Origin of the sequence: Dactylosporangium sp. NPDC000521 (assembly GCF_042898305.1) — a bacterium.
In the GTDB taxonomy this organism is placed as follows: domain Bacteria; phylum Actinomycetota; class Actinomycetes; order Mycobacteriales; family Micromonosporaceae; genus Dactylosporangium.
The window spans coordinates 16225-72864 of the sequence record NZ_JBIAYW010000005.1; the positions used below are offsets into that span (position 1 = coordinate 16225).

General features: G+C 73.0%; 52 protein-coding genes and 2 pseudogenes (1 of these 54 only partly in view). 19 read left to right on the forward strand and 35 right to left on the reverse strand.

The window, feature by feature from the left end; translation table 11 throughout:
* The coding region (locus tag ACFY3L_RS18085) for a nuclear transport factor 2 family protein (protein ID WP_389324650.1) at positions 1 to 759 on the forward strand (759 nt) is incomplete at its 5' end.
* On the opposite strand, the gene ACFY3L_RS18090 is transcribed toward ACFY3L_RS18085, so the two are convergent.
* The 3 genes from ACFY3L_RS18090 to ACFY3L_RS18100 all read right to left on the reverse strand — a co-directional run bounded on the left by ACFY3L_RS18090 (position 729) and on the right by ACFY3L_RS18100 (position 4182).
* Positions 729 to 2084 carry a diguanylate cyclase domain-containing protein gene (locus ACFY3L_RS18090; protein ID WP_389324653.1) on the reverse strand — a complete coding sequence of 452 codons (1356 nt, stop codon included), beginning with the start codon at positions 2082 to 2084 and terminating at the stop codon, positions 729 to 731. The genes ACFY3L_RS18085 and ACFY3L_RS18090 overlap by 31 nt on opposite strands.
* A 30-nt stretch (positions 2085 to 2114) precedes the next feature.
* Complete coding sequence (locus tag ACFY3L_RS18095; protein ID WP_389324656.1) at positions 2115 to 3467, reverse strand: ABC transporter substrate-binding protein; 1353 nt, start codon at positions 3465 to 3467, stop codon at positions 2115 to 2117.
* Between the two features lie 529 nt (positions 3468 to 3996).
* A complete protein-coding gene (locus ACFY3L_RS18100) occupies positions 3997 to 4182 on the reverse strand; it encodes a hypothetical protein (protein WP_389324659.1) in 186 nt (61 codons plus the stop codon).
* A gap of 1 nt (position 4183) precedes the next feature.
* Between ACFY3L_RS18100 and ACFY3L_RS18105 the strand changes: the two genes are divergently transcribed.
* The 3 genes from ACFY3L_RS18105 to ACFY3L_RS18115 all read left to right on the forward strand — a co-directional run bounded on the left by ACFY3L_RS18105 (position 4184) and on the right by ACFY3L_RS18115 (position 7572).
* Positions 4184 to 4528, forward strand: coding sequence for a C40 family peptidase (locus ACFY3L_RS18105; protein ID WP_389324662.1), 345 nt, complete (start codon positions 4184 to 4186; stop codon positions 4526 to 4528).
* A gap of 82 nt (positions 4529 to 4610) precedes the next feature.
* Positions 4611 to 6638 carry a methyl-accepting chemotaxis protein gene (locus ACFY3L_RS18110; RefSeq protein WP_389324665.1) on the forward strand — a complete coding sequence of 676 codons (2028 nt, stop codon included), beginning with the start codon at positions 4611 to 4613 and terminating at the stop codon, positions 6636 to 6638.
* A gap of 19 nt (positions 6639 to 6657) precedes the next feature.
* Entirely contained in the window at positions 6658 to 7572 is a 915-nt protein-coding gene (locus ACFY3L_RS18115; RefSeq protein WP_389324668.1) for a superoxide dismutase, read from the forward strand.
* A gap of 39 nt (positions 7573 to 7611) precedes the next feature.
* On the opposite strand, the gene ACFY3L_RS18120 is transcribed toward ACFY3L_RS18115, so the two are convergent.
* The 4 genes from ACFY3L_RS18120 to ACFY3L_RS18135 form a co-directional block, all read right to left on the reverse strand.
* On the reverse strand, positions 7612 to 8127 hold the full coding sequence (locus ACFY3L_RS18120) for an LURP-one-related/scramblase family protein (RefSeq protein ID WP_389324670.1): 516 nt from the start codon (positions 8125 to 8127) through the stop codon (positions 7612 to 7614).
* A gap of 155 nt (positions 8128 to 8282) precedes the next feature.
* On the reverse strand, positions 8283 to 8483 hold the full coding sequence (locus tag ACFY3L_RS18125) for a hypothetical protein (protein ID WP_389324673.1): 201 nt from the start codon (positions 8481 to 8483) through the stop codon (positions 8283 to 8285).
* 48 nt (positions 8484 to 8531) lie between these two features.
* Complete coding sequence (locus tag ACFY3L_RS18130; protein ID WP_389324676.1) at positions 8532 to 8933, reverse strand: class I SAM-dependent methyltransferase; 402 nt, start codon at positions 8931 to 8933, stop codon at positions 8532 to 8534.
* A 102-nt stretch (positions 8934 to 9035) separates the two neighbouring features.
* Positions 9036 to 9593: an SET domain-containing protein gene (locus tag ACFY3L_RS18135; protein ID WP_389324679.1), complete on the reverse strand. Its 558-nt coding sequence runs from the start codon at positions 9591 to 9593 to the stop codon at positions 9036 to 9038.
* A 35-nt stretch (positions 9594 to 9628) separates the two neighbouring features.
* Between ACFY3L_RS18135 and ACFY3L_RS18140 the strand changes: the two genes are divergently transcribed.
* Positions 9629 to 10027: a hypothetical protein gene (locus ACFY3L_RS18140; RefSeq protein WP_389324682.1), complete on the forward strand. Its 399-nt coding sequence runs from the start codon at positions 9629 to 9631 to the stop codon at positions 10025 to 10027.
* A 471-nt stretch (positions 10028 to 10498) separates the two neighbouring features.
* On the opposite strand, the gene ACFY3L_RS18145 is transcribed toward ACFY3L_RS18140, so the two are convergent.
* Entirely contained in the window at positions 10499 to 10939 is a 441-nt protein-coding gene (locus ACFY3L_RS18145; RefSeq protein ID WP_389324685.1) for a WD40 repeat domain-containing protein, read from the reverse strand.
* A 185-nt stretch (positions 10940 to 11124) separates the two neighbouring features.
* Between ACFY3L_RS18145 and ACFY3L_RS18150 the strand changes: the two genes are divergently transcribed.
* From ACFY3L_RS18150 to ACFY3L_RS18170, 5 genes are all read left to right on the forward strand, one after another.
* Positions 11125 to 12975 (forward strand): hypothetical protein, encoded by a 1851-nt coding sequence (locus tag ACFY3L_RS18150; RefSeq protein ID WP_389324688.1) that lies wholly within the window; start codon positions 11125 to 11127, stop codon positions 12973 to 12975.
* 391 nt (positions 12976 to 13366) lie between these two features.
* The gene (locus tag ACFY3L_RS18155) at positions 13367 to 14392 is read left to right on the forward strand and encodes a LacI family DNA-binding transcriptional regulator (protein WP_389324691.1); all 1026 of its coding nucleotides are present in this window, start codon (positions 13367 to 13369) and stop codon (positions 14390 to 14392) included.
* A gap of 78 nt (positions 14393 to 14470) precedes the next feature.
* Positions 14471 to 15058, forward strand: coding sequence for a pyridoxamine 5'-phosphate oxidase family protein (locus ACFY3L_RS18160; RefSeq protein WP_389324694.1), 588 nt, complete (start codon positions 14471 to 14473; stop codon positions 15056 to 15058).
* A gap of 72 nt (positions 15059 to 15130) precedes the next feature.
* Complete coding sequence (locus ACFY3L_RS18165) at positions 15131 to 15715, forward strand: DinB family protein (RefSeq protein WP_389324697.1); 585 nt, start codon at positions 15131 to 15133, stop codon at positions 15713 to 15715.
* A 10-nt stretch (positions 15716 to 15725) separates the two neighbouring features.
* Positions 15726 to 16598: a hypothetical protein gene (locus ACFY3L_RS18170; protein ID WP_389324700.1), complete on the forward strand. Its 873-nt coding sequence runs from the start codon at positions 15726 to 15728 to the stop codon at positions 16596 to 16598.
* A gap of 113 nt (positions 16599 to 16711) precedes the next feature.
* Here the strand turns inward: ACFY3L_RS18170 and ACFY3L_RS18175 are convergent, their stop codons facing one another.
* The 6 genes from ACFY3L_RS18175 to glgC form a co-directional block, all read right to left on the reverse strand.
* Positions 16712 to 17602 carry a hypothetical protein gene (locus tag ACFY3L_RS18175; RefSeq protein ID WP_389324704.1) on the reverse strand — a complete coding sequence of 297 codons (891 nt, stop codon included), beginning with the start codon at positions 17600 to 17602 and terminating at the stop codon, positions 16712 to 16714.
* Between the two features lie 160 nt (positions 17603 to 17762).
* Positions 17763 to 19895 (reverse strand): 1,4-alpha-glucan branching protein GlgB, encoded by a 2133-nt coding sequence (gene glgB, locus ACFY3L_RS18180; protein ID WP_389326061.1) that lies wholly within the window; start codon positions 19893 to 19895, stop codon positions 17763 to 17765.
* Between the two features lie 8 nt (positions 19896 to 19903).
* The gene (locus ACFY3L_RS18185; RefSeq protein WP_389324707.1) at positions 19904 to 21241 is read right to left on the reverse strand and encodes a maltokinase; all 1338 of its coding nucleotides are present in this window, start codon (positions 21239 to 21241) and stop codon (positions 19904 to 19906) included.
* A gap of 15 nt (positions 21242 to 21256) precedes the next feature.
* Positions 21257 to 22990 (reverse strand): maltose alpha-D-glucosyltransferase, encoded by a 1734-nt coding sequence (gene treS / locus ACFY3L_RS18190; protein WP_389324710.1) that lies wholly within the window; start codon positions 22988 to 22990, stop codon positions 21257 to 21259.
* 21 nt (positions 22991 to 23011) lie between these two features.
* Positions 23012 to 24982 carry an alpha-1,4-glucan--maltose-1-phosphate maltosyltransferase gene (locus tag ACFY3L_RS18195; protein ID WP_389326064.1) on the reverse strand — a complete coding sequence of 657 codons (1971 nt, stop codon included), beginning with the start codon at positions 24980 to 24982 and terminating at the stop codon, positions 23012 to 23014.
* 184 nt (positions 24983 to 25166) lie between these two features.
* Positions 25167 to 26402: a glucose-1-phosphate adenylyltransferase gene (gene glgC / locus ACFY3L_RS18200; protein ID WP_389324712.1), complete on the reverse strand. Its 1236-nt coding sequence runs from the start codon at positions 26400 to 26402 to the stop codon at positions 25167 to 25169.
* A 61-nt stretch (positions 26403 to 26463) separates the two neighbouring features.
* Between glgC and glgA the strand changes: the two genes are divergently transcribed.
* Complete coding sequence (gene glgA, locus ACFY3L_RS18205) at positions 26464 to 27648, forward strand: glycogen synthase (protein ID WP_389324715.1); 1185 nt, start codon at positions 26464 to 26466, stop codon at positions 27646 to 27648.
* Here glgA and ACFY3L_RS18210 read toward each other — a convergent pair.
* The 11 genes and pseudogenes from ACFY3L_RS18210 to ACFY3L_RS18260 all read right to left on the reverse strand — a co-directional run bounded on the left by ACFY3L_RS18210 (position 27630) and on the right by ACFY3L_RS18260 (position 40307).
* Positions 27630 to 28574, reverse strand: coding sequence for a nucleotidyl transferase AbiEii/AbiGii toxin family protein (locus ACFY3L_RS18210; RefSeq protein WP_389324718.1), 945 nt, complete (start codon positions 28572 to 28574; stop codon positions 27630 to 27632). The two genes, glgA and ACFY3L_RS18210, sit on opposite strands and share 19 nt — an antisense overlap.
* Entirely contained in the window at positions 28562 to 29146 is a 585-nt protein-coding gene (locus ACFY3L_RS18215) for a hypothetical protein (RefSeq protein ID WP_389324721.1), read from the reverse strand. Before ACFY3L_RS18215 ends, ACFY3L_RS18210 begins: the two co-directional genes overlap by 13 nt.
* On the reverse strand, positions 29139 to 29903 hold the full coding sequence (gene pcaD / locus ACFY3L_RS18220; protein ID WP_389324724.1) for a 3-oxoadipate enol-lactonase: 765 nt from the start codon (positions 29901 to 29903) through the stop codon (positions 29139 to 29141). Before pcaD ends, ACFY3L_RS18215 begins: the two co-directional genes overlap by 8 nt.
* Positions 29904 to 30419: 516 nt before the next feature.
* A complete protein-coding gene (locus ACFY3L_RS18225; RefSeq protein ID WP_389324727.1) occupies positions 30420 to 31046 on the reverse strand; it encodes a TetR/AcrR family transcriptional regulator in 627 nt (208 codons plus the stop codon).
* Positions 31047 to 31135: 89 nt separating this feature from the next.
* A pseudogene (locus ACFY3L_RS18230) lies at positions 31136 to 32086 on the reverse strand (AAA family ATPase); the annotation flags it as partial.
* Positions 32087 to 32200: 114 nt separating this feature from the next.
* A pseudogene (locus ACFY3L_RS18235) lies at positions 32201 to 33403 on the reverse strand (Clp protease N-terminal domain-containing protein); the annotation flags it as partial.
* Positions 33404 to 33598: 195 nt separating this feature from the next.
* Positions 33599 to 34780 carry a hypothetical protein gene (locus ACFY3L_RS18240; protein WP_389324730.1) on the reverse strand — a complete coding sequence of 394 codons (1182 nt, stop codon included), beginning with the start codon at positions 34778 to 34780 and terminating at the stop codon, positions 33599 to 33601.
* Positions 34781 to 35019: 239 nt separating this feature from the next.
* Positions 35020 to 36450: a hypothetical protein gene (locus tag ACFY3L_RS18245; RefSeq protein ID WP_389324732.1), complete on the reverse strand. Its 1431-nt coding sequence runs from the start codon at positions 36448 to 36450 to the stop codon at positions 35020 to 35022.
* Positions 36450 to 37739, reverse strand: a complete 1290-nt coding sequence (locus ACFY3L_RS18250; RefSeq protein ID WP_389324735.1) for a hypothetical protein — start codon at positions 37737 to 37739, stop codon at positions 36450 to 36452. Before ACFY3L_RS18250 ends, ACFY3L_RS18245 begins: the two co-directional genes overlap by 1 nt.
* Positions 37740 to 37801: 62 nt before the next feature.
* A complete protein-coding gene (locus ACFY3L_RS18255; RefSeq protein ID WP_389324737.1) occupies positions 37802 to 39409 on the reverse strand; it encodes a DUF4331 domain-containing protein in 1608 nt (535 codons plus the stop codon).
* Positions 39410 to 39530: 121 nt separating this feature from the next.
* On the reverse strand, positions 39531 to 40307 hold the full coding sequence (locus tag ACFY3L_RS18260; RefSeq protein WP_389324740.1) for an SAM-dependent methyltransferase: 777 nt from the start codon (positions 40305 to 40307) through the stop codon (positions 39531 to 39533).
* 32 nt (positions 40308 to 40339) lie between these two features.
* Between ACFY3L_RS18260 and ACFY3L_RS18265 the strand changes: the two genes are divergently transcribed.
* Together ACFY3L_RS18265 and ACFY3L_RS18270 are read left to right on the forward strand one after the other, a co-directional pair.
* Positions 40340 to 41554, forward strand: a complete 1215-nt coding sequence (locus ACFY3L_RS18265; protein ID WP_389324743.1) for a hypothetical protein — start codon at positions 40340 to 40342, stop codon at positions 41552 to 41554.
* 323 nt (positions 41555 to 41877) lie between these two features.
* Complete coding sequence (locus ACFY3L_RS18270) at positions 41878 to 42759, forward strand: RNA polymerase sigma factor SigF (protein ID WP_389324746.1); 882 nt, start codon at positions 41878 to 41880, stop codon at positions 42757 to 42759.
* Between the two features lie 249 nt (positions 42760 to 43008).
* On the opposite strand, the gene ACFY3L_RS18275 is transcribed toward ACFY3L_RS18270, so the two are convergent.
* On the reverse strand, positions 43009 to 44199 hold the full coding sequence (locus ACFY3L_RS18275) for an ROK family protein (RefSeq protein ID WP_389324749.1): 1191 nt from the start codon (positions 44197 to 44199) through the stop codon (positions 43009 to 43011).
* Between the two features lie 392 nt (positions 44200 to 44591).
* Here ACFY3L_RS18275 and ACFY3L_RS18280 point away from each other — a divergent pair, with 392 nt between their 5' ends.
* On the forward strand, positions 44592 to 44783 hold the full coding sequence (locus ACFY3L_RS18280; RefSeq protein WP_389324752.1) for a hypothetical protein: 192 nt from the start codon (positions 44592 to 44594) through the stop codon (positions 44781 to 44783).
* Positions 44784 to 44861: 78 nt separating this feature from the next.
* Positions 44862 to 45446, forward strand: coding sequence for a hypothetical protein (locus ACFY3L_RS18285; RefSeq protein WP_389324755.1), 585 nt, complete (start codon positions 44862 to 44864; stop codon positions 45444 to 45446).
* A gap of 163 nt (positions 45447 to 45609) precedes the next feature.
* Here ACFY3L_RS18285 and ACFY3L_RS18290 read toward each other — a convergent pair whose 3' ends face one another.
* A complete protein-coding gene (locus ACFY3L_RS18290) occupies positions 45610 to 46572 on the reverse strand; it encodes a GlxA family transcriptional regulator (protein ID WP_389324758.1) in 963 nt (320 codons plus the stop codon).
* Between the two features lie 62 nt (positions 46573 to 46634).
* On the opposite strand from ACFY3L_RS18290, the gene ACFY3L_RS18295 reads away from it, so the two are divergent.
* From ACFY3L_RS18295 to ACFY3L_RS18305, 3 genes are all read left to right on the forward strand, one after another.
* Positions 46635 to 47900 carry an APC family permease gene (locus tag ACFY3L_RS18295; RefSeq protein WP_389324761.1) on the forward strand — a complete coding sequence of 422 codons (1266 nt, stop codon included), beginning with the start codon at positions 46635 to 46637 and terminating at the stop codon, positions 47898 to 47900.
* Positions 47901 to 47931: 31 nt separating this feature from the next.
* The gene (locus ACFY3L_RS18300) at positions 47932 to 48264 is read left to right on the forward strand and encodes a YciI family protein (RefSeq protein ID WP_389324764.1); all 333 of its coding nucleotides are present in this window, start codon (positions 47932 to 47934) and stop codon (positions 48262 to 48264) included.
* A gap of 71 nt (positions 48265 to 48335) precedes the next feature.
* Positions 48336 to 49517, forward strand: a complete 1182-nt coding sequence (locus ACFY3L_RS18305) for an RNA polymerase sigma factor (protein WP_389326067.1) — start codon at positions 48336 to 48338, stop codon at positions 49515 to 49517.
* Between the two features lie 12 nt (positions 49518 to 49529).
* Here the strand turns inward: ACFY3L_RS18305 and ACFY3L_RS18310 are convergent, their stop codons facing one another.
* Positions 49530 to 50696 (reverse strand): FAD-dependent oxidoreductase, encoded by a 1167-nt coding sequence (locus ACFY3L_RS18310; RefSeq protein ID WP_389326070.1) that lies wholly within the window; start codon positions 50694 to 50696, stop codon positions 49530 to 49532.
* Between the two features lie 30 nt (positions 50697 to 50726).
* Here ACFY3L_RS18310 and ACFY3L_RS18315 point away from each other — a divergent pair, with 30 nt between their 5' ends.
* Positions 50727 to 51464: a TetR/AcrR family transcriptional regulator gene (locus ACFY3L_RS18315; RefSeq protein WP_389324767.1), complete on the forward strand. Its 738-nt coding sequence runs from the start codon at positions 50727 to 50729 to the stop codon at positions 51462 to 51464.
* 55 nt (positions 51465 to 51519) lie between these two features.
* On the opposite strand, the gene ACFY3L_RS18320 is transcribed toward ACFY3L_RS18315, so the two are convergent.
* The 7 genes from ACFY3L_RS18320 to ACFY3L_RS18350 form a co-directional block, all read right to left on the reverse strand.
* A complete protein-coding gene (locus ACFY3L_RS18320) occupies positions 51520 to 51762 on the reverse strand; it encodes a hypothetical protein (RefSeq protein ID WP_389324770.1) in 243 nt (80 codons plus the stop codon).
* 109 nt (positions 51763 to 51871) lie between these two features.
* Entirely contained in the window at positions 51872 to 53587 is a 1716-nt protein-coding gene (locus tag ACFY3L_RS18325; protein WP_389324773.1) for an MFS transporter, read from the reverse strand.
* Positions 53584 to 53997 (reverse strand): MarR family winged helix-turn-helix transcriptional regulator, encoded by a 414-nt coding sequence (locus ACFY3L_RS18330; RefSeq protein ID WP_389324776.1) that lies wholly within the window; start codon positions 53995 to 53997, stop codon positions 53584 to 53586. The genes ACFY3L_RS18325 and ACFY3L_RS18330 overlap by 4 nt, the downstream gene beginning before the upstream one ends.
* A 91-nt stretch (positions 53998 to 54088) precedes the next feature.
* Positions 54089 to 54793 carry a hypothetical protein gene (locus tag ACFY3L_RS18335; protein ID WP_389324779.1) on the reverse strand — a complete coding sequence of 235 codons (705 nt, stop codon included), beginning with the start codon at positions 54791 to 54793 and terminating at the stop codon, positions 54089 to 54091.
* Between the two features lie 126 nt (positions 54794 to 54919).
* A complete protein-coding gene (locus ACFY3L_RS18340; protein ID WP_389324782.1) occupies positions 54920 to 56095 on the reverse strand; it encodes a cation:proton antiporter in 1176 nt (391 codons plus the stop codon).
* A 9-nt stretch (positions 56096 to 56104) separates the two neighbouring features.
* Positions 56105 to 56587, reverse strand: coding sequence for a cation:proton antiporter regulatory subunit (locus ACFY3L_RS18345; RefSeq protein WP_360569243.1), 483 nt, complete (start codon positions 56585 to 56587; stop codon positions 56105 to 56107).
* A gap of 36 nt (positions 56588 to 56623) precedes the next feature.
* Positions 56624 to 56640, reverse strand: partial view of an IclR family transcriptional regulator gene (locus tag ACFY3L_RS18350; RefSeq protein WP_389324785.1) — the 3' end only. 712 nt of this gene lie beyond the right edge of the window; the window shows 17 of its 729 coding nt (coding positions 713–729); its start codon lies beyond the right edge, outside the window; its stop codon occupies positions 56624 to 56626.

The following is a 56640-nucleotide window of genomic DNA, read 5'->3' on the forward strand; positions in this document are numbered from 1 at the left end:
GACCTGCCGGCACCTTCGCCCGGTGCGGGCGGCGGGTCGGACCCGGCACCTTCGCCCCGCGCAGTCGGGGAGCTCGCCGCGGACCTGCCGGCACCTTCGCCCGGTGCGGGCGGCGGGTCGGACCCGGCACCTTCGCCCCGCGCAGTCGGGGAGCTCGCCGCGGACCTGCCGGCACCCTCGTCCGGTGCGGGCGGCGGGTCGGACCCGGCACCCTCGCCCGCCGCGGCCGGGCAGTCCGGCGCGGACCTGGCGGCGGCCGGGCGCGGTGCGGCTGGGGAGTCCGGCGCGGACCTGGCGGCGCCGGAGCACGGTGCGGGTGGCGGGTCGGGCACCGCGGAGGAGCGCGAACCGGACCTGCCGGAGCACGGGTCGGGCACCGCGGAGGAGCCGGACCCCGACGTGGCGCTGGTGCTGCGCGCCTACGCCGCGTTCGCGCGGGGCGACATCGACGGCGCGGTGCGGGACCTGGCGCCGGACGTGGACTGGGTCGAGCCGGACGAGTTCCCCGGCGGCGGGCACCACCGCGGGCCGGCGGCGGTCGCGGCGTACCTGCGGAGCTCCTACGACAGCTGGGGCGAGCTGCACTCCGAGCCGGTCGCGCACCGCCGCGGCGACCAGATCGTGATTGTGCACCGGGTGTGGGGCACGCTCCGCGACGGCACGGCGGCGTCGGCGACGGTCGCGGACGTGTTCACCGTCGAGGACGGCAAGGTCGTGCTGATGATGGCTTACGCGGACCCGGCGGACGCGTTCAGGTAGGCGGCGCGGTCCGGGGCCGGGCTGTGGGCGACGCGGCCCTTGCCGCCGGTCTTCGCCGCGTACATGGCGACGTCGGCGTCGTGCATGAGCTCGTCGATCGGGACCTCGCCGTCCCACACCGACACGCCGACGCTGGCCCGCGGGGTGAGGGTGGTGCCGTTGTGCTCGGTCGGGACCTGGAGCGCGGCGAGCAGCCGGCCGGCGACGGCGTGCACGTCCTCGCGGGCGTCGATGCCGTTGAGCAGGACCGCGAACTCGTCGCCGCCGAGCCGGGCCACGGTGTCGCAGGAGCGGACCCCGGCGAGCAGCCGCTCGGCGACGACGGTGAGCAGGTGGTCCCCGGCGGCGTGCCCGTGCGTGTCGTTGACCTGCTTGAAGCCGTCGAGGTCGACGAGCAGCATCGCGACCGGCAGGCCGCGGCGGGCGTTGCCGCGGGCCGCGCCGAGCCGCTCGCGCAGCAGTGCCCGGTTGGCCAGGCCGGTCAGCCCGTCGTGGGAGGCCCGGTGGTGCACCTCCTCGAACACGCCGCGCAGCACGCCGAGCGTCTCGTTGAGCGAGCGCCCCATCTGGCCGACCTCGTCGGCGCGGTCCAGCTCGACCCGGCGGCTGAGGTCACCGCGGGCGACCCTGGCGAGGACGTCGACGACCTCCCGCAGCGGCCTGGAGATGGTGCGGGCGGCGAGCACCGACAGCAGCACGGCGGCCAGCGCGCCGATGGCGAGCAGCAGGCCCATCAGCTGGGCGGTGCGCACACTGTTGGCCCTGGCCCTGCGGGCGCCGTCGTCGACGGCGTCGACGAGCTGGGCGAGGAAGCTGCTGGCCCGGTCCTTGACGGCGCGGGCGATCGCCTCGGAGCGCACCAGCACGACGGACGCGGCCTTGCGCTGGTCGCCGGCGCGGGCCGCGTCGAGCGCCGCGTCGCGGGCGGTGCGCCACATCGTGATGGTCGCGGCGAAGGACCGCAGGCTCTCGTGCTCGACGGCGGACAGTCCGATGCCGGTCAGGGCCCGCACGTCGGTGTCGATGGCCTTGTCGGTGTCGGCGATGACCTGCGCGTAGCTGTCGCGGTAGAAGCCGGGCTCCGACAGGATGTAGGACAGCACGGACTCCTGCTGGGAGCCGACGGCGGAGCGGACCGCGGTCATCCGCGCCAGGGCGACGACGTTGACCATGTACTCGTGGTCCTGCTCGGCGACGAGCCGGCGCAGGTTGAGCAGCCCGACGACGCCGGATGCCGTGAAGATCGCGGTGACGACGAGCGACACACTCATGATCTTCGTGGCGATCCGGCGGTCGGCTGTCCAGCGTCGCACCCGGTCGTACACGCCGCTGTCATCGGCCCGGTGCCGCGGAAGCTAAGCGGGCCAGGTGGCGTCGACCCGGTGCAACGCGGTTGCCGTGGGGGTGCCCTTCACCCAGGCGGTCATCTCGGTCCAGAACGAGCCGGCGCCGACGGTCGCGGGCATCAGGTCGGAGCCGTCGAAGCGGAACGTGACGGCGGGGTCGGCGAGCAGGTCCGCGGACAGCCTCGCCACCGGCGAGGTGAGCAGCGAGCGGTCGAGGCCCTTGTTGGCGCTGACGATGTCGCCGCTGACGGCCCGGCGGTCGGCGAACCCGGGGGTCGCCAGGTAGGCGGCGAGCGCCTGGACCTCCGGGCGGTCGGTGAACGCGCCGGCGAACACCCCGGCGCCGAGGACGGGGCGGCCGGCCCCCGATCCCGCCGCGGGGTCGACCGGCGGCAGGTAGAACGCGAAGATGTCGCCGTCCTCGGTGATCTTCGCGGTCGAGGGCCACCACGTGCTGTAGAACGACGCCTGCCGGTGCATGGCGCACTCCTGCTGCAGGATCGGCAGGCCGCCCTCCTGGAACGCGGTGGTGGCGATGCTGTCGACGCCGCCGTAGCCGCCGTTGACGTAGGCGGGGTTGCGCAGGATACCGCCGACGCGGTCGAGCGCGGCGACGACGGCGGGGTCGTCGAACGGGATCCGGTGCTCGACCCACCGGTCGTAGACGTCGGGTCCGGCGGTGCGCAGCAGCGTGTCCTCGAGCCAGTCGGTGACCGGCCAGCCGGTCGCGGCGCCGGACTCGATGCCGGCGCACCATGGCTTCACGCCGTCGGCGGCGATGCGGTCGCTGAGCGCGAGCATCTCGGTCCACGTCTTCGGCACCGGGTAGCCCTTCGCGGCGAAGTACTTCGGCGAATACCAGACGAAGGACTTCACGTTGGCGTCGACGGGCGCGCCGTACAGGACGCCGTCGACGCTGCCGTAGCGCTTCCAGTCCGCGGAGAACCACCGGTCGACGTTGGCGACGACCTCGGCGCCCGCGGGCTTGAGGGCGCCGGCGCGGACCATGCTCGTCAGCAGGCCCGGCTGCGGGAAGAGCGCCAGGTCGGGCACGTCGCCGGCCTTGACCCGGGTGGGCAGCGCGGTCTCGAAGTCCGCGGAGCCGGTGTAGTCGATGGAGATGCCGGTGCACGCCTGGAACACCTCCCAGGCCTTGGCGAGCTTGTCGGCCTCCACGTCCCGGATCGACGAGGAGACGGTGACGGTGGTGCCGCGGTGGCCCTGGTAGTCCGCGTAGGGCGCACAGCTGGCGGAGGTGCCCGGTCCGTCGCCGCCGTCACCGCCGCAGGCGGCTGCGGCGAGCACGACCGCCAGCGCGGCACCCCTCCGCAGCGTTCGCAAAATGCCCATGAATGCCAGCATATGCGGGAGATTCGGCCAAGCAGGTGCGGTCGCCGTACAGGGTCGGCCGGTCGGCTCCGGAACGGTCAGCCGTTCGGTACGGACAAATACGGTCATTCCACGGTGCAGTCGGGCAATCGTGGCTGTGAATGAACTCACGCCCGCCAACGAGGGGCGGATGCTGCGGTTAGCGTCGCCGACGGCCCTCATGACGGCCGGAAACCACTTCGTCCGATTCGCCCGGTACTTCGGGGCCCGGCCGGCTTCCGCAGCGGCAGGCATCCCCGAGACACGCACGAGAGCACCGGGCCGACCGTGGAGTCACCCTGAACGCACGCCAGCCGCTGCACCGCATCGCAGCCGGCACCGCCGCCCTCGCCCTCACCGCCGTCTGGCTCGGCCCCTCGGCCGCCGCGGCCCAACCAGCGCCATCGAACGAACTGAGCAACGAACTGAGCGTCGACCCGGCCGGCACCCTCGCCGACTCTCTCGCCGACTCTCTCGCTGACCAGGAGCTCCAGCTGGCCGCCTACGAGCGGGCCGACAAGGCCTACCGGACGCTGCGGCTGCAGACCCGCACCGCTCCGAGCGCCCACGACGCCGACACCCGCCCCGCGCCGCCGGCCCCACCCTCGGCCGCGGCCACCAAACCGGCACCGAAGAAGCCGGCACCGAAGAAGCCCGCACCGAAGCAGTCGACCGGCTCGGGATCCGGCTCAGGTTCGGGCGCGTCCACCGTGAAGCCGCCGTCCGGCGCCGCCGGGACCGTGGTGTCCTTCGCCCTCGCGCAGGTCGGCAAGCGCTACGTGTACGCCACCTCCGGACCGAACACGTATGACTGCAGCGGCCTGGTGTCGGCCGCCTACGCCCGGGTCGGGATCAAGCTGCCGCACCAGAGCGAGCAGATCGCGGCCCGCGGGCGGCGCGTGCCGTCCGGGCAGTGGATGCCGGGCGACGTCATCCACACCTCCGGGCACGTCGCGATCTACATCGGCGGCGGCAAGATGGTCGAGGCCGCCAACCCCAGCTCCGGTGTGCGCGTCGCGCCGGTGCGTGGCGGCACCGCGTACCGCTTCCTGTGACGGTTCCGGGCCCTGCCGGTGCGCGTGTACCGGCGGGGCCCGAAACGCTCAACAACCGTCCTGCACCGCCGATGCACCCGGTGTGACCGCTTCTGGACGGCCGGCCCTGCTCGCGCCGGCACTCTGGCTCGCGGACCGGGTCCGCACCAGCACCCGCCTGGCGGTGCTCTGCGTGCTGCTGCTGATCCCCGGGCTGGGGGCCACCTGGGCGTACACCGGCTCCGTCAACCGCCAGATCGACTTCACCAGCGCCGAGGTCGACGGCACCGAGGTGGTCCGCCCGGCGCTGGACGCGATGGCCGACCTCGCCGCCGGCCGGACCCCGGACCTGGGCCCGCTGCGCACCGAGGTCGCCGGCCGCCCGCGCCTGGAGCTGTCGGACGAGCTGAACGCCGTCACCGCGGCGCAGGGGGCGCTGCCGGAGGCCACCGCCATCGCCGCGCTCATCGCCGAGGCCGGCAACACGTCCAACCTCATCCTCGACCCCGACCTCGACACGTCCTACGTCGCGGGCATCCTGGTCGGGCTGCTGCCCGAGGCGATCCTGGCGGCGACCGGCGCGGCGGTCCCGGACACCGCAGCACCACTCAACGACCGCGTCGCGGCCCAGGCGGTCCTGGCCGGCACCCTCAAGGGCACCGCCGGTGAGATCCGCGAGGCGGTGCAGACCGCGACCCGCAGCACCAGCGACGCGTCGCTCGCGCAGCGGCTCACCACGCTTGGCGCCGCCGCCGACGCCGTCGAAGCGCTCGGCACCACACTCACCGGCACCCTGACCACGCCGGGCCCGACCGCGTTCGAGGGCGCCACGGCCGTCGCCGCCGCCGTCGATCCGGCCATCGAGACCCTGAACCGGCTGCTCGGCACGCGGCTCGACCAGCTGCGCCAGGACCGGCTGATCAACCTCACCGTCACCACCGCCGGCCTCGTCATCGCGCTGTGGCTGGCCGCGGCCGTCTGGTGGCGCACCCGCCACGACGTGACCCTCGCCTGCGCCGGCGTCGTCGCCACCGCCGACGGCGACCTCGCCGAGCGGGAGCTGCCCGACGGCCGCGACGAGCTCGGCGACCTCGGCCGGGCCCTGCGCAAGGCCCGCGGCCGCCTCGCCGAGCAGGACGCGGAGCTGCGCCAGGCCCAGCGCGTGCGGGAGGAGCAGCTCCACGCGTCGTTCGAACAGCAGCGGGAGGCGCAGCGGCAACTCCGCGAACGCGCGCAGGGCGTCGTCGACGAGTCCGTCGGCGAGATCTCCCGCGAGCTGCGCGACGTCCGCGCGCAGGTCGACGCCGTCCGCGACGCCGCCCGCACCATCGAGGAGCGCGTCACCGAGGCCGACCACGCCACCGTGTCCGTCGTCGAGCGGGCCCGCCGCGCCGAGCAGGTCGTCGCCGCGCTCGGTGAGAGCCTCCGCCAGGTCGACGGCACCACCCAGCTCATCGCCGGCATCGCGGCGCAGACCCGGCTGCTCGCCCTCAACGCCACCATCGAGGCCGCCCGCGCCGGGGAGGCGGGCCGTGGCTTCACCGTCGTCGCCAACGAGGTGAAGGACCTCGCCGGCACGACGGCCCAGTCGACCGAACAGATCGCCGCCACCCTCACCACGCTGGAGCGCAGCGCCGCCGACATGACGAACACGATCGCCGCGATGGTCACCGGTGTCGGCGGCATCGGCGACGCGACCGGCGTCCTGCGGCACGTCGCCGTCGACCAGCACAGCGTCGTCGAGGTCCTGGACCGGCAGGTCAACGGCACGATGGAGCGCATCGAGCAGATGTCGGCGCTCGCGGAGAAGCTGGAGCGCCGCCACGCCGAGCGCATCGCCGCCACCGGCCCCGTCCGCCTCGGCCTCGACGGCGGGCGCGACGTCGTCGCCGCCCAGCTGCAGGACCTCAGCCACGGCGGCCTGCGCTGCGAGGCCGACGGCACCGTCGACCTGCGCACCGGCGGCACCCTCGACGTCGAGATCCTGCTCGACGGCACGCCCACCCGCCTGCACTGCCAGGTCGTGCACTGCGTCGCCCGCGGCCCGCACACCGAGCTCGGCCTGCAGTTCCTCGCCCCGTCGACGGAGGCGGTCGAACGGATCCGCCGGCACATGAACGCGACCAGCTGAATTCGGGGTACACCACGACATGTCGAAATTCCTGCGCGTCACCGCCATCCTGACCGTCGTGTTGGCGTCTGTACTGGTGTCCGTGCCGGCGTCGGCCTCGCCCGTTTCGCCCGCCGTGCTGGAGCTCCCCGACGGGTTCCAGCCCGAGGGCATCGCCACGGGTCCCGGGCGCTTCGCGTACCTCGGCTCCCGCGCGGATGGCCGCATCTACCGCGCCGACCTCGTCACCGGCAAGGGCACCGTCATCAGCCCCGCCGTCGGCACCCCGTCCCTGGGCCTGAAGACCGACCAGCGCGGGCGCCTCTTCGTCGCCGGTGGCAACGCCGGCAACGCCCGCGTCATCGACGTGCGCACCGGCGCCGTCCTGCGCTCCTACCAGTTCGCGACCGCGCCCACGTTCGTCAACGACGTCGTGCTCACCCCGCGGGCCGCGTACTTCACCGACTCCAACAAGGCCGTCGTCTACAGGCTGCCGCTCGGCCGCGACGGCTCCCTGCCCGCCACCTTCGAGACGCTGCCGCTCACCGGCGACTTCGTCCTCGACCCGAACGGCCTCAACCTCAACGGCATCACGCGGACCCCGGACGGCCGCGCCCTCATCGCCGTGCAGTCCAGCACCGGCTACCTGTTCCGCATCGACCCGGCGACCGGCGTCACCGCCCGCATCGGCGACCTCGCCCTCGTCAACGGCGACGGCCTGCTCACGATCGGCCGCACCCTCTACGTCGTGCAGAACCGGCTCAACCTGCTCACCTCGGTGAAGCTGTCGAAGGACGGCCGCTCCGGCACCGTCATCGCCTCCGTGACCGACCCCCGCTTCGACGTGCCGACGACGGTCGCGAGGTTCGGCAACCGCCTCTACCTGCCGAACGCCCGCTTCACCACGCCGCCGACGCCGACCACCCCGTACACGGTCGTCGCCGTCCGCCTCTGACCTTTGCTGTGCCGCCGCCACTTCGGTGGCGGCGGCACGTCAGTCGTCCTGCCGCTCCTGCTTCTTGCGCTCCTCGTCCTTCTCGCGCTGTGTTGCGAGCTCCAGCGCGAGGACGGCGGCGAGGATCAGGACGTGGTTCTCCGAGTCGGCGATGCGCACCGCGTAGCTGTCGCGGATGCTCAGCCAGCGCTTCGACACCGAGGCGACCTCGCGGCCGTCGCGCTCCACCGTGTACTCGTGGTCGAACAGGTCACCGCTCATCGTCAGGTCGCCGTCGCCCGGCACGTCGATGGTGAACTTCTCGCGGAACGGCGTGAACAGCTTCTTGCGGACCTCAGCGGCGTCCTCACCGGCGATCCTGATCTGGTACGTGGGGCGCAACGCGATCAGCTGCCGGTGGACCGACGCGACCTCGGCGCCGTGGGGGTCCTCGATGACCAGCTTGTCGCGCAGGCTCAGCACCTTGCCGTCGACGTGCAGCACCTTGCGGCCCGAGTCGTCGGTGATGTCGAAGTCGTCACCGATGTCGAAGAACCGTTCCTTGATGACATACATGATCCCGATTCTCCCCCGGTCGGGCGGTTCTTGCCCGGCGGGTTCTGCGCAGATCAGGCGGTTCTTGCCCGGCGGGTTCCGCGCAGATCAGGCGGTTCTCGCCCGGCGGGTTCTGCGCAGATCAGGCGGTCCTTGGCCGGTGGGTTCTGCGCAGATCAGGCGGTCCTTGGCCGGCGGGCGAGTGTCAGCGTGGTGCGCAGGTCGAGGACGGTGCCGCCGAGGCTGTCGAGCGCCCGCTCCAGCGCGGCGAGGAGCGCGTCCTGCTCCTGCGGCGGCCTGGCCCGGAAGGGGCCGAAGGTGCGGACCAGCCGCAGGTACGCCTCCGTGGTCATCGGCAGCCGGCGGTCCAGCCGCACGAGCTCCAGGTCGGTGAACAGGCCCGCCGACGCGATGTCGTCCCGCGCTCAGGCGTCGGGCCGCAGCTGTACGCCGTCGTCGCGCACCGACCGGAACGCGGCGTCGATCGCGGCCTCGTGCGCCGGGTCGGCGTACGCGTACCGGTGACCGAACACGGCGAGGGTCCCGCCGGGCGCGATCGCGTCGAACGCCCGCTGGGCACGCGTCGCCGGGTCGAGCCAGTGCCACGCCATCGCGCACCCGAGCAGCGACACCCCGCTCGGCGGCGGCACCCACCGCTCGAACGGCGCCACCACCACCGTCACCGAGGGATGCCGCGCCCGCAGTACCGCCGCCATCCTCGCGTCCGGCTCGACGCACGTGACCGGCGCCCCCAGCCCGAGCAGCACCGCCGTGCCGTGCCCGGTGCCGGCGCCGATCTCCGCGACCGTCTCCAGTGGACGCTCCACATAGGACGCGATCGCCGCGCCGACCTCCGGCGGGTAGCCCGGCCGTGCGTCGTCGACACCTCTGCGACCTCGCCGAACCGGTTCCCCGTCCCAGTCATGCCGTCAGATTCTGTCAGACCCGGGTGGTACGACTGGGGCATGCGAGAAGAGGTCTCTCAGGGCGGGCACCCAGTGCTCGCCGTAGCGGTGCTGGAGGTCGGGCAGCTGCCAGTCGTCGCCGGTCACCGTGCCGCGGCACAGGGCCGAGCCGCAGCGGCACGGCATGCTGAAGCCGGGCGCCGCGGTGCTCGTCGCGTAGTCGTTGGTGAGCTCCTCCCCGGCGTCGATGTCCCGCCGGGCGGCGAGCGTGTAGGCGTCGACCCACCACAGGTTCGGGTCGCAGCTGTGGTTGCCCTTGCCGTTTGGCCTGCCGGGCGGGAGCACGAGGTGCAGGGTCTCGCTGACCGTGATCGTGTCGATGTATGGGCCGCCGGGCCGCCGGGCCGCTTCGGCGAGCATGTCGCTGAGCTCGGCCCAGGTCACCAGCCGCCCGCCGAGCCGCGACACCGCGGTGCCCGCGGTGATCCTGGTCTGGGCGAAGAGCCCGTCGCCGGCGATCCTCGACCCGCCCACCCCGACGTCGGGGTGCAGCCAGCAGTCGGGTTCGGGAGCGTCGACCATCCTGCGATCCTGCACCATCGCCGTAGGCTGCCGCCGTGCGCTACCTGACCCGGCGGTCCGCGGTCGGCGCCTTGCGGCGCGGCAGCAGGATCGAGCAGTTCCTGGGCGTCGCCGAGGTCAACGGCGCGGCCGCCGTGCGGTGGGTCGCGGTCAGCCCCATGGACGGGGCACACCGGGTGTCGCCGCACACGGTCGAGGACCCTGACGACGACCGCTTCGCCGACCCGGCCAACTTCTTCTCCCTGGACCCGGTCGACGAGGAGTATCCCGGCGAGGGTCGCGAGACCGGCCGCAGCACCGGCGAGGAGCGGGCGATGGCTCTGGCCGAGCTGCTCACGGGCGCAGCCGCGGACCGGTGGGTGAATGTCGCCGTGGCGGGCGAGGAGTATCTCGACCTCGTGCGATCCCGGTGGAGCGCCCCGCCGGCCTCCTGACGCGTCACGACCCACTCCGGCGGCCGCGGTGCGCGGCTCATTGCCGGTGCCGGTTGCCGAGCGCGCCGGGATCGCCTCGTTGACGCAGCCTGCTCCCTGTCCGTTCGCGCCGCTGAGCGTCGGCGGGGCGGTTGTGAGGGTCAGCGTGCGGTTGGGGTGGCGGTGACGTCGCGCCACAGGTGGAGGTGGCCGTTGCCGTCGTCGGCGGGGCGGTTGTGAGGGTCAGCGTGCGGTTGGGGTGGCGGTGATGTCGCGCCACAGGTGGAGGTGGCCGTTGCCGTCGTCGGCGGGGCGGTTGTGAGGGTCAGCGTGCCGCTGGGGTGGCGGTGATGTCGCGCCACAGGTGGAGGTGGCGTTTGCCGTCGTCGGCGGCGAGGGTGGTGCCGTTGGGGTGAGAGGCGAGGGCGTTGACGAGGCGGGTGCCGGTGTCCAGGAAGCCGAGATGGCGGCCGCCGGTCGCGGCGCGCAGCTTTACGATGCCGCTCGCGCAGCCGATGGCGAGGACATCGCGGCCCCAGGCGAGAGGGACCGGACCCGGCGCCGGCCGCCAGGGTTGCGGGAGGCGGTCAGCGTGCCGGTGGCGACGTCCCACAGGCGGACCACGCCGCCGAGGCCGCCGGCGGCGAGGGTCTTGCCGTCGGGGGAGTAGGCGATCGCCATGACCTGGGCGCGGTGGCCGCGCAGGGTGGCGCGGCGGGTGCGCGACGGCACGTCCCACAGCAGCACGGAGCCGTCGAAGCCGGCGCTGGCGAGGGTGCGCCCGTCCGGGGCGAACAGCACCTCCTCCACGAGCTTCGGATAGCCGATGAACCCGAGCAGGAGCACGGCCACCCGGGCGAAGGTGTTGTCCAGCGGCGTCAGCCACCACACCGCGCCGACCGGCAGGATCACCCCGAAAATCACCCCACGCATACGCAGTGATGCTGATAGTCACCAATGGTGTCGTCACGAGCCGGGAAGAGGTATCGGACACATCCCGGACAGCAGACGCCGGACGGTTGCGCGGGTGCGTGAGAATGGCCCGGGCGTGATCACAGGTAGATCACATTCACTGGGTGCCGCCAACCGCGCGGCGGGGGGAATGCGTCGGAGGTTGTGTGAGCCCAACTCTCGGCGGGGTGACGGGGCCCGCCCAGCGGGCGACCCTGCCCACGATCCCGCGTCAACGTGTCCAGCCCGGCGGTGGTCGTACACCGGCGGCGACGACGAGCCGGAGGACCCGGTTCGTCACGGTCGGGGCGGTGGTCGCCGGCCTGGCGGCGCTGCTCCTCGGCTACCTGCGCATGGCGCGGGCCACGCCCACCAACAGTGACGCCGCCGCCAACGCGCTGCAGGCCTGGGACATGCTGCACGGCGACGTCCTGCTGCACGGCTGGACGCTCAGTGATGTGTCGTTCTACAGCACGGAGCTGCTGCAGTACGCGCTGATCGAGCTGTTCTTCGGCCTCGACCAGCGCGTCGTGCACGTGGCGTCGGCGACCACGTACCTGCTGCTGATCGTGTTCGGGGCGCTCGCCGCGAAGGGCGACGCGACCGGGCGCGCGGCGTGGGCGCGGATGGGGGTGGTCGTCGCGACCCTGCTGGTGCCCCAGCCGCACGGCGGGTGGGCGGTCGTGCTGTACGCGCCTGACCACACCGGCACCTCCGTGCCGCTGCTGCTCGCGTGGCTGATCCTGGACCGCAGGTCGGCGACGCCGCTGCGCCGGTGGTGGCCCGTCGGGGCGCTGGTCGTGCTCGCGCTCGCGCAGGTCGCCGACCCTCTGGCCATGTTCGTCGGCGCGGTGCCGCTCATGCTGGTCAGCGCGGCACGGCTGGTCCGCGCCCGCACCTGGCGCGGCACGGACGCGCACCTGCTCGCCGCCGGTGCCGGGTCGATCGTGCTCGCGCACGCGCTGCTCGCCCTGATCTGGTGGGGCGGCGGCTTCTCAGTGCACTCGCCGGTGGCGCGCTTCAGCCCCGCCGCGCAGCTCGGCGACCACGTGGTGACGGCGGTGAACGCGACCGCGCACAACTACGGCGCGTACCTGCCGACACTGGACGGGCCGCTCGCGCTCGCCGCCGGCCTCGTCAACCTGGCGCTGCTGCTCCTCGCCGTGGCCGCACTCGGCGCGACGGTCGTCCGGTTCTTCCGCACCTCCACCAGCGGCGATGGGACCTCCACGGGCGGCAGCGACCGGACCTCAACGGGCGGCAGCGACCGGACCTCCACGGGCGGCGACGGTCGGACCTCCACGGGCGGCGACGGCCGGGTCTCTACCGGCGGCGATGACCGGGTCGCGCAGGTCCTGGCGGCCGCGATCCTGGTCAACCTGACCGCCTTCATCGTCTCCACGCAGGCCGGCGACATCGGCAGCGCCCGGCAGATCGTCGCCGTGCTGCCCTTCGGCGCGGTCCTCGCCGCCAGGGTGTGGGGCGAGCGGCTTCTCGCCGCCGCCCCCGCCACGCGGCGGGTCCTGGCCGCCGCCGGCGTGATCCTCGTCGTCGCGTTCGGGACCCAGGCGGCCGGCGCGAAGCCGCAGCCGCCGGAGGCGCACGAGGTCGCGGAGTACCTCGTCGCGCACGACCTGCGGTACGGGCTCGGCAGCTACTGGGGCGCCAACGTCATCACCGTCGCCAGCAACGGGCGGACGCGGGTCGCGCCGGTCATCGGGCCCGACATTCGCTCGTACCGCTGGGAGTCCGACGCCGACTGGTACGACGCCACCCGGCACGACGCGCGGTTCCTCGTCGTCGACCTGAAGCACGCCCGGTACGGCACGGTCGACGCCGCGGTCGCGCAGTTCGGCGTGCCCGTCGAGCGGCACGACTTCGGCCGGTGGGCGCTGCTCATCTACGACCACAACCTGCTGATCGGGCTGCCGGCGCAGTGTGGGGGCCTGGCCGCGGCCACCCACACGCACTGCCCGCCCCTGGCTCCGAAGATCCCCGGCGCGGGCCTGCTGGACTGATGGCGGAACTCGCTGCACTGACGGCGGTTCCTGCTGGACCGACGGCGGTTCTTGCTGGACTGGATGGCGGTTCTCGTGGGCGGACTGTTGGCGGATCTCGTCGGAGTTGGTGCTCGGTTCTCATGGGCGATCTGATGGCGGATCGCGTTGGAGTCGGTGCCCGGTTCCGGTGGCGCGCCGGCTAACCCACCTTAGCATCACCGAAAAAATTCCTTGTCGGTATCGCACCGACCGTAACGTACCCGTCGTCACTGCGTCAAACGGCGACGCCGGTCGCCGCGTCCGGTGGTGAGCGGCTGCGCGCCGGCGCCGAAAGTTTCGTGGGTATTTCGGTCACGCTTCGGGAGGTGTACGGTCCCCATCACTGTGTTGCCGTTCGAAAGGTTGCGGCATGGTGACGAAACGCCCGACGATGGCGGAGATCGCGCGCGAGGCCAACGTGGCGATCTCCACCGTGTCCAAGGTTCTCAACGGGCACACCGACGTCTCGAACGCGACCCGCAAGCACATCGAGCAGCTCCTCGCCGACCGCGGCTACCAGCGGCCGCACGCGTCGCGCCGGCCCGGTCGCCGCAGTGACCTGGTCGACCTGGTCATCAACGAGCTCGACAGCGTCTGGGGGCTGTCGATCCTGACCGGGGTCGAGGAGGTCGTCGAGGCCGCGGGCCTGGGGCTGGTGGTCTCCGCGGTACACAACCGGGAAAGCCTGACCAGGCGGTGGCTGGAGTCGCTGCTGGCCCGCGGGTCGCAGGGCGCGATCCTGGTGCTGTCGGAGCTCAGCGAGCACCAGCGGGCCGAGCTGGCGCGCCGGAGCATGCCCTTCGTCGTCGTGGACGGGGTCAGCCAGCCGCCGCCGGACGTGGCCTCGATCGGCGCGACCAACTTCGCCGGCGGGTACGCCGCCACCGAGCACCTCGTCGGGCTCGGGCACCGGCGGATCGCCGCGATCGGCGGGCCGGAGCAGCTGCAGTGCACCCGCGCCCGCATCGCCGGCTACCGCGCCGCCCTCGAGTCGGCCGGGATCGCCACCGACCGGCACCTGGTGCGGTACGGAAACTTTCACCACGACGGCGGCTTGCGGGCGATGGCCGGCTTCCTGGCGCTGCCGGACCCGCCGACCGCCGTGTTCGCGGGCAGCGACCAGCAGGCCACCGGGGTGTACGAGGCGCTGCGGCAGGCGGGGCTCGGTGTGCCGCACGACGTGAGCGTGGTCGGGTTCGACGACCTCAACTTCGCCGAGTGGACCGCGCCGCCGCTGACCACGGTCCGTCAGCCGTTGCACGAGATGGGCGTCGCCGCGGCCCGGACCCTGCTGCGCATCATCGCCGGTGAGCGGCTGGAGTCGACCCGGATCGAGCTGGCCACCCGGCTCGTGGTCCGGGAGAGCACCGCGGCGCCGGCGATGGTGCCGCTGTAAGGACCGTCACGCTCGCCATGCGGGACGGGGGAGCCGGCAGGCGCCGCGGACAGCGGAGGATGGCGGAGGATGGCGGGTATGGGCAAGGTCTACGAACGTATCGACGGCCGGCTGCGGACCTTCATCGAGGCGCAGCACATCTTCTTCACCGCCACCGCGCCGCTGTCCGGCGACGGCACCATCAACCTGTCCCCGAAGGGGCTCACCGGCTCGTTCGCCGTCATCGACGAGCTGACCGTCGCCTACCTCGACTTCGCCGGCAGCAATGCCGAGACCGTCGCCCACCTGCGGGAGAACGGGCGGATCACGCTCATGTGGTGCGCCTTCGACGGCCCGCCCAACATCGTGCGCGTGCACGGCCGCGGCGAGCCGGTGTTCCGCGACGACCCGCGCTGGACGGCGCTCATGGCGCACTTCCCCGACATCGACACGACCCAGCACGGCCTGCGCGCGATCATCGTCGTGCACGCCGAGCTGATCCGCGACACGTGCGGTTATGCGGTGCCGTTCATGACGTACGACGCGGACCGCGACCTGCACGGCAAGCGCTTCGCCCGGGAGGACGACGCCTCGCTCGGCGCGTACTTCGAGAGCAAGGAGCACGTGGCGGTCAGCATCGACGGGCTGCCGGGCCTGCCGCTGCCGCTGCCGCCGACACCCGCCTGAGGTAAAGGACGGAACCTGTCCGCAATTGTCGGCAGGATGGACCCTGACAGCTTCCGCGAAAGGGGTCCAGTCATGCCGGGTAACGTGCCGCCGGTCGCCGACGAGCGTTCAGGTCTGCTCGCGTTCCTCGACCAGCAGCGCCAGGGCGTGCGCAACGCCGCCTTCGGGCTCACCGACGAGCAGGCCCGGCTCGCGCCGGCCGCGAGCACCCTGAGCGTCGGCGGGCTCGTCAAGCACCTGGCCCAGATGGAGCGCAACTGGGTCGCGACGATGCTGCAGCGGCCCGCGCCCGCCGTCGACTACGAGGACGGCTTCGTGCTGCGCGCCGACGAGACCCTCGCCGGCGTCCTGGCCGACTACGTGAAGGCCGGTGAGGAGACCGACGCGGCGGTCGCCGGGATCACCGACATGGGGCAACCGGTGCCCGTGCCGAAGGGCGTGCCCTGGTTCCCGGACGACGTGGACGCCTGGTCGGTCCGCTGGGTGCTGCTGCACCTCATCGAGGAGACCGCCCGCCACGCCGGCCACGCGGACCTGGTCCGGGAGGCGGTCGACGGCGCCACCTGCTGGCCGCTGATGGCGGCCGCTGAGGGCTGGCCGGCGACGCCCTGGGTGCAGCCCTGGCAACCGGCCACCGGGACCACGCAGCCCGTCTAGCCTGGGGTTCATGGCTGTCCCCCGACGCGTCCCGGCGGTGTCCGGGGCGGTGGTCGCCGCCGTCACCGCGAGCGGTGTGGCGATGCTGGCCGGTGCGGGTCATGGCGCGCCGGCCGGGCCGCTCGCCGCCCAGGTCGCTCCCGCCTCACCGCCGCCCGGCCCGATCGCGTCCGCGCCCGGGCTACCCGCGGACCCATCGGGCGCCGGGTCCGATCCGTTGTCCCTGTCGCCGCCCGCCGCCGGCCCGATACCAGGAATGCCGTCCGGGCCGTTGGACGGTTCGCCGCCCGGCCCCGGCTCGTCGCCAGGGTCGTTGGACGGGACGGTCGTGCCGTCAGGGTTTGCTTCGGGGCCGTTCGCGGGCGTCGTGACCGGGTCGGCGCCGCCGTCGCCGTCGATGGAGCCGCCGTCGCCGGGGGCGTCGCCGTTCGCGTCCGGTGCCGCCTGGGGCGCCGTGAACTGCGCTGAGATTCGCATCCGCTTCGCCGGCGGCCCGCCGACCGACGCCGGCGGCCCGCTGGTCCCGTTCGGCGCGACGAGCGTGACCCGCTGTGAGACGCCGCTGGCCAGCACGGCCCCCGCGGTCACCGGCCTGACGCCGCCGAAGGTCCTCACCACCGGCGTCGACCGTCTCACCGCGATCCTCGACGCGCTGCCGGCCGTCCCCGCCGACCAGGCCTGCCTGCCGATCACCCTGCCGGTCCAGGTCAGCCTGGTCTTCACGTTCCGTGAGCAGCAGCCGCTCGCGGTCGTGGTCGATCCCACGTGCTCGGCACTGATCGCGGGGGACCGGGCCCGGTCGTACACCACGCTGAACCCGCTCCCCGTCTTCGACGCCCTCTTCGCCGCCCAGCCGGTCGTCAGCCGCGGCGCACGGCGGTGACCGCGCGGTCCGGGCCGAAGGACGGCCCGGCCGCCGAGCGGGTCGTCAGCCGCGCCGCACGGCGGTGACCATGCCGCCCGGGGCGAAGGGCGGCCCGGCCGCCGAGCGGGTTGTCAGTTGTGCCGCACGGCGATGACCGTGCCGCCCGGGGCGAGGACGGTCCGGCCGCCCAGCGGGGCGTCCAGGACGAGCCGGTACTCCACCAGACGCAGGCCGTCGTCGGAGCCGCAGCCGTCGCGCGCAGGCCCAGGCACGACCGACCCGGTGACCGCGGCGCGCAGCCCGACGGCGACCGCGGCCGGCGAGGCCACCGCCTCGGCGGTGAAGGTCACCACGGGACTGCCCGGGCAGGTCCCGCCGGCGGGCGTGAGCAGCGCGACGGTCAGCGTACGGTCGTCGCCGGCGATCGTGGCGGTCGTGCCGGCGTCGGGGTTCTCGCCGGGCCGCCACAGCGCCGCCGGGTCGACGGCGGGCCACGCGATCGTGCCGAGCACACCAGGCCCGGAGAACTGCCACGCGGGCAGGGGCAGCGGCCCCCGGTCGGTGGGGAACGCCGCCGGCGCGTAGCGGACCTGGTCCAGCACGAGCACGGGGTCGGCCGAGCCGGCGAGGGGGCGGACCAGCGCCGCGACGGCCGCGGCGGCGCCGGTGACACGGAGCTCGGCCGGCCCGTCCGGCAGCGCGACCGTCGCGGTCGCCGGCCCGGCGGGCAGGGCGGCGGTCACGCTGAACCGCTTCGCCGCGAAGGCCTGCTTCGCGGCGTTGCCGGTGAACCCCGCACCGGCCGACGCAGGGTCGCCGAGCAGCACGACCGGCCGCGGATGCCGCTCGGCCGGGAAGTCCGACCAGCGGGCGAGCGCGGCCCGGTCGGGCCCGTCCGCGCCGACGACGAAGGGCGGCGGTCCGCCCCGCCGGAACTCCGGTTCCGCGCAGCCGGCGAGCAGGCAGCCGGCGAGCAGGACGATGACCGATGCCACGACGGCGACCGCTGCCCTGCGCACCATGTGCCGCTCCCTCGACGTACGGTGCTGAAACTGTACGTGCGGCCGGGGGCATTGAAAGCGGTCACCCGGTCACGACCGCGGCACTCAGGTGGGATTGCCGACCACCTCGCCGTGAGGCCCGGAGCGTCCGGCGCTCCGGGCCTCACGGGCTGAGGGATGGTCAGCCGAGCTTGAGCCAGAGGGCGCCGAGGGGCGGGATGCGCAGCTCGGCGGAGGCGGGCAGGCCGTTGCACGGCGTGGCGGTGGCCTCGACGGCGCCGAGGTTGCCGACGCCCGAGCCGCCGTAGACGTCGGCGTCGGTGTTGAGGATCTCGGCCCAGCGGCCGGCGAAGGGCAGGCCGACGCGGTAGCCCTCGTGCGGGTGGGCGGCGAAGTTGACGACGACCGCGACCGCCGAGCCGTCGGTGCCCCAGCGCAGGTAGGAGAAGACGTTGCCGCCGGAGTCCTCGTTGTTGATCCAGCGGAAGCCGTCGGGCGTGACGTCCTGGCTCCAGAGGGCCGGGGTGCGCTGGTAGACGGCGTTGAGGTCGCGGACGAGGCGCTGCAGGCCGGCGCGCTGCGGGTCGTGCAGCAGGCCCCAGTCCAGGCCGCGCTCCTCGCTCCACTCCTGCTCGTCGCCGAGCTCGCAGCCCATGAAGAGCAGCTGCTTGCCGGGGAAGGACCACATGTAGGCGAGCAGCGCGCGGGCGGTGGCGAGCTTCTTCCACAGGTCGCCGGGCATCTTGCCGATGAGGGAGCCCTTGCCGTGCACGACCTCGTCGTGGCTGATCGGCAGCAAGTAGTTCTCGCTCCACGCGTACACCGTGGCGAACGTCATCTGGTTGTGGTGGTACTGCCGGTAGATCGGGTCCTTTTCGATGTAGGACAGGGTGTCGTGCATCCAGCCCATGTTCCACTTGAAGCCGAAGCCGAGGCCGCCGGAGTCGGTGGGGCGGGTGACGCCGAGCCACGCCGTGGACTCCTCGGCGATCATCATGATGCCGGGGTGGTGCTTGTAGACGGTCGCGTTCGCCTCCTGCAGGAAGGAGATCGCGTCGAGGTTCTCCCGGCCGCCGTACTGGTTCGGCGCCCACTGGCCGTGCTCGCGGGAGTAGTCGAGGTAGAGCATGGAGGCGACGGCGTCCACGCGCAGCGCGTCGGCGTGGAACTCCTCGCACCAGTAGAGGGCGTTGGCGACGAGGAAGTTGCGGACCTCGGAGCGGCCGAAGTCGAAGATGAGCGTGCCCCAGTCGGGGTGTTCGCCGCGCCGCCAGTCGCCGTGCTCATACAGCGGCGTGCCGTCGAAGCGGGCGAGGGCCCAGGCGTCCTTCGGGAAGTGCGCCGGCACCCAGTCGAGGATGACGCCGATGTTGGCCTGGTGCAGGCGGTCCACGAGGTGGCGGAACTCGTCGGGGTTGCCGAAGCGGGCCGTCGGCGCGTAGTAGCCGGTGACCTGGTAGCCCCACGACCCGCCGAACGGGTGCTCCATGACCGGCAGGAACTCGACGTGGGTGAAGCCGAGGTCGGTGACGTACTCGGTGAGCTGGTCGGCGAGCTCCACATAGGACAGCCCGGGGCGCCACGAGCCGAGGTGGACCTCGTACACGCTGATGGGTGCCTCGTGGTTGCGGCGCTCGGCGCGCTGGGCGAGCCAGTCGGCGTCCTTCCAGTCGTACGTCGAGCGGTAGACCACCGAGGCGGTCGCCGGCGGCACCTCGGTGTGCTGCGCGAGGGGGTCGGCCTTCTCGACCCAGCCGTCGTCGGGGGTCAGCAGCCGGAACTTGTACCGGTTGCCGGCCTGCGCGCCCGGCACGTACAGCTCCCAGACGCCGCTGCCGCCCAGCGACCGCATCGGCCAGCCGTCGTGCGGGCCCCAGCCGGTGAAGTCGCCGACGACCCGGACGCCGCGGGCGTTGGGCGCCCACACCGCGAACGCGACGCCGCCGGGGCGGGTCTGCGCGCCGAGGACCGTCCACAGCCGCTCGTGCCGGCCCTCCTGGATGAGGTGCAGGTCGAGCTCGCCGACGGTCGGCAGGTGCCGGTACGGGTCGTCGGTCAGCACCCCGTCGGCGTCGATGCGGTAGTCGGTGACGTCGCCGGGCAGCTCGGCCTCGAAGACGCCCTCGTCGTGCACCAGCCGCATCGGGTGGCGCTCGTCGTCGACGACGACCGAGACGGTGCCGGCGCCGCGGCGCAGCGCCCGGATGACGGTCGTCACGGCCCCGGAGCCGGCACCGGCGCCACCGACAGGGTGGGCGCCGAGGACGCCGTGCGGGTCGTGCGAGCGGCCGGCGATGAGGTCGTCGAGATTCATAAGCTCCGTCACCTGGGTTCCGTCAGAGAGCCGTTGACCAGCCTCTCGATGGACTGCAGGGGAATCCGCAGCCAGGTCGGCCGGTGCCGCGACTCGTAGGCGGTCTCGTAGACCGCCTTGTCCAGCTCGTAGGCGCACAGCAACGCCTGGTCCTCGCGGGGGTCGTAGCCGGCAGCGGCAGCGTAACCGTCGCAGAATGCGGCGCGGTTACGGTCCACCCACTGCCGGGCCCGCTCGGCGAGGGCCTCGTCGCCCTCTTCGCCGACGAGCAGCTGGTAGGCGGCGTACTCGTAGGAGCGCAGCATCCCGGCCACGTCGCGCAGCGCTGAATCGGGGCGGCGACGGACCTCCACCGGTACACCCGGCTCACCCTCGAAGTCGATCAGCAGCCACGACTCCGGGGTGCGCAGCACCTGGCCGAGGTGCAGGTCGCCGTGGATGCGCTGCACGGTGATCGGTTCGTCACCGGCGTTGCGGAAGATCGCCTGCGCGCCCGGCACGAACTCGGCGAGCTGCGGCACCGCCTGGACCGCGGTGTCGAGCCGGGCCAGCATCGTCTCCGCCGGCGCCGGGGCGGTTTGCGTGCCGAGCTCCACGGCCAGGGTGCGGTGCACGTGCGCGACCGCCTCCCCGAGCCGCCACGACTCGGCGGCGAAGTCGCCGCCGACCTCGTCGGGGTTGAGGTCGTGCTCCGCGAACAGGTCACGGGCGCTGGTCGCGGCCATCGCCCAGCCCTCGGCGGAGTTCTGCGCGTACTCGGTGACCATCGCGAGGGTCACCGGCGTGCCGCCGCCCTCGGTGCTCTCCACCGCGCCGAGCAGCCGCGCCACGTTGGGGCAGCCGGCGCGGGCGAGGACCCGGTTGAGCTCCAGATCCGGGTTGATGCCGGGGGTCACCCGGCGGAACACCTTGAGGATCGCGGCGCTGTCGTACACGACGCTGGTGTTGCTCTGCTCGGCGTCCACGACCCGGGCCGGCGCCTGCACGGGCAGCGCCACGCCGGGCTCCGGCACGAACCGGACCCCTTCGACGGTGGCGCCGGTGTCGATCAGGCCGAGCAGGCGCTGCGCGGACTGCTCGTCGTAGAGCGCGTCGAAGCCGGCGCGGTCGTGCTCGGCGCCGATCAGCGCCGCCGCGTGCAGCTCGGGCACGACGTTCAGGTCCCACCCGACGAACACCTGGTAACGCTCGGTGCCGCCGTCCTCGTAGTGCGCGTCGAGCAGCACGTGGTCGACCTGGTCGGGCAGCGCCGTGACGGCCGCCGGGCGGACATCGGTCAGGGTGCGGTTGCGGCCCGCGTACCACCGCTGGTGCGGCAGCCACTCGGTGAACGGCAGCGTCGTCATGAGATGGGTCTCTCCTCAGTTCTGCTCGGCCGGCGCGACGAGCTGGAACCAGTAGAAGCCGTGGCCCGGCAACGTCAGCAGGTACGGCAGTTGGCCGATGTTCGGGAACTGGACGTGGCCGGTGAGCTCGATCGGGGTGTACCCGGCCCACTGCTGCAGGTTGAGCTCGATCGGCTGGGGGAAGCGCGACAGGTTGTTGACGCACAGGACCACGTCCTCGTCGTGGACGCGCACGAACGCGAGGACCGAGGGGTTGGACCCGCCGAGCTCACGGAACACGCCGACGGCGAAGGCCTCGTGCCGCCGCCGGACCTGCAGCATGGTGCGGGTCCAGTTCAGCACTGACGTCGAGCTCTCCTTCTGGGCCTCGACGTTGATCGACTGGTAGCCGTACACGTGGTCCTGGATCGCCGGGAGGTACAGCCGGCCCGGGTTCGCCTGCGAGAAGCCGGCGTTGCGGTCCGGGGTCCACTGCATCGGGGTGCGCACGCCGTCGCGGTCGCCGAGCCAGATGTTGTCGCCCATGCCGATCTCGTCGCCGTAGTACAGCACCGGCGACCCGGGCAGCGACAGCAGCAGCGCGGTGAACAGCTCGATCTGGTTGCGGTCGTTCTCCAGCAGCGGCGCGAGGCGCCGCCGGATCCCGACGTTGGCGCGCATCCGCGGGTCCTTGGCGTACTCCGCGTACATGTAGTCGCGCTCCTCGTCGGTGACCATCTCCAGGGTCAGCTCGTCGTGGTTGCGCAGGAAGATGCCCCACTGGCAGTTCGCCGGGATCGGCGGGGTGTGCGCGAGGATCTCCGAGATCGGGAAGCGCGACTCGCGCCGGACCGCCATGAAGATGCGCGGCATCAGCGGGAAGTGGAAGGCCATGTGGCACTCGTCGCCGTCGCCGAAGTACTGCACGACGTCGGCCGGCCACTGGTTGGCCTCGGCGAGCAGGACCCGGCCGGGGAACTCGTCGTCGATGACCTTGCGGCAGCGGCGCAGGAACTCGTGCGTCGCCGGCAGGTTCTCGCAGTTGGTGCCCTCGTCCTCGAACAGGTAGGGCACCGCGTCGAGGCGGAAGCCGTCGATGCCCAGCCCGAGCCAGAACCGCAGTACGTCGAGCATCTCCCGCTGGACCTCGGGGTTCTCGTAGTTGAGGTCCGGCTGGTGGTGGAAGAACCGGTGCCAGTAGAACTGCCGGCGCACCGGGTCGAACGTCCAGTTGGACTCCTCGGTGTCCACGAAGATGATCCGCGCGTCGGAGTAGGCGGTGTTGTCGTCGCTCCACACGTAGTAGTCGCCGTAGGGCCCGGTCGGGTCCCGCCGCGACTCCTGGAACCACAGGTGCGAGTCCGAGGTGTGGTTCATGACCAGGTCGGTGATGACCCGGATGCCGCGCTTGTGCGCGGCGTCGAGGAGCTCGACGAAGTCCTCGACGGTGCCGAAGTCCGGCAGCACCTTGTAGAAGTCGCGGATGTCGTAGCCGCCGTCGCGCAATGGCGAGTCGTAGAACGGCGGCAGCCAGAGACAGTCGACGCCGAGCCACTGCAGGTAGTCCAGCTGGCCGATCAGGCCCTGCAGATCACCGGACCCGTCGGCGTTCGAGTCGGCGAACGCGCGGACGAGCACCTCGTAGAACACCGCGCGCTGATACCAGGTCTCGTCCGCCGGCAGGATCCTCGCGTTGCCGAAGTCACTGGCTGAGGGATGTTCGACCGTGCCGTCCGCGACGACGTGGGTGCCCTCGACCGGATCCGTCATGCTGCCACCTACCTTGTGCTGTCACCGGTGACGATGCACCGTGAACACGTGTGCGGGCTCGTACAGGGGGTCGAGCCGCACCGCGTTGTGTTGTCCCCAGTCGAAGGTCGCACCGGTGAGCTCGTCGCGCACCGTGAACCGCTCGTGCCAGTCGAAACCGAGCGCGGGCATGTCCAGGGTGGTGTTACCCCACTGGACGTTGTGCGAATCCAACGAGACCACGATGAGCACGGCGTTTTCGCTGTCAGGGTCTCGTTTCGAGAAACAAAGCAATTGTTCGTTGTCGATACCGTGGAAAACGGTGTTACGCAGCCAGTGCAGCGCGGGGTTTTCGCGGCGCACGTGGTTGAGCCGCTTCAGGTACGGCGCCAGGGACTCCCCGGCGGCCTCGGCGGCGGCCCAGTCGCGGGGGCGCAGCTGGAACTTCTCGTTGTCCAGGTACTCCTCGGAGCCCGGACGGTGCAGGTGCTCGTAGAGCTCGAAGCCCGAGTACATCCCCCACGAGGGGCTCAGCATGCTGGCCAGGACCGCCCGGATCTTGAACATCGGCGGCCCGCCGTGCTGCAGGTGCTCGGGCAGGATGTCCGGCGTGTTGGGCCAGAAGTTGGGCCGCATGTAGTCGGCGGCCGCGATCAGCTCCTGGACGTACTCGCGCAGCTCCCACGCCTGCACGCGCCAGGTGAAGTACGTGTAGGACTGGGTGAACCCGATCTTGCCCAGGCCGTGCATCATCGCGGGCCGCGTGAACGCCTCCGCCAGGAACAGCACGTCGGGGTCGACCGTCTTGACCTCGTTGATGAGCCAGTGCCAGAACCCGACCGGCTTGGTGTGCGGGTTGTCGACCCGGAAGATCTTGATGCCCTGCTCGACCCAGTGCAGCACGACGCGCAGGATCTCGTCGCGGATGCCCTGCGGGTCGTTGTCGAAGTTCAGCGGGTAGATGTCCTGGTACTTCTTCGGCGGGTTCTCCGCGTAGGCGATCGAGCCGTCGGCGCGGGTGGTGAACCACTCGGGGTGCTCGGTGACCCACGGGTGGTCCGGCGCGCACTGCAGCGCCAGGTCCATCGCGATCTCGACCCCGGCGTCGCCGGCGGCGGCGATGAACGCCCGGAAGTCCTCCAGGGTCCCCAGGTCCGGGTGGATCGCGTCGTGCCCGCCCTCCTCGGCGCCGATCGCCCACGGCGAGCCGACGTCCTGCGGCCCGGCGACCAGGGTGTTGTTCGGCCCCTTACGGTTGATCCGGCCGATCGGGTGGATCGGCGGCAGGTACACCACGTCGAACCCGAGCTCGGCGACCTCGGCCAGGCGCGGGATCGCGGTCTGGAACGTGCCGTGCTTGACCGGCTTGCCGTGCTCGTCGACGACCGCGCCCTGGGAGCGGGGGAAGAACTCGTACCACGCGGAGAACAGCGCCCGCTTCCGGTCGCACCACAGGGGCAGCTCCCTGGAGCGGGTCACCTGCTGGCGCAGCGGATGGCGCCACAGCACGTCGGTGAGGCCCAGCGCCGGGGACACCCTGGCGAACAGCGGGATCGTCGTGTCGGCGAGGGCCTGCGCGGCGCCGGTGACCCGGCCGCGCTCCGCCGCCGGGACGCCGGTCGCCGCCTGATTGAGCAGCGCCGCGCCCTCGGCCAGGTCGTTGCTGAGGTCCTGCAGGCCCTGCCCGGCGCCGATCTTCTTCGTGACCGCGTCGTGCCAGGTCAGGTACGGGTCGGAGAACGCCTCGACCGCGAACGTCCACGCGCCGACCGCGTCGGGGCGCACCGCGCCGAACCACGTGTCGGTGCCGGCCGGGCCCGGGCCCATGCGGGTGAACGGGCCCTCCTTGCCGTCGGGGCCGATGAGGACCACGTTGCAGCCCATCATCGAGTGGCCCTCGCGGTAGGAGACGGCCGTGACCGGCACCAGCTCGCCGACGACGGCCTTCGCCGGGAACCGGCCACCCTCGACCTGCGGGGTGATCTGCTCGATGGGGAAACGGTCGCCGGTCACGACGCTCGGACCGGTGGCGGCCTGCCAGGTGCCCGCCGGAGCGTCGGGCACCACCACGGGGTCCTCGGAGGCGAGCGCGGTCTCGGTGTCGGTCCTGGCGATGGCAGGTGCTTCGGGTGTCGGGGTACCCATGATCCTCACCGTATCGAATCCGCGTCGCGTTGGCAGCGTTAGCGTCGTCTTCCTACGGCATGATGCGTTGACCCTTGCCGATGACCACGATCCCGCCCTCGGAGACCGTGTAGCGGGTCCGGTCCTTCTCCAGGTCGACGCCGATCTCGGCGCCTTCCGGCACGATGACGTTCTTGTCGATGATGGCGTTGCGGATCACGGAGTGCCGCCCGATGTCGACGCCCTCCATCAGCACCGAGCCCTCCACGTGCGCCCACGAGTGGACCTTCACGTTGGGCGACACCACCGAGTTCTCCACCAGGGCGCCGGAGATCACCGCGCCGGGGGAGATCATCGATCCGACCGCCCGGCCGACCCGCTCGCCCCAGCCGTGCACGAACTTCGCCGGCGGCCACGGGCTGTTGCCCGTGAAGATCGGCCACTCGAAGTTGTACAGATTGAAGATGGGCTGCACCGCGATGAGGTCCATGTTGGCCTCGTAGAACGAGTCCAGGGTCCCGACGTCGCGCCAGTAGCCGCGGTCGCGCTCCGAGCTGCCCGGCACGACGTTGTTGCTGAAGTCGTAGACGGCCGCCTCATGCTTGTCGACGAAGTACGGGATGATGTTGCCGCCCATGTCGTGCTTGCTCGACGGGTCCTGCGCGTCGCGGGTGACGGCGTCGATCAGCGCCCCGGTGGTGAAGATGTAGTTGCCCATCGACGCGAAGATCTCGTCCGGCGAGTCCGGCAGGCCCCTGGCGTCGCGGGGCTTCTCGCGGAACGCGGAGATCCGCCGCCCGTCGTCGGCGACCTCGATCACGCCGAACTGGTCGGCGGTGGACAGCGGCTGCCGGATCCCGGCGACCGTCACCGACGCGCCCGACTCGATGTGCTGGCGCATCATCTGCTCCGGGTCCATCCGGTAGATGTGGTCCGCGCCGAACACGATCACGTAGTCGGGACGCTCGTCGTTGATGAGGTTCAGGCTCTGGTAGATCGCGTCCGCGGACCCGGCGAACCAGCGCGGTCCGAGCCGCTGCTGCGCCGGCACCGGCGTCACGTAGTTGCCGAGCAGCGTCGACATCCGCCAGGTCTTCGTCACATGGCGGTCCAGCGAGTGCGACTTGTACTGGGTCAGCACGACCATCTTCAGATAGCCGCCGTTGGCCAGGTTCGACAGGACGAAGTCGATCAGCCGGTAGATGCCGCCGAACGGCACCGCGGGCTTCGCCCGGTCAGCGGTCAAGGGCATCAAACGCTTGCCCTCGCCGCCGGCGAGGACGATGGCGAGGACTTTTTTGGCGGCCATGGTCGAGACGCTAAACGTGTCCGGCGTGTTGCGCCAGGCGAACCCAATTAGTCTTTCCAACGTGCGCGTAGACCTACTGACTCGAGAGTACCCCCCGGACGTTTACGGTGGAGCCGGCGTCCATCTGGAGTACCTGGCGCGAGAGCTGCGCCGCCTCCCCCTGGACGTGCGCGTGCACTGCTTCGGCGCGCCCCGCTCGGAAGCGGGCGTGGTCGGCTACCAGGACCCGTCCGGGCTGCGGGGGGCCAACGCCGCCCTGCGGACCATGGGCGTGGACCTGGAGATGGCCGCCGGCGCCGCCGGCACCGACCTGGTGCACAGCCACACCTGGTACGCCAACTTCGCCGGGCACACCGCCAAGCTGCTGCACGGCGTCCCGCACGTGATCACCAGCCACAGCCTCGAGCCGCTGCGCCCGTGGAAGGCCGACCAGCTCGGCGGCGGCTACGCGCTCTCGTCCTGGTGTGAGCGGACCGCGGTCGAGGCGGCCGACGCCGTGATCGCCGTGTCCGCCGGGATGAAGGCCGACGTGCTCAAGGCATACCCGCGGGTCGATCCCGACCGGGTCCACGTCATCTACAACGGTATCGACACCGAGCAGTACGCGCCGGACCCCGGCCTGGACGTCGTGACCCGGCTCGGCATCGACCCGCAGCGCCCCAGCGTCGTGTACGTCGGCCGCATCACCCGGCAGAAGGGCCTGCCCTACCTGCTGCGGGCGGCCCGGCGGCTCCCCGCCGACGTGCAGCTGGTGCTGCTCGCCGGCGCCCCCGACACGCCGGAGATCGCGGCGGAGGTGACCGCGCTCGCCGACGAGCTGCGCGCCACCCGCTCCGGTGTCGTCTGGGTGCAGGAGATGCTGCCGAAGCGGGAGGTCATCCAGGTCCTCACCCACGCCACCCTGTTCGTCTGCCCGTCGATCTACGAGCCGATGGGGATCGTCAACCTCGAGGCGATGGCCTGCCAGACCGCGGTCGTCGCGACCGCCACCGGCGGCATCCCCGAGGTCGTCGCGGACCGCGAGACCGGCCTGCTCGTGCCGATCGAGCAGGTCACCGACGGGTCCGGCACGCCGCTGGACGAGGACCGCTTCGTCGCGGACCTCGCCGACGCGATGAACGAGCTGCTGGAGGAGCCGGCCCGGGCCGCCGAGTTCGGCCGTGCCGGGCGGCAGCGTGCCCTGGACCACTTCTCCTGGTCGGCGATCGCCCAGCAGACCCTGGACGTCTACCGGTCCGTGTCGTAGCCCGCCACGTGGTGCTGGACCGCCCACGCGAGGCGGTCCAGCCAGCTGTCCGGATCGTGGACCGGGTGGCTGGACCAGTCGACGGTCATCGCGCGGACCGCGGCCGGGTCGAGGGCGGGCAGCAGCCGGCGCAGCCGCGGGGAGAGCGTGACGCCGTCGAGCTCGCCGAGCAGGACGGCGTCGTAGACGTCCTTGCCGCCGGCGGCGCCCTCGCGCTGCTGGTCGTCGGCGAGCCACCGCAGCTTCCACAGCAGCGACAGGGCCCGGCTCGCCGTCCACGCCGTCGTCGGCGGGCCGCCCGCGCCGCGCGGCACCGCGGTCAGCACCGGCGGCTCGGGCAGGGTCTCGTCGTAGGCGAAGTCCAGCTGGACGCTGCCGGTCAGGTCGCCGTGCGTCCACGGGACGTGGACGCGGGCGCCGCCGGCGGCACCGCGCTCGAACCGGTAGTCCGCGTACTCGAAGTCGTGGTCCGGCGTGGCGTTGTCGGTGTCGAGGACCGCGCCGCCGGGGGTCCGCCGGTGCAGCGCCAGCAGCTCCAGGACCCGCAGGTGCGGCTGATCCTCGGGATCGGTCTCCTCGGCGTGCATCCAGCGCAGCCCGTCCGGCGGCAGCAGCGCCCGCACCCCGCCGGTGTCCTCGTCCTGGAAGTCCCACGGCTGGGCGCGCCCGGCGCCCTGGGTCGCCTCCGGCCAGTACTGCACCGGGTCGATCCGGTCCACGTACGGGTGCGGGTGCAGGGTGTCCAGGCCGTTGACGGCGAGCGGGCGGGCCACCCAGTCGAGGTCACCCGGCGGGCGGGCGCGGGCACCGACCCACGCCGGCATGGTCATGCTGCCCCGCAGGACGAGCGAGTCGCCGACCGGGTCGGCGGCGACGAGGGCCAGGACGTGGTCGAGGACGTCCCGGTGCGCGGTCAGCGGATCCATCCGGCGTCCAGCCCCGGGTTGTCGTCGACCAGCACGTACTCCTCCTCGACCTCGACCGCTTCCAGGCCTCGCGTCGTGAGCGCCGCGAGCAGCCCGTCCAGGCGCGCACGGGCACCCGGCCGGCCGACGTCGCGGCAGCGCTGCGTCACGAACCGCTCGTGGCTGCCGTCGTCGCGGGTACGCCTGGCGTTGCGGGACAGGTGCGCCTGGTGCGCCTCCGCGACGGCCCGGGCGTCGGCGATCTGCTCCCCGGTGAGCAGCAGCTTCACGTGGTGCTCGAAGTAGCGCCCGCCGGTCGGGGCGTCCTGGACCGGCACCTCCGGATTCCACGGCGCGGCCTCGATCTTGACCCGCCGTACCGTGAACCCGTCCTCGCGGAGCGCCCGGTCGAGGGCCGTCGCCGCGCTCCGGGCCGCCGCCGGCTCGCCGCGGGTGATGCCGGTCAGCATCGGCTGGTCGGTGCAGGCGCCCCGGTCGAGCTGGATCCTCGTGTACTTGAGGCCGGCGGCCGACGCCCACGCATCGAGGCGCGGGTCGACGTCGACGGTCACGTGGATCTCGTAGTCACCCACCCACGTGGTCCCTGACGAGCTGGGCGATCGCGTCGGCCTGCTCCACGTTGGCCAGGTGGGCGGCGCCCGGCAGCACCACCAGGCGGCTGCCGGTGATCCCCGCGTGGATGCGCTCGCCGTGCTCCGGTGGCGTCGCCGGGTCGTCGGCGCCGGCGATGACCAGCGTCGGCGCGGTGATCCGGGGCAGGTCGTCGCGCAGGTCCATGGCGCCGATCGCCTCGCAGCAGCCGGCATACCCCTCCGCCGGGCACGCCGCGATCATCGCCCGGTAGGGCGCGACCTTCGCCGGCAGCGCCGCCCGGAACCTCGGCGTGAACCAGCGGCCGAGGACCGCGTCGGCGATGCTGCCCATGCCGGCGGTGCGGACCTGCTCCGCGCGGACCGCCCAGCCGTCCGCCGGCGGCAGGTGCGCGGCCGTGCAGATCAGCACCAGCCGCTCGATCCGCTCGGGGGCGTTGGCGGCGAGCCACATGCCGACCATCCCGCCCAGCGACAGCCCGCAGTAGGAGGCCTTGGCGATGCCGAGCCGGTCGAGCAGGGCCAGGACGTCACGGCCCAGGTCCTCGATCCGGTACGGCCCCGGCGGCGCGGGCGAGGCGCCGTGCCCGCGGTGGTCGAAGCGCACCACCCGCAGGTCCGCGAGGGCGGGCAGCTGGGGGCGCCACATGTCGAGGTTGCTGCCGAGCGAGCCGCCGAGCAGCAGGACCGGCGCGCCGGGAGGTCCACTGGTGCGCTGGAACAGCGTCGTTGCCGTCACCGCGTGGTTGTACCACGCCACCCACCCGGCAGCCCCGCGCCGAGGGCCTGGCGTGTGAACAATGCCGCTGCGAACACGGCCACCATCCATGTCCACAGCGGGGCGAACCCGGCGTTCCCGGCCCGGTGCGGCCTGGGCCCGCGGCAGGTCCCGGGCGGGAACGCGACGAACCGGGCACCCCACCCCAGCCCTCAAGGACACGGGCACGGCCGCCGGGACCTGCCGGCGGGGCACCAGCGCCCGGGCGGGCGGGGTCATGATCGTCCCGCCCGCGAGGGTGAGCCGGGTGCCACGGGGCTGGCCCCGCAAAGTGTCAGGTGCCCGGCCCGTACGCGGCGACCGCCGCCATCACGGCCCGCGCGGCGGGCCTCGCCCTCACCGGGCGGCCTTGCGGCGTGTCGCCTTCACCGGGCGGCCGGCGGGCTTCGCCCTCACCGGGCGGCCTTGTGGCGTGTCCCCTTCAGCGGGCGGCCGGCGGGCTTCGCCTTCAGCGCGCGGCCTGGCGGAGTGTCACCTTCAGCGGGCGGCCTTGCGGAGTTTCGCCTGCAGGGCGCGGCGGGCGACGGGGCCGAGGCCGTCGACGACCTCGACGAGGACGGCGAGGCGCTCCAGCGCGGCGACGGCGGTGGCCGCCCCGTCCGGGTCGACGCCGGTGAGGAGCTCCAGGCCGATGAACGTCGACGCGACCACCCTGGCCAGCCCCGGCACGTCGACGAGGTCGGCGACGGGGGAGGCGGCGGTGACCCGGCGCAGCACCGGCTCGATCTCCGCGATCCACAGCTTCAGGCAGGCGGCGACGGCCGGTGCGAGGCGCTCGTCGGTCTGGGCGCCGGCGAGCAGCTGCGCGAGGATCGCGACGTTGCCCTCGGCCCGCTCGACCTGCTGCAGCTGCCGGCCGACGTCGAGGAGCTCGCCGATGCTCGACACGGCCGCGAACCGCTCCCGGTAGAGCGCGACCCTGCGCTCGGTCGCCTGGTGGCAGGCGACCGAGAGCAGCTGGTCGACGGTCCCGAAGTGGTAGAAGACGAGCGCCTGGTTGACGCCGGCCGCCGCGGCGATCGTCCGCGCCGACGCGCCCGCGAGCCCGTCGCTGCCGAGGACCTTGATCGCCCCGGCGACCAGGCGCTCCTTCGTGTCCGCCACCCCGCACCCATCTGGTTGAGCACTCGCTCAAGCCGTCGGGGCTATTGAAGCATTCGCTCGAGCTCCCGGGAAGCGGTGAACGTGAGACCGTCCCCACCGTGGTCGATCGTGACCGTGTCGCCGGGGCGCAGCGCGCCGAGCAGGATCCGCTCCGACAGGGGGTCCTCGACCGCCCGCTGCACGGCGCGCCGCAGCGGCCGGGCGCCGAGCACCGGGTCGTGCCCGTGCCCCGCCAGGTGCGCGCGGGCCCGCGGCGTCACCACCAGCCCGATCTCCCGGACGGCGAGCCGCGCCGCCACGTCCAGCACGAGCCGGTCGACGATGCCCTCGATCTCCGCGGGGCCCAGCGGGTGGAAGACGACGGTCTCGTCGATGCGGTTCAGGAACTCCGGCCGGAAGTGCTTCCGCAGCTCGTCGCCGACCCTGTCGTGCACGGGGAGCGGACCTTCGTGGAAGCCGGCCGGCCGTGTCAGGTCGCGGGTGCCCAGGTTGGTCGTGAGGATGAGCACCGTGTGCTTGAAGTCGACGACGCGGCCCTGGCCGTCGGTGAGCCGGCCGTCCTCCAGGATCTGCAGCAGGGTGTGGAACACGTCCGGGTGCGCCTTCTCCACCTCGTCGAACAGCACGACCGAGAACGGCCGGCGGCGGACCTGCTCGGTGAGCTGCCCGCCGTCGTCGTAGCCGACGTAGCCGGGCGGCGCGCCGACCAGCCGCGCCACCGTCGCCCGGTCGTGGAACTCCGACATGTCCAGCTGGATCAGCGCGTCCCTGGCGCCGAACAGGAACCCTGCGAGGGCCTTGGCCAGGGACGACTTCCCGACGCCGGACGGGCCGGCGAAGATGAACGACCCGGCGGGCCGGCGCGGGTCCTGCAGTCCCGCCCTGGTCCGGCGGATCGCCCGCGACACGGCCGCGACCGCCGCGTCCTGGCCCACGAGCTCCTCGTGCAGCGTCTGCTCCATCCGCAGCAGCCGCGCGCTCTCCTGCTCGGTCAGCCGCTGCACGGGAATGTTGGTCCACGCCGCCACCACGGCCGCGATCTCGTCCGCGCCGACCTCCTGCTTTCCCGCGGTGCCGACCGACTGCTTCCCCGCGGTGCCGACCGACTGCTTCCCCGTGGCGTCGGCCCCCTGCCTCCCCGCGGTGTCTGCCTCCTGGCTCCCCGCGGCCCCTGCCTCGTCGAGCAGGTCGATCGCCTTGTCCGGCAGGCGGCGGTCGGTGATGTACCGGTCGGCGAGCAGCGCCGCCGCCCGCAGCGCCGCGTCGGTGTACGTGACGCCGTGGTGCTCCGCGTACCGGTCGCGCAGGCCACGCAGGATCAGCACGGTGTCCTCGACGGTCGGCTCCGGCACCGCCACCGGGTGGAACCGCCGGTCCAGCGCGCCGTCCTTGGCGATGAACCTGCGGTACTCCTCGTCGGTGGTCGCCCCGATCGTCCGCAGCTCTCCGCGCGCCAGCAGCGGCTTGAGCAGCGACGCGGCGTCGATGGCGCCCTCGGCCGCGCCCGCGCCGACCAGGTTGTGGATCTCATCGATGAACAGGATGATGTCGCCCCTGGTGCGGACCTCCCTGGTGACCTTCTTCAACCGTTCCTCGAAGTCGCCGCGGTACCGGGAGCCGGCGACCAGCGCCCCCAGGTCGAGCGTGTACAGGTGGCGGCCCTGGAGGGAGGCCGGCACGGCACCCGCGGCGATCCGCTGCGCCAGCCCTTCGACGACGGCGGTCTTGCCGACGCCGGGCGGCCCGGTCAGCACCGGGCTGTTCTTCCGGCGCCGCGACAGGACCCGGATGACCCGCTCCACCTCGGCGTCCCGCCCGATGACCGGGTCGAGCAGCCCACTGCGGGCGGCGGCGGTCAGGTTGGTGCCGAACTGGTCGAGCACCGTCGCCGGCGCGCTGGCCGGCGCTTCCGTGGTGGACGGGTGCCCCGACAGCAGCTGGATGACCTGCGCCCGCAGCCGGTTGAGGTCGGCGCCCAGCCGGACGAGCACCTGGGCCGCGACGCCCTCGCCCTCCCGGACGAGGCCCAGCAGGAGGTGCTCCGGGCCGATGAAGTTGTGCCCGAGCTGCAGCGCCTCGCGCAGCGCCAGCTCCAGGACCTTCTTCGCCCGCGGCGTGAACGGCACGTGCCCGCCCGGCGCCTGCCCGCCCAGGCCGATCAGCTCCTCGACCTGCCGCCGCACGTCGTCGAGGGACACCCCGAGCGCCTCGACGCTCTTCGCCGCGACGCCGTCGCCCTCCTGGATGAGCCCGAGCAGCAGGTGCTCGGTGCCGATGGCATGGTGATTGAGAACCCGGGCTTCCTCCTGCGCCAGCACCACGGCGCGTTTGGCCCGGTCGGTGAACCGCTCGAACATCGACGATCACGCCCTTCGCCTGCACGGCTTCGGCGGGCCCACGCATCCGCGTCACATCGGATGCGCTGAGTCGGGGCCTCTTGACCGCCGGCGGAGGCGTGGGCTCCGTCGATCCGCGGCTCGGGCAGGCGCGCTGCCACCTCCACCATAACCGACCGCCGACAGCCCGTCGCCCCACGTCGTGCGCTGGTGTGGTCAGACCTGGAGGGCGGTGGCGGTGGATTCCTGGCCCGGCAGGACGATCAGGTCCTCGGGGCGCATGGTGCGGGTGGCGGGGTCGCCGTCGAGGCGGACCTCGTAGCCGCGTGGTGGTCCGGCGGCGGCCCAACAAGCACCGATGATCGTGCCCGCTGCCGGCGGACCCGAGCTTGCCGCACCTGCCGCCTGGGGTTCCTGGTCTGCCGCGCCTGCGTCGGGCCGGCGCTGAGTGACGCCACCGGCTGCCGCCCGGCCCGGGGCGGCCGCGCCGGCTGCCGGCGGGCCGGGGGTGGCCGCGCCTGTCGCCGGGCGGGTCGTCGCCGCTTGGGCGAGGCGGACCCTGGTGCCGGGGGCGTGACCGTCGTCGGCGACGACCAGGAGCGCGTCGAGGACCTGGCGGGCGCCGTCCCAGGGGGCGCGCAGGACATACGGCTCGCCGTCCGCGCCCTCGACCGGCATCGTGAACATGCGGCACACCAGCGACAGCCGGTCCGCGTCGTGGCGGACGGCGGGGCTGGGGTTGTCCTGCCCTGCCCGGAGCGCGTCCTCGACCCGGCCCCACAGGCCGGCGACCCCGTCGTCGAGCACGAGGCGCGCGGCCCGGTCCACCTCCGCGCACTCGATGTCGACCGCCGTCTCCTCGCCCAGCTCAGCGGTCCACGCCAGGTCCAGCGCCGCCGGCACGAGCCCCGGTGCCTCCCGCACCACCACCAGGTAGAGCATGGCGATCAGGTCCTCGAGGCCGTCGCCGGCGTAGCAGGGGCCCGCATGGCTCTCGCCGGGCGGGAACCGCTCCACCAGGTGCGCCGCCCGACCACCCGCGAGGCGCGCCGCACGCCGCGCGTCGTGGAGCTTCACGGCGGTCGGGCGCAGCTCCCGGGCGGCGACGGTCCACCTGCCGGGCAACCCGACCGGATAGACGGTCCGGCCGAGGCTCGCCAGGGTTTCGCCCGGCCCGACGCCGGCACCCGCGAGCTGCCGCGCGGCCACCGAATACGCGACACCCGCCTGCGCCGCATGCGCCCTGATCGCCCGCCGCCGCTTCCGGTCCCGCCGCGCCCGCCCGCTCCCGCCCTGCTGCTGGCCGGCATCGCCGTCGTGGCCGGCGTCGCGGTCGGGAGCGGTGGTGTCCTCCGGGGAGCCAGGGGCGGGCTGGTGGGCGTCCTCTTCGTCTGGCATGGCGACCTCCGGCGTCGACCCACGCTCGCACCGATCGGACGGCGGGACCCCCGCCGGGCAGCCTGCACCACCGCGCTGAGTCTGAGACTCTTGGCCTCGGGCCACGGCTGGCGTGGGCAACCGTGTCGGGCTCAGGCAGGCGCTCTACCCACCCTGACCATACCGCCGCCCCGCCCCCCGGGCGCGCCCCGACCTGTTCGCCGACAGCGGACTGCGACCGCCGGGTCCGGCGCGCCAGGTCAGAGCGTGACGAGGGAGCGGACCGCCAGGGCGGAGCCGACGAGCAGGACCAGGGCCGCGGTGCCGGTGGGGGCGAGCCTGGTCAGGCGGTCGCTGAGCCGCAGGCGGGCGGGCCAGCGGTCGCGGATCTTGATGAGCAGCAGGCCGGCGGCGGTGAGGGCGGCGGCCATGCCGAAGCCGTACGCGAGGACGAGCAGCACACCGAACCACGTCCTGCCGAGCGCGACGGCGCCGAGGAGGACGACGAGGGCCGACGGGCTCGGCACCAGGCCGCCGGCGACGCCCATGCCGACCAGCGCCAGCCGGTGGGGATGACCCTCGCGATGGCCGTGGTCGTGCGCGTGGCCGTGAGCGTGGCCGTGAGCGTCGTGCGAATGCGAAGCAGCGCCATGGGCATGGGTGTGAGTGCCGTGGGAGTGGCCGTGGGAATGGGAGTGGGAGTGGGAGTGGGCCGAGCGGCGGGACAGCAGCATGGCCAGGCCGATCGTGGCGACCAGCGCGCCGCTCGTCACGCCGAGCCACCCGAGCACCGTCTCGCCGGCCAGGCCGGCCGCGGTGGTCAGGAGCAGGCCGAGCAGCAGCACGCCGCCGGTGTGGGTGAGGGTGACGGTGGCGCCGACGGTGAGGGCGTCCCGCGGACGGCCGGCCCGCCCGGCCAGGTACGCCGCCATCACCGTCTTCCCGTGCCCCGGCAGCGCTGCGTGCGCGGCGCCGAGAGCGAGGGCCAGCAGCACCGCGAGCAGCCCGACCCACGGCGTCAGCGCGCGCGACGCGACCCAGCCGCGCAGCGTCAGCTCGGCCCTGCCCGCCCGACCCGGCAGGACCGAGGACCCCAGCGGGCCGGGGGGAGCCTGCGCGGCCGCACCCGTGCCGCCACCGGGTTCGAGACGCAGGGTCGCCCGATGTACCGCCGGGGGAGAGCTGAGCAGGTCGGAAGGGTACGACCGCAGCCCCGCGCTCGACGACACGGTGGGCAGCGGCGAGTCGACGATGTGCACCCCGGCCGCGACGGCGGTCAGCTCGCGCCACCCGACACGGTCGGCGGCGAAGTCGTTGACGACCTCCACGGTGGACGGACCGGTGAAGGACACCGTCGCCGAGAAGGTGCACTCCAGGCGGCTGGTCCGCAGCCCGGCCGCGCCGGAGGAGTAGGTGAAGGACGAGCGGCCGACCGTCCAGCCGACCGGGCGTCCGTCGACGGCGACCCGGAACAGCGGCGCCACCGCCGTACATGAGGGGACGGCCTGCAGCGTGGGAAGCTCGGCCAGGTCGGCCACGTAGTCCACGGTGACCCGGTCGGGGTGGAAGGTCAGCGCGCCCAGCTGGTTGACGGAGAAGTTGCCCAGCGGGTGCGCCTGCGCGGAGCCGGGCCACAGCAGCGGTCCGGCCACGGCCAGGCCCAGCAGGACCAGCGCGCGGCGAAGCAGCATCAGGACTCCAGGGTTGCGAGGGTACGCACCGCGATCGGCGCGTCGACGGGTGAGAAGTGCGGGTTGAGCGCCAGCGCCAGGCGGAGCTGCACGCGGGCGGTCTCCCGGTCGCCCGCGTGGAAGGCGACCATCCCGTAGCGGTACGCGAGGGCCGCGTCGACCTGGCCGAGCGCGTTGGCCCGGCGGGCGAAGGGCAGGGCGGCGGCGGGGTCACCGGCGGACATCAGCGTCCAGGCGACCATGTCGGCGACCTCGCCGAACTCGCGGCGGTCCCACTCGGCGATCGCGAGCTTCGCGGCGGCCACGGCGTCGCCGGTGGCGAGGGCGAGCGACGCCGCGCCGAGGTTGTCGGTGCCGCCGTTGGCGGTGAACAGGTCGTGGGCGGCGCGGGCCAGCGCGAGCGCCGGCCCGGGGTCGCGGCCGGCGGCCCGCAGCAGGCGCGCCTGGTCGAGCAGCGCGTCGACGGTCGGCGTGCGGGCGACCACCTTGGCGAGGTCGTCCAGCGCCGCGGTCAGGTCGCCGGCCGCGGCGTCCAGCTTGGCTTTGACCTGCCAGAGACCGACCGCACCCGCGTCGGCGGCGAGGCCCAGCGACACGTGCCGCGCGGCGGTGGTCAGGTCGCCCGCCGCCCACGCCAGGGCGGCGAGGTGCTGGTGGCAGAACGCGACGTCGGCGGGCTCCGTGGCGGTGGACAGGGCCAGCCGCATGAGCGCGACCGCCTCGGTGCGCTTGCCGTGCTGTTCCAGGTCGTACGACCCGCGGGCGTACGAGCCGAGCCCCGGCCGCAGGTCGAGCATCCGCTGGACGGCCGCGGTGGCGGCGTCGGGGTGCCCGAGCTGGGTCTCGGCGTCGGCGAGGACCCCGTAGGCGGTGTCGGACCACGCGTTGATCGCGAGGGCCTGGCCGGCGAGCTCGCGCGCGCCGGCGAAGTCGTGGCGGGCGTTGGCGAGCGCGCCGAGGCCGGTGAGCGCGGCCGCGTTGCCGTCGGGGCGGACCTCGAGGGACTTGCGCAGCGCGCCATCGGCCTTCGGGTAGTAGGCGGGGTCGGCGCCGACCCGGGCCTGCTCCAGGTACGCCTCGCCGAGCGCGGCCCACGTGGTCCAGTCGCCCGGCACCCTGCGCAGCCGCTCCTGGTGTGCCGCGATCGCCGCGGCGAGCCGGCTCGTCGCCTGTGGACGGTCGGGCACGAACGACACGGTCGGGCCGGCCGCCCGCAGGCCGACGAGGGCGCCGAGGCCCAGCAGCAGCGTCGCAGCCAGTACGACACCCAACACCATGCGAACCCGCATGACTTCTCCTTCCGGAAGATGTCGGGGACGCGCCCGCGAAGCGCGCCCCCGACAGACGTGGGTCAGGGCTGGACCGGCCCGCGGCGCCGCCGCCACCAGCCGACGAAGAGCAGGGTGCCGAGGCCGGCCGCGATCGCCGAGGTGCTCACCGCGACGGCCGTCATGCCGGTGCCCGACTCGAACGCCGACGGTGTGGTCGCCGGCTGCGCCGCGACGGACGCGGACGCGGCAGCGGACGGCGTCACCGAAGGCGAAGACGCCGGCGAGCCGTTCGGCAGCGCCACGTACGGGAACTGCGCACCGAACGCGTTGTCGTTCGCGTCCACCTTGTCGCCGGCGGCCAGGGCGTCGACGAGCTTGCCGGTCTGCGCCGCGCCCTCGACCGCCTGCACGGCGATGTCGACGACGTCGTCGGTGAGCCGCCGGCCGTTCGGGAAGCCCTGCAGGTCGCCGCCGAGCACGCCGAGCCGGTTGGGTTGCGCGGTGACCGGCACGCCGAGGTTGAGCCGCAGCATCTCCGACGGCCGGAAGTCGGCGGCGACGACGTCGGCGTTGTTCAGCTGCGAGTTGAGGTCGGCCTTGATCGGCCCGCCGGCCTTGGTCGTGATGCCGGTCAGGAAGATCTCGACGAGGTCGTTGCGGGGTGCCGCCGGCGCCGGCACCTTGTAGCTGCCCTCGATGAGCTTCGGCAGCTCGGGGTCGGTGACCCGGGCGACGACGGCGGGGATGCCGGCGTCCTGGTCGGGGCTGATCGAGTTGAACGCGTCCTTCAGCGACGCCGGCACGACGACCTCGTTCACCAGGGGGTTGCCCAGCCGGGAGACCTGAACCCGCTCGCCGGCGATGGAAGAGGCACCGGCGACCCGGGTCTTGGCGCGCTCGGTCGTCGTCCAGACGCCGATGACCGGGTTGCGCTTCACGTCGCCCTTGAGCGCCACGTCGGAGAACGGCACCTGCAGCGCGATCGTGTTGACGTTGTACCCGGCGAGGGAGTCCTGCCCGACCTCGCTCAGGTCGCCGCCGTACAGCAGGTCGAACACCCGCAGGTCCAGGAAGAACGGGTCGTCGGCCTGGCCGGCGTAGACGTTCCAGCCGCCCGGGAGCCGCTTGTCCGCCTCGCTCCGCAGCTTCGCGTAGTCGGGCATCGTGGCCTTGCCGACCCGGGACGGCGCGACCGGCGCGCCGGTGATGCGCGTCTTGAAGGGCTCGCCGTGGAACGAGGACTCCAGCGTGTACGTCTGGCGGAAGAGCAGGTTCTCGTCGTCGATCGACGTGACGGGACCGTTGGCGTACAGGAACGTGTCGCCGCCGCGGCGGTCGATGCTCTGGAACGTCCAGCGGAACACCGCGTCGGCCTTCGCGTCGCCGTCGCTGTCGACGTTGATGTTGTAGACGGCGTCGGTGGCGAAGGGGTAGAAGTTCGGGCCGCCGTCCGGCTTCGAGAACGGCTGCCAGTTGGCGATGAAGGTGACGTACCCGGCCCGTTCGGGGCTGACGAACGCGTACAGGTCGGTGTTGTCGACGGCAGGGTCGGCGGCGACGAGCGGCGCCTCCCGGTGGCTCGAGGCCGACGACGTGCCGGGCCCGAGGCCGGCGAACGCCACACCGGCCGCCACGAACGTGGCCGCGGCGGCGCGCCACCGGCGACCCGCCCGGGTTGGAGTGGTCATCTGCGTGGTCCCCTCGCGTCTGGAGCGGTCCTGTGACCGCCGCACGAGAGGACTTCGCCTTCGCCCGGGTCGATGGATGGGTCGGTGTCGGCTTGCCGTCAGCGACCCATCCGCACCCCTGTCAGCTCCGAATCGGGCGCACGCCCACGCCGCCGTACCCGTGGGAGACCCGCTCCTCGCCGTCCTCGGGGCGCCAGTCGCCGAGCCACACCAGGCCCGGGTCGAGCAGGTCGTAGCCGTCGAACAGGCGCGCGATGCCCGCCCTGGTACGAGGGACGATCGGCGCGCTGGACCGCTGGTACACCTCCTGACCGGCGGCGGCGGGTGCGGCGGGGACCCCGTCCAGGGTCAGGTGCGACACGACGAGGTGGCTGCCGGGGACCGTGGCGTCGCGCAGCCGGGCGATGATGCCGCCAGGGTCGGCCTCGTCGGGCACGAAGTGCAGGATCGACACCATCATGATCGCGACCGGCTCGCCGAAGTCGAGGTGCCCGGCGACGTCGGGGTCGGCGAGCAGCGCCTCCGGATCCCGCAGGTCCCGGCACGCCACCGACACCCGGTCCAGGCCCTCGACAAGGGACCGGGCCTGGGCGACGGCCACGGGGTCGTTGTCGACGTAGACGACCCTGCCGTCGGTGATCTCGTGCACGTTGCCCTGCGTCGGCAGGCCCGTGCCGATGTCGAGGAACTGCCGCACGCCGGCCTGGTGCAGGTGCCGCACCGCCCGCTGCAGGAACCGCCGGTTGGTCCTGGCCGCCTCGGGCGTGTCCGGGAAGATCGCGAGGATCTTCTCCGCGGCCTCGCGGTCGGCGGCGAAGTTGTGATACCCGCCGAGGTAGTAGTCGTACATGCGGGCCACGTTGGGAACGCTGGCGTCGACGTCGCCGAGACCGGTCATCCATACACCCTAATGGGGTAGGTTCTGCGACCGTGCTGGACGGACTCGACGACCTCGACTGGGCCTCGCTGGAGCACGCGTACGGCCCGGCCGCCGACGTGCCCGGTCACGTGCGGGCGCTGCGCTCCGAGTCGGCCGACGACCGGCGCCGGGCGCTGTCGGGACTGTACGGCGGGATCTGCCACCAGGGGACCCGCTACGAGGCGAGCGCGCCGGCGGTGCCGTTCCTGCTGGAGCTCCTGGCGGACCCGGCGACCCCGGACCGGGCCGCGGTCGCGCGGCTGGTCGCGTCGATCGCCGTCGGGCACCACGAGGCGTGGCTGCCGGTCGGGTTCCCGGTCGCGGACCTGCGGGCGGCGGCCGAGGGCGGCGCCGAGCTGCTGCGCGCCGCGCCGCCACCGGCGGAGGACGACGAGGACGAGGACTTCGAGGGGGAGAGCCGCCTCGACTACTGGGACGGTCTCGACGACGCGCAGCGGTCGGTCATGGCGGCGTTCGTGGAGCTCGCCGCCTACGACGCCGTCCGCGCCGGCCTGCCCGTGCTGCGCGACCTGCTCACCGGCGGCGACGCCCACGGTGACGCCGCCCTGCGGGCCGCCGCGGCGTTCACGCTCGGCTGGTTCCCCGAGGACGAGGCCGCGAGCGTCGCGGTGCTCACCGCCGCGGTCGCCGACCCGTCCCGGTCCGTCGCCGCCACCGCGATCGTGGCGCTCGGGCTGCTCGGCACCGTCGTGCCGGCGGCGCTGCACGACGCCAGGCCGGAGATCCGCTGGGCGGCGGCGGTCGCCCTGGCCCGCGTCCGGGGCGCGGCCGCCGGCGAGGAGGCCGCGGCGGAGCTGCTGCGCTGGGCCGGGGGCGCCACCACCGCCCGGGCCGGCATCCCGTTCCTCGACGGTGACCTCGCCGGCTACGCCGCCCTGTCCCTGCCCGCGCTCGCCTCAAGCGACTCCGCCTCGGACCCGTCCCCGCTCGCCTCCGGCGAGGCTTTGGACGCGCTCCTGGCCAGGCTCGGGACGGTCACCGGTGTGGAGACCCTGCCGGTGCTCGGCACGGCGCTGGGGCTCGTGTTCCCCGATGGCCCCGGGACCGGTGCGGCCGGCCCGCGGCACCGGCTGGTGAAGGCGCTCGCGGATGCGCCCGCCGCGTGGCAGATCGGCGGGCGCAGGTTCGCCGACGTGTCGGGGCTGCTGCGGTCGTACGGGCTGCCTGGCGACCCCGAGGGGATGAATGCCCTGCTGACGGGCTGACACGCCGGCCGGAAGGGTCCGACTGTTGCCATGCGGCAATCTGTTGTACGGTGGGTGAGTCGTCACCTCCGGTGGCCGGCCACATGTTGCGCGAGCAGCATGTGCGGCGGTTCACCGACCGGGCCCGTCCAGACAGCGGCGGTCCACCCGGGGCGTGACGGTTCTCGGTCTCACCGCCGGCGCTCAAGACACGGGCGCTGTGAGCGATCTTCTGACCGGTCTCGAGCCTTGTGCGCCCTATCGCTGGGGATGCCCGCTCGGCGTTGCCTTAAACGACGTCCTACAGGACGGACCGGTCATTGCACCGAAAGGCTGACCCTGCCGTGAGCACTGACCTGCACACTGACGCCATTCGCACCGCAGACCTCCACGACGTCGAGACCTCCCGGGCGGCCGGCTCCGCCCCGGGCACCGACGCCGCCCACGGTTCCGGTTCGCACCGGACCAGGGAGACCGACGCCCAGGCCAAGGCCCTGCTGTCGCTGCTCGGCGACCTGCCCGCCGGCGCCGACCGCGACCGCGTCCGGGCCCGCCTCATCGAGCTGTACATCCCCCTCGCCGAGTACCTCGCCCGGCGCTTCCGCAACCGCGGCGAGCAGTTCGACGACCTCGTCCAGGTCGCCAACCTCGGCCTGATCAAGTCGGTCGACGGGTTCGACCCCGACCGCGGCGCCGCCTTCACCAGCTACGCCATCCCGATGATCGTCGGCGAGCTCAAGCGCCACTTCCGCGACAAGGGCTGGGACGTCCGCGTGCCCCGCCGCCTGCAGGAGCTGCGGCTGGAGATCTCGAAGGTCTCCGGCGACCTCGCCCAGGACCTGGGCCGCTCACCGACGGTCGCGGACCTCGCGGCGAAGCTCGGGGCGAGCGAGGAGGACATCATCGAGGGCCTGGACTGCGGTCAGGCGTACCGCGCGCTCTCGCTCGACGCGCCCGTCGGCGAGGCCGGCGACAGCGGCGCCACCGGCCTCGGCGACCTGCTCGGCGGCGAGGACCCCGACATGGCGAACGTGGAGAACCGCGAGGCGCTGCGCCCGCTGCTGGCGAAGCTCCCCGCCCGCGAGCAGAAGATCATCGCGATGCGCTTCCACGGCAACCTGACCCAGTCGCAGATCGCCGCGGAGCTCGGCATCTCCCAGATGCACGTGTCCCGCCTCCTGGCCGGCGCGCTGCGCACCCTGCGCGCCTCGCTCACCCAGGACTGACCACGGTCGTTGCAGAAGGCGGCGGGCCCGGGCCCGCCGCCTTTTCCTGTTCCGCCAGGATCGCTTTTGCGGAAAAATGCGGCGGAATGATGGTCGCTCCACCTTCGACGATCGCGGCCCGGACGGCAATCCGTGGCCGGTTGCCATTGCCGCATCGGCGTGCGTCGAGGGCGACCAGAGTCGTTTCCTGTATCGCCGTCGCTGTTTGTTCGCCGGCCGGCCGACGGGTTGGGAAGGCCGGCCGGCTGGTCAGCGGGCGGGGAGCGGGAACCTGTTGGCGTCGCGGAGCACGGCGGCGGCCGCCCCCACGACGACGACCACGTCGATCCCGAGCTCACCCGCGACGACGTCGGGGACGGCCTCCCCGGCGTGGATCGCGCGGCGCATCATCGACTGGCGCAGCGGCTCGATGAGGATGTCACCGGCCGGCGCGAGGCTGCCGCCGAGGACGATCAGTTCGGGGTCGAGCAGGTTGTACATGTTGGCCATCGCGACCCCGATGTGCCTGCCCGCGTCGGCGAGGACGCGGCGGCACCCGGCGTCACCCTGGTGCGCGAGGCTGATGACCTCGCCGATCGACGGTCGCCGGCCGTGGCTCTGCCACAGCTGGTCGGTGATGGCGTCCGGGTTGGCCAGGGTGTTCAGGCACCCCCGGCCGCCGCACGCGCACACGAGACCGTCCTCGTCGATGGTGGTGTGGCCGATCTCCCCGGCCGTGCCGTTGGCGCCGACGTAGAGGCGCCCGTCGGTGATGAACCCCGCGCCGATGCCGGTGGCGGTGTAGATGTACGCGTAGTCCCGCAGCCCTCGCGCGACGCCCCAGGTCATCTCGGCCAGGGCGGCGAGGTTGGCGTCGTTGCCCGCGTGCACCGGCAGCCCGAGCATGTGCTCGGCGAGCAGCCGCGGGTCGAGGCCCACCCACGGTTTGAGCGTGCACGCGCGGCCGGTCAGCCCGGTCCGCCGCTGGATCGGGCCCGGCACGGCGACGCCGACGCCGATCACCTCGTCGCGCCGGAACCCGGTCTGCTCCAGCAGCTCGTCGATCAGCCGGTCGACCAGCAGCAGGGTGTCCTGCGGCGAGGTCTGCTCGTCGACCTGGACCGCGTGGTGCCGCAGCAGCTCCTGCGCCACGTCGCACACCGCGATCCGCACGATGCCGTTGCCGATCTCGACGCCGACGGCGACGCCCAGCCCGCCCTTGAGCCCGATCAGGGTCGGCGGCCGTCCGGCCCTGCTCCTGCTCTCGTTGCCGCTCGGGCCGATGCCGCTCGGGCCGATGCCGCTCAGGCCGTGGCCGTTCGGGCCGATGCCGCCGATCTCGACGACTGCGCCCGCCTCGATGAGCTCGCCGACGACGCTGGCGACCGTCGACCGTGACAACCCGATCTCGGCGAGGGCGGCCCGGCTCATCGCGCCGTGCTGCCGCAATGCGTGGATCACACGGCTGCGGTTCGCGCTGCGTTGTGCGGATCCCGAGTCGAGCGGCGACATGGCTTGAGTATTCGCATTCACCATTGTCCAGTCAATGGAGCCGGCGGTAGAGCGCTTCCCCGGCATTCATTCTGCCTGAATCAGGCGGAATCGAAAGTGTGGAAAATGCCCATCGCAATGACGTTGGTGAATCATCGGGCGCAGCCTTCGAGGTCCGTGCGCGGGCGAACCTCCGGCCTTCGGGCCGCGCGACGGCGCGTGACCGGCTGCCGCGAATACCCCGCCCGGCCCGGCGGCCGGCGATGAACGCGCCCGGGCTCACTCACACGGGTACCGCGCCCCGCTGGTCCGCACCGGGCACCCTCCTCGCCCGTTAGCCTCGGACGAAGGGGGTGGGCGAAATGGGTAAATCGCCGGAATTGAAGTGGGTCCTGCGACCGGACCGGAACGGCGCGCACCACGCCGAACTGGCCCCGCACGACGGCAAGGAGATCTACGCGTTCGGCGACACCGACGCCAACGGCCGCGTCGAGATCACGCTGATGGACGGCACCCGGGTCCGGGCCCGTCGCGGCGAGCTGATCCCCTGCTGACCCGCGCCACCGGGCGCTGATCGACAGGACCTTCCGGCCTGTCGGTCGGGCCCGGCCGCCGTACTACGCTCGCCCGTCATGGGAGACATCACGCCGATCGAGGACCGTGACGGGCGTGTCGGCGGCATCGAGTCGATGGTGGTCGACGGCCGCCGGTGGTTCTTCGGGTTCGACTACAGCATGGACACCGCGGTCTCGCCGCTGATCGACGACCCGGCGCGGATGGCGGAGTTCGCGAGCCGGCACATGCTGCAGACGGACGGTGCGCACGACGTCGCGTACTGGCGGGACCTGGTCGACTCGGCGGTCGGGGAGTCCGGGATCGTGGGTGAGGACGAGGACCGCACCTATGACAGCGGGACCCTCGCGGCGCAGCGGCTGACGCCCAGCACGCAGTTGATGTACCTGCTGGGCGCGGCGACCGCGTGGGACGACGGGTTCTTCGAGGAGGACGCCGTCCAGGCGGCGCTGGCCACGGTCGGCGTACCGGAGCGCGACCGGGAGGAGTGGGACTGCCTCGACCGGTGCGTGGCGGCGACCCGCTCCGACGACGCCGAGGTCCGCTCCGCCGCCGTCGGCCTCATGGCCCGCTACCAGCACTTCATCTGGGACAACCTGCCGGCGAACTGGCCCGAGGTCTTCGCCGCCCTCCGCCCGGCCTGACGAGGCGTCCCCGCCAGGTCAGCTCGTGGCCGACCGGGTGCCGATCGGGAGCGGTGGGCGGACGGTCAGCGCGTCCGGGTCGATGCCGGTGATCGCGGCGCCCACGGCGGTCAGGGCACGGAGCCGGCGGCCGCGGCGATCCCACCGGGCTCCGTCAACCGGATCAGCGGTGGAAGACCTGACGGTAGGTGGTGGGGGTGACGCTGGTCTGCCGGGCGAAGTGGGCGCGCAGGTTGGCGGGGGTGCCGAGACCGGTCCGGTGGGCGATGCGCTCAATCGATTCGTCGGTGGTCTCCAGGAGCTCCTGCGCCAGTCGTACACGCTGACGCAGCAGCCACTGCAGCGGGCTGGTGCCGACCGATTCGCGGAAGCGACGGGCGAACGTGCGCGGGCTCAGGCGCGCCTCGCGGGCCAGGTCGGCGACGGTCAGGGGCTGATCGAGGCGGGTCCTGGCCCAGTCGAGGGCGACGCCGAGCGCGTCCGGGGTGCGGGGGCGCTGCGGCTGGTGCGCGAACTGTGACTGTCCGCCGTCGCGGTGCGGTGGGACGACCATGCGGCGGGCGACCTCGTTGGCGACCGCGGCGCCGTGGTCGAGGCGGACCAGGTGCAGGCAGAGGTCGATCGCGGCGCCGGTGCCGGCCGAGGTGAAGATCGTGCCGTCGGACGTGTAGAGCACGTCGGGGTCGAACGTCACGTCCGGGTGGCGCTGGCTGAAGTCGAAGGCGTTCATCCAGTGGGTCGTGGCGCGGCGGCCGTCGAGGAGGCCGGCGGCGGCGAGCACATACGCGCCGGTGCAGATCGCGACGATGCGGTTTCCGCGCCGGTACGACTCCCGCACCACCTCGACCAGCGCCGGCGGGGGCTCCACCTGTTTCGCCCGGGCGAACGCCGGGATGATCAGCGTGTCCACGCCGGCCAGGGTGCCGAGGTCATGGGGCGCGGTCACGGACAGCCCGGAGCGGGCCGGGACGACGCCCGGCGTGGCGGCGGCGAAGCGCAGCTCATACCAGGGGTCCGCCAGGTCGGACCGGTCGATGCCGAACACCTCGCACGGCACGGCCAGCTCGAACACCGGCATGTCCTCGGTGACGGCCACCCCGACGACGTGCCGCTCGACGCTCGTCATGGCTCGAATCTATCGCAGGATGGCATTCCTGCCACTCGCCCCCGGTGACAATGCCGTGTCGAATGGCAGGCATGTTGAACGTGCCCCAAGGGGCGGCCCTGTCCATCGGCGCGGTCCTCGGGACCGGGGTCATCGCGCTGCCCGCCCTCGCCGCGCAGACCGCGGGACCCGCGTCGCTCGTGGCGTGGGCCGCCCTGATCGCGCTGTCGGTGCCCCTCGCGGCGACGTTCGCGGCGCTCGGCGCCAGGTTCCCCGACTCGGGCGGCGTCGCCACCTACGCGGGCAAGGCGTTCGGCGACCGGGCCGCGGCGGTCGTCGGCTGGTGCTTCTACCTCGCCGTGCCGGTCGGGGCGCCGGCCGCGGCGCTGTTCGCCGGGGCGTACGTCGCCGCGGCACTCGGCGGCGGCACCCGCACGGAGCTGCTGACGGCCGCCGCGCTCATGCTCGTGGTGACGGCCGGCAACCTCGGGGGCGTGCGGGTGTCCGGCCGGCTGCAGCTCGGGCTGGCGCTGCTGCTCGTCACGCTGCTGCTGACGGCGACCGTGACCGCGCTGCCGCACGCCGACCCGGGCAACCTGCGGCCGTTCGCCCCGCACGGCTGGTGGGCGGTCGGGTCGGCGGCGGCGCTGCTGGTGTGGGGGTTCGCCGGGTGGGAGGCGGTCACGTCCCTCGCCGCGGACTTCCGGCGCCCCGCCCGCGACCTGCCCCGGGCCACGGCGATCGCCCTCGTCGTCGTCGGCGTGCTGTACTTCGGCATCGCCGCCGCCAGCATCCTGGTGCTGGGCCCCACGCCCGGCGACGCGCCCCTCGCCGAGCTGCTCGCCCGCGGCGTCGGCGGGCAGGTCAAGGCGCTCACCGCCGGCGCCGCGGTGCTGCTGACGCTCGGCACGATGAACGCCTACTACGCCGGCGCGGCCAAGCTCGGCGCCGCGCTCGGCCGCGACCGGGCGCTGCCCGCGTGGTTCGGGCGGGGCAGCGGCACCGGCGAGGTGCCCCGGCGCAGCCTCGCCGTCGTCGCGGCGCTGGGCGGCGCGTCGCTGCTGCTCGTGGCCGCGACCGGCACCGGCACCCGCCCGCTGGTCCTGCTCACCAGTGGCGCGTTCGTCCTCGTGTACGTGCTGGGCACCGCCGCCGCGCTGCGCCTCCTGCCGCGCCGGACTCCCGTGTGGTGGTGCGCGGCGGTCGCCTTCACCGCGTCGCTCGGACTGCTCGCACTCAGCGGCTGGTACGTCCTGGGCACCCTCGCGGTGGCCGGCTGCGCACTCGCGTACAAATTCTTCGCCCGGCCTGTCGATTCGGGCCCGGTGCCGATTGACGTAGGAGTGTAAGAGGACGCTTTCCCTTGAAGGAGCACCCACGATGGCCCAGTACCTGATCCTCATCTACGAGAACGAGGCGGACTACGAGACCGCGGACCAGTCCGTGTACCAGGAGGTCATGGACGCCCACAACCGCTTCGCGGAGCAGGTCGGCGGGCGGCTGCTCGGCGGCAACGCCCTCCAGCCGACCCCGACGGCCACCTCGATCCGCGGCGACGTCGTCACCGACGGCCCGTTCGTGGAGACCAAGGAGGTCCTCGGCGGCTACTACCTCATCGAGGCGAAGGACCTCGACGAGGCGCTGGAGATCGGCAAGCTCTGCCCGGCCCGCTTCGGCGGCGTCGAGGTCCGCCCGGTGATGGTGTTCGAGTAGCCGCTCTGCTCGTGGAATCCGCCGCTGTCAGGGAGGCGGTCGCCGACGCGCACCGTCGCGAGTGGGCCAGAGTGCTCGCCGCGACGGTGCGTGTCGCGCGCGACCTCGACCTCGCCGAGGAGTGCGTCCAGGACGCGTACGTCGCCGCCATGGACGCCTGGCTCCGCCAGGGCGTGCCGGCCAACCCCGCCGCCTGGCTGACCGTCGCCGCCCAGCGCCGCGCCCTCAACGCCCACAAGCGTGCCGCGACGCTCCGCTCGAAGCTGCCGCTCCTGGTGGTGCCCCTGTCCGAGGACGACCCTCCCGAGGAGATCCCCGACGACCGGCTGCGGCTCGTCTTCACCTGCTGCCACCCGGCGCTCGCCCGCGAGGCGCAGCTCGCCCTCACGCTCCGCCTCGTCTGCGGCCTGACCACCGAGGAGATCGCCCACGCCTTCCTCGTCAGCGAGCCGACCATGGCGGCCCGGGTCACCCGCGCCAAGAAGAAGATCGCCGCGGCCGCCATCCCGTACCGCGTGCCGCCCCTCGAACAGCTCCCCGACCGCCTCGACGCCGTCCTCACCGTCGTGCACCTGGTCTTCACCACCGGCCACGCCGCCCCGACCGGCCCCGGCCTGCTCCGCGCCGACCTCGTCGACCGCGCCCTCGACCTGGCCCGAACCCTGTGCGCCCTCATGCCCGACGAGCGCGAGGCCCGCGCCCTGCTCGCCCTCATGCTCCTGCACGACGCCCGCCGCGCCACCCGCGTCGCCGCCGACGGCCGCCTGCTGCTGCTGGAGGAGCAGGACCGCACCCGCTGGGACCACCCGCAGATCGCCGCCGGCCTCGACCTCGTCCGTGCCGCGCTGCGCGGCGGCCGCCCGGGCAGGTTCGCGCTGCAGGCCGCCATCGCCGCCGTCCACTCCGAGGCACCCACCTACGCCGCCACCGACTGGCAGCAGCTGCGCGGCCTGTACGACCTGCTGCTGCGCGCCTGGCCGTCCCCGGTCGTCGCCCTGAACCGCGCGGTCGTGGTCGCCATGTCCGACGGCCCCGCGAGGGCCCTCGCCCTGGTCGACGAGCTGGCCTCGGACCCCCGCCTGGCCGCGTACCACTACCTGCCGGCGACCCGCGCCGACCTCCTGCGCCGCCTGCACCGATATCCGGACGCCGCGGCCGCCTACCGTGCCGCCGTCGCCCTGTGCGACAACGAGGTCGAGCGCGCCTTCCTCGAGTCCCGCCTCGCCTCCCTCGACGTCGTTGGCACAGAGTGACGCCGGGCCGTGTCAGTCCGCGGCCGCTGGCTCGGCCGGCCGCGGGGTGAAGAAGCGGACGATGTCGTCGGCCGCGGTGGGGGACAGCATCATCGCCTGGACCCGGGCGGACATCTCGGCGATCGGGTGGATCCTGGCGAACATCGCCTCCTCGTACGCCCGGATCGCCGCGCCGGGGTCGGCCGGCTGGGCGGCGAGCGCGGCGGCGAGTTCGGCGGCGTCGAGCATGGCCTGGTTGGCGCCCTCGCCGACCGGCGGCATGAGGTGCGCGGCGTCGCCGATGAGGGTGACGCCCGGCCGGTGGGCCCAGCGCGTGCCGGTGGGCATCGCCTCGATCCTGCGCGGGACCGGCGGGCCGTCGCCGGCCTCGATGAGCGCGGTGAGGCCGGGGTCCCAGCCGTCGAACCTCTCCAGCAGCGCGCGCTTGCTGCGGTAGGCGTCCAGGCGATCGTCCACGGGCCGGTCGTTCGGGGGCAGTTCGTTCGCGGACAGGTCGTTCGCGGGCAGGGAGATGCCGACCCGGATGCTGCCGTCGCTGAGGCGCTGCGCCGCCAGGATCCGGCGCTCGCCGATGCACCAGAGGTTTCCCGGGCCGACCAGCTCGGCGAGGTCCGGGTGGCGGCGGTCGGCGTCGCCGATGCTGAGCTCGACCAGGGTGGCCACGCAGGACAGCGGCGCGTCGGTCAGCAGCGACCGGACGACCGAGCGTGCGCCGTCCGCGCCGATCAGGACGTCGCAGTCGGCGCTGTGGCCGCCGTCGAACGTCAGCCCGAATCCTCCGCCGGGCCGTGGCGCCGCCGCGACGAGCCGGTGCCGCCAGACGACGGTGTCGCCGGGGAGCGAGTCGAGCAGCAGATCACGCAGCACGCTGCGGTCGATCTCGGGGCGTCCGGAGAACGATCCGGGCTGTGGCCTGTGATGCACGAGGACGCGTCCGGCAGGGTCGAGGATGCGGTGCTCCTCGCCCTCCGGCCGGGCCGCGGACCGGAACCGGCCGGCGAGGCCCGCATCGGCCAGGGCCTGCTGCCCGGACTCCGGGTGCAGGTCGAGCGATCCGCCCTGCGACCGCGCGGACCGGCTCGCCTCGCGTTCGTACACCACCGCGCCGATGCCGTGCAGGTGCAGGATCCGGGCCAGCGTCAGGCCACCGAGCCCGCCACCGGCGATCGCGATGCGCATCTTCACCCCCGTTACCGTACGCTGTACCTTATGGATACACCGTACGGTAGCGCATCGCTGCCCGTCTGGGAACGCCCCGAGCCTCAGCCACGAGCGGCGCCGGTGCCGCTGAGCCGCGCGAAGATCGCCGCCACCGCGATCCGGGTCGCCGACGCGCACGGCCTGGACGGGCTGTCGGTACGCAAGATCGCCAAAGAGCTCGGCGTCGGCCCGATGCGGCTCTACGACTACGTGCTCAACCGGTCCGAGCTGCTCGACCTGATGGTCGACGCCGTGTATGCCCGGATCGCCGAGGCAGCTCAGCACGCCGGCCAGCATCCCGGGTGGCGGGCCACGGTGCTGGCCATCGTCCACCGGACCCGCGAGGCCGCCCTTGACCATGAGTGGTTCGCCGACCTGCTCGGCGGCCGGCCCCACCTCGGACCGCACGCACTCGCCGTGGGCGAGTCGACCGCGGCCGCCCTCAGCCAGGCCCCTGGCCTGCGCGACATCGACGACCTCCAGCGGGCCCTGGGCGTCCTCAACGCGTTCGTCGTCGGAGCGCTCCGCCGGGAGATCGCCGAGCGCCGGACCGCCCGTTCGACCGGCACCGACGAGTCCGCCTGGCAGGCCGCCCTCGGCCCCTACCTGACCCGCATGCTCGAAACGGGCCGTTACCCCACCGTCGCCCGGCTCGTCGTCGACGGCGCCCACCTCGATCCCGAGGAGACCTTCCACCACACCCTGACCACCATCCTGGACGGCCTCACCAGCCATCCCCACACCTGACCCACCGCCCGCCGGCCGGTTCAGGCGAGCTGTCGAGGGGTGGCTGGGCTCCCGGTCAGAGCAGGGCTGTCAGCGGGGTGTCCGGTCCGGCGGTGTCGAGGGCGAAGTCGAGCTCCTCGCGGACGTCCTCGATGGTGTCGTCATGGCCCAGGACCTCGGGGACGTCGTTGCTGAGGGAGAGCTGTTCGAGCATGTCGTAGGCCTCGCCCAGGGTCGAGGCGCCCATCTCGAGGGCCCACCGCAAGGTGTTGCGGGCGGCGGTTGACGGGGTGAAGTCGTCGTCCCATGGTGTGCTCACCGGCTCATCCAACCACTGCGGGACGCGGTAGGCGCGCAGCACAGGCAGACGGGCCGGCACCTCCCCACAGAGGCGCCGGCCCGTTCTCCGGGCCGCTGGGTCCGTGGCGTTACTCAGCGACCGCGTTCTCCGCCCGCGCGGGGCGGGTCTTGATGAGGGAGGCGAGGGCTCCGACGGCCGACATGGCGATGGCCAGCCAGAAGACGATGACCAGGCCGTCGTGGAAGGGGCCGGAGACCAGGTGGGGGAAGAACTCGCGGCCGGTGAGGGTCGCGGCGTTCGCGGCCGGGAGGTGGGCCAGCAGCTGCGGGCCGAGCAGGGCGGCGATCGGGTTGTAGCCCAGGAAGGCGGCGAAGAGGGTGCCGACGGGCGGGAGGTTGGAGATGGTGTGCGCCGCGGTGGCGGGGACGCCCTGGGCGGTGAGGCCGGTGTCGAGGGTGGCGGGGAGGGAGCTGGAGAGGCCGGCGACCATGAGGGAGAAGAAGACGCCGATGGAGAGGACCATGCCGGCGTTCTGGAAGGTGGCCCGCATGCCTGACGCGGCGCCGCGGAGGTGGGCGGGGACGCTGGACATGATGAGGGAGGTGTTGGGGGCGGCGAAGAGGCCACCGCCGAGACCGTTGAGGAAGACGAGGGCGGCGAAGGCCCAGTAGCTGAAGTCGGTCGGCAGGATGAGCAGGCCGCCGAACGAGAGGGCCATGACGAGCAGGCCGCCGGCGGCGAAGAGGCGCGGGCCGTACTTGTCGGAGAGGTGGCCGGCGATGGGGCCGGCGGCGAGGAAGCCGACGGTGAGCGGCAGCAGGTAGATGCCGGCCCAGAGCGGGGTCTCCTCGTAGCGGTAGCCGTGCAGGGGGAGCCAGATGCCCTGCAGCCAGATGATGAGCATGAACTGCAGGCCGCCGCGGGCGACGGAGGCGAGCAGGCTGGCGATGTTGCCCGAGGCGAAGGCCCGGTTGCGGAACAGGCCCAGGGGGAACATCGGCGAGTCGACGCGGGTCTCGATCCAGGTGAAGAGGCCGAGCACGGCGACGCCGCCGATGAGGCCGGCGAGCACCCACGGGTTGGTCCAGCCCTGGCTGTGGCCGCCGTAGGGCTGGATGCCGTACGTGATGCCGGCGAGCAGGGCGGTGAGGCCGACGGCGAAGGTGAGGTTGCCCCACCAGTCGATGCGGCCGGGCCGTCGCACGCCGGTGTCGTGCAGGGAGCGGTACGCCCAGATGGTGCCGATCACGCCGATGGGGACGTTGACCCAGAAGATGGCACGCCAGTTCCACTCGGCGAGGAGGCCGCCGAGGACCAGGCCGATGAAGGAGCCGGCGATGCCGGCGACGATGTTGACGCCGAGGGCCATGCCGCGCTGGGCGGTGGGGAAGGCGTCGGTGAGGATCGCGGCGGAGTTGGCCATGAGCATCGAGCCGCCGACGGCCTGCAGGACACGCCAGCCGATCAGCCACAGGGCGCCGCCGCCACCGTCGAACGGGTCGAGGGAGAGCGCGACCGAGGTGATCGTGAAGAGCGCGAAGCCGGCGTTGTAGATGCGGACCCGGCCGTACATGTCGCCGAGGCGGCCGAGGGTCACCACGAGGACGGCGCTGACGAGCATGTAGCCCATGAGCATCCACAGCAGGTAGCTGACGTTGCCGGGGCTGAGCGGGTCGAGGTGGATGCCGTTGAAGATGGCGGGCAGCGAGATGAGCACGATCGAGGAGTTGATCGTGGCGATCAGCATGCCCAGGGTGGTGTTGGACAGCGCGACCCACTTGTAGTGCGGGTGGTCGGTCCCGCCGACCAGCGCGCCACGGAGGCCGGGAAGCGTCGAAGTCACGGTGCGAGCCTTTCCAGTGCGGGCAGCGCGGCCGAGATCAGGGCCTGGTCGTCGGCGGACAGTGACGACAGCAGCTCCTCCAGGTGTGCGGCGCGCACCGCGCGGCGGCGGGCGAGCAGGTCGCGGCCGGCCCGGGTGACCCGCACGAGCACGACCCGGCCGTCGGTGGGGTCCGGGGTGCGTTCGGCGAGGCCGTCGCGCTCGAGGCGCTGGGCGAGCTGCGTCATCGCGGGCTGCGTGACGCCCTCCGCGGTGGCGAGCTCGGTGAGCCGGCGTGGGCCCTCGCGCTCCAGCCGGCGCAGCGTCGACGCGGCCGTCAGGCTGATGTCGTTGGGCGGGTTGCCCTGCCGGAGCAGGCTGAACAGCCGCTCGACGGCAGTCGTCAGCCGCGCGGAATCAACGAGGACCATGACTCAATTTTTATCACGCACTTATAAAAGCACGTTATGTACCAGGTCACAGAAAAGGGGCGCCTCCCGAAAGAGGCGCCCCCCGAAAGAACTAGATGCACTTCTTGTTGTCGACGATGGTGAGGCCGTCGACCAGGTTGCCGTAGCCCTCGTCGGTCGAGGCGCTCTCGACGGCCGTCAGCGTGACCCGGGTCATCGTCTGGTTGGAGCCCGTCTGGTACCAGCCGGACAGCCGCCGCCACGAGGCGTCGGTCGCGGTGTTCATGTACGCGAAGGTCGACCCGACGCCGTTGACGTTGCCGTTGTCGTTCTTCGGCGTGCGGCCGAAGTGGATCTGGGTCGCGTCGACGTCCTTGCCGGCGGAGGTGTTCCGGGCCCGGATCCAGAAGGACCAGTAGATCTTCGAGTTGGGCTTGGTCTTGATGTCCTGGTAGATCGAGTTGCCGGAGCCGGTGGCGTTGAGCTCGGCGAACTGGGTGCCGAAGCGGGCCGGCACGCCGTCCATGCCGCTCCTCCAGATCTCGATCTGGCCCTGCGGGTCGTCGGTGCGCCAGCCCGGCACGTCGTCCTCGTCGAACAGCATCCAGTCCGCGCCCTTGACCTTCGGCGTCTCGAAGCCGCCGTCCGTCGTCAGCTCCTTGCACGCCGCCGCCGGCGCCTTCTTCGACGAGAAGGTGGCGCTGCCGAAGCCGCCGGGACCGCCGGCACCCGCGGCGGACGCCGGCGGCGCGCCGACGAGCGTCGCGAGCAGTGCGGCGGCGCCGACGGCCGGCAGCAGCTTCGTGTGCTTCAACATGGTGATTCCCCCTGTCCGCCACGGCCGCGATGCCGTGGCAACCTCCGCGCAGAGCCAAACACGCTGACCTGGGCAAAGGCGGACACTTAAGGGAAATTCCGTATTTCGGGCAGACTTGTCGAGCCGTTACGTGGTGGCCGGTCGCTTGCGCTTGCGAAGGTAGAGCCGGGCGAGGGGCTCCGCCGCGCGGGCCGCGAGGGGGCCGAGGATCGCCAGGATGAGCACGTAAGCGGCGGCGAGCGGCCCGAGCTTCGAATTGGTGCCGGCGGCGACCGCGAGCCCCGCGATGACGATGTTGAACTCACCGTGCGGCAGCAGCGCGGCGCCGGCCCGGACCCGGCCGGTGATCGCCACCCCGGCCCGCCGGGCCGCGATCCACCCGGTCGCCATCTTCGACACGATCCCGGCGAGCGCGAGCAGCGCCGCGATGCCGAGCACCGGAGGCAGCGCCCGCGGGTCGGTCTGCAGGCCGAAGAAGACGAAGAACACGGCCGCGAACAGGTCCCGCAGCGGCGTCAGCAGCTCCCGCGCGGTGTGCGCGAGGGGCCCGGACAGCGCGATGCCGACGAGGAAGGCACCGACGGCCGCGGACACCTGCAGCAGCTCGGCCACGCCGGCGACGAGCACGGTCAGGCCGAGCACCTTGAGCAGCAGCACCTCGTCGCTGTCGGAGGCGACGAACCGCTCCACGATCTTCCCGAAGCGCAGCGCGACGAGGAGGATGGCGCTGATCGTGGCGGCGGCGATGGCGAGGGTCGCGGCGCCGCCGAGCACGCCGACACCGGCCAGCAGGGCGGTCAGGATCGGCAGGTACAGCGCCATCATCAGGTCCTCGAAGACCAGCAGCGACAGCACGACCGGGGTCTCGCGGTTACCGAGCCAGCCGAGGTCGGCGAGGATCTTCGCGGTGATGCCGGAGGACGTCACGTACGTGATGCCGCCCATCGCGACCGCGGCGACCGGCCCCCAGCCGAGGATGAGCGCGGCCGCGACGCCCGGCGCGGCGTTGAGCACGAGGTCGACGATGCCGGCGGGCGCGGAGGAGCGCAGGGTGCCGACGAGCTCCGGGGCCGTGTACTCCAGGCCGAGCGTGAACAGCAGCAGGATGACGCCGATCTCCGCGCCGGCGGAGATGAACTCGGTGCTGGTGGTCAGGGGCAGCACGCCGCCGGCGCCGAACGCGAGACCGGCGAGCAGGTACAGCGGGATGGGCGAGATCGAGAATCGCAGCGAGAGGGCGCCGAGCAGGCCCAGCGCGAGGATGACGGCACCGAGCTCGATGAGGATCGTGTCGTGGTGCACCGGCGGCCCCTATCCGTCGGTGAGGAGCGTCGCGACGCCCTCGGTGCCGGCGGCTGTGCCCACCACGACGATCGTGTCGCCGGCGACCAGGCCGAAGTCGGGTCGCGGGCTCGCGTGCACGGTCCCGCCGCGCAGCACGGCGACGATCGAGGCGCCGGTGCGGGTGCGGGCCTGCGTGTCGCCGAGGGTGCGGCCGTCGTACGGTGAGCCCGGCGCCAGCACCAGCTGCTCGGTGACGAGCCCGGTGACCTGCCGCTGCAGCTCCGCGAGGTGCTCCACGATCCGCGCGGTGCCGAGGTACTCGGCGACCGTGTTGGACTCCTCCGCGGACAGGGCCACGGATACCACGCTGGTATCGGGGTCTTCCTTGTCGTAGATGACGAGATCACGCCGCCCGCTGCGGTGGGAGACGATACCGATGCGGCGGCCACGGGCGGTGGTCACCACGTGGCTCGTGCCGATGCCGGGGAGGTCGGTGCGCTCGACGTTCATACCCCATCGTACCGGGAATGGATCTATGTCATCCCGTCAGCGGCGCAATGCCT

Excerpts from the sequence above, each read along its gene's own strand:
- ACFY3L_RS18095 (WP_389324656.1), bottom strand. The coding sequence starts at position 3,467 with ATGCTGGCATTCATGGGCATTTTGCGAACGCTGCGGAGGGGTGCCGCG.
- ACFY3L_RS18115 (WP_389324668.1), top strand. The coding sequence starts at position 6,658 with ATGTCGAAATTCCTGCGCGTCACCGCCATCCTGACCGTCGTGTTGGCG.
- ACFY3L_RS18120 (WP_389324670.1), bottom strand. The coding sequence starts at position 8,127 with ATGTATGTCATCAAGGAACGGTTCTTCGACATCGGTGACGACTTCGAC.
- ACFY3L_RS18135 (WP_389324679.1), bottom strand. The coding sequence starts at position 9,593 with ATGGTCGACGCTCCCGAACCCGACTGCTGGCTGCACCCCGACGTCGGG.
- ACFY3L_RS18145 (WP_389324685.1), bottom strand. The coding sequence starts at position 10,939 with ATGCGTGGGGTGATTTTCGGGGTGATCCTGCCGGTCGGCGCGGTGTGG.
- ACFY3L_RS18155 (WP_389324691.1), top strand. The coding sequence starts at position 13,367 with ATGGTGACGAAACGCCCGACGATGGCGGAGATCGCGCGCGAGGCCAAC.
- ACFY3L_RS18160 (WP_389324694.1), top strand. The coding sequence starts at position 14,471 with ATGGGCAAGGTCTACGAACGTATCGACGGCCGGCTGCGGACCTTCATC.
- ACFY3L_RS18165 (WP_389324697.1), top strand. The coding sequence starts at position 15,131 with ATGCCGGGTAACGTGCCGCCGGTCGCCGACGAGCGTTCAGGTCTGCTC.
- ACFY3L_RS18170 (WP_389324700.1), top strand. The coding sequence starts at position 15,726 with ATGGCTGTCCCCCGACGCGTCCCGGCGGTGTCCGGGGCGGTGGTCGCC.
- ACFY3L_RS18175 (WP_389324704.1), bottom strand. The coding sequence starts at position 17,602 with ATGGTGCGCAGGGCAGCGGTCGCCGTCGTGGCATCGGTCATCGTCCTG.
- glgB (WP_389326061.1), bottom strand. The coding sequence starts at position 19,895 with ATGAATCTCGACGACCTCATCGCCGGCCGCTCGCACGACCCGCACGGC.
- ACFY3L_RS18185 (WP_389324707.1), bottom strand. The coding sequence starts at position 21,241 with ATGACGACGCTGCCGTTCACCGAGTGGCTGCCGCACCAGCGGTGGTAC.
- treS (WP_389324710.1), bottom strand. The coding sequence starts at position 22,990 with ATGACGGATCCGGTCGAGGGCACCCACGTCGTCGCGGACGGCACGGTC.
- glgC (WP_389324712.1), bottom strand. The coding sequence starts at position 26,402 with ATGGCCGCCAAAAAAGTCCTCGCCATCGTCCTCGCCGGCGGCGAGGGC.
- ACFY3L_RS18210 (WP_389324718.1), bottom strand. The coding sequence starts at position 28,574 with ATGGATCCGCTGACCGCGCACCGGGACGTCCTCGACCACGTCCTGGCC.
- ACFY3L_RS18240 (WP_389324730.1), bottom strand. The coding sequence starts at position 34,780 with ATGCCAGACGAAGAGGACGCCCACCAGCCCGCCCCTGGCTCCCCGGAG.
- ACFY3L_RS18245 (WP_389324732.1), bottom strand. The coding sequence starts at position 36,450 with ATGCTGCTTCGCCGCGCGCTGGTCCTGCTGGGCCTGGCCGTGGCCGGA.
- ACFY3L_RS18250 (WP_389324735.1), bottom strand. The coding sequence starts at position 37,739 with ATGCGGGTTCGCATGGTGTTGGGTGTCGTACTGGCTGCGACGCTGCTG.
- ACFY3L_RS18255 (WP_389324737.1), bottom strand. The coding sequence starts at position 39,409 with ATGACCACTCCAACCCGGGCGGGTCGCCGGTGGCGCGCCGCCGCGGCC.
- ACFY3L_RS18260 (WP_389324740.1), bottom strand. The coding sequence starts at position 40,307 with ATGACCGGTCTCGGCGACGTCGACGCCAGCGTTCCCAACGTGGCCCGC.
- ACFY3L_RS18280 (WP_389324752.1), top strand. The coding sequence starts at position 44,592 with ATGGGTAAATCGCCGGAATTGAAGTGGGTCCTGCGACCGGACCGGAAC.
- ACFY3L_RS18285 (WP_389324755.1), top strand. The coding sequence starts at position 44,862 with ATGGGAGACATCACGCCGATCGAGGACCGTGACGGGCGTGTCGGCGGC.
- ACFY3L_RS18290 (WP_389324758.1), bottom strand. The coding sequence starts at position 46,572 with ATGACGAGCGTCGAGCGGCACGTCGTCGGGGTGGCCGTCACCGAGGAC.
- ACFY3L_RS18295 (WP_389324761.1), top strand. The coding sequence starts at position 46,635 with ATGGCAGGCATGTTGAACGTGCCCCAAGGGGCGGCCCTGTCCATCGGC.
- ACFY3L_RS18300 (WP_389324764.1), top strand. The coding sequence starts at position 47,932 with ATGGCCCAGTACCTGATCCTCATCTACGAGAACGAGGCGGACTACGAG.
- ACFY3L_RS18310 (WP_389326070.1), bottom strand. The coding sequence starts at position 50,696 with ATGCGCATCGCGATCGCCGGTGGCGGGCTCGGTGGCCTGACGCTGGCC.
- ACFY3L_RS18315 (WP_389324767.1), top strand. The coding sequence starts at position 50,727 with ATGGATACACCGTACGGTAGCGCATCGCTGCCCGTCTGGGAACGCCCC.
- ACFY3L_RS18330 (WP_389324776.1), bottom strand. The coding sequence starts at position 53,997 with ATGGTCCTCGTTGATTCCGCGCGGCTGACGACTGCCGTCGAGCGGCTG.
- ACFY3L_RS18335 (WP_389324779.1), bottom strand. The coding sequence starts at position 54,793 with ATGTTGAAGCACACGAAGCTGCTGCCGGCCGTCGGCGCCGCCGCACTG.
- ACFY3L_RS18345 (WP_360569243.1), bottom strand. The coding sequence starts at position 56,587 with ATGAACGTCGAGCGCACCGACCTCCCCGGCATCGGCACGAGCCACGTG.